The following is a 57,671-nucleotide window of genomic DNA, read 5'->3' on the forward strand; positions in this document are numbered from 1 at the left end:
CATAATAGTGGATAGATTCTATCTAGATCGAGGGATAACATGAAAACAGAAAAATGGGATGCAAGCAAACAGTCATTAATCAAAGCCGCTCAATTATTAAATGAGCAAGAAGTAGTGGCATTTCCCACTGAAACAGTTTACGGATTAGGAGCGGATGCAACGAGTGAAGTTGCGGTCTCGAAGATTTTTAAAGCGAAAGGCCGTCCGTCTGATAACCCTTTAATTGTCCATGTCTATGATCCAAGTCAAATCCAACATTATGTTACGGAGATATCCACAATGGCCCAAAAGTTAATCGAACATTTTATGCCGGGCCCTTTTACAATTATCTTACAAAGCAATGGGACTGTCGCAGATACTGTTACAGCTGGATTGGATACTGTGGGAATCAGGATTCCTGACCATCCAATCGGTAGGGCGCTAATACAAGAGGCTAACCTGCCACTTGCTGCACCAAGTGCGAATCTTTCAGGAAAACCGAGTCCAACAACAGCACAGCATGTTTACCAGGATTTATACGGAAGAATTGCTGGAATTATTGATGGTGGTGCAACAGGCGTAGGTTTAGAATCAACCGTTGTCGATGCAACAGGTGATATACCGGTTATTTTAAGGCCTGGTGGTGTGACCAAACAGCAGATAGAGAATGTAGCTGGTAAAGTGGAACTGACAGGTTCTCTAAAAGAAAATCAACCAAAATCACCGGGGATGAAATATACTCATTATGAGCCAGATGCCCCGCTTATATTAATAGATGGCGATCAAACCTTTTTCCAAAATTATATCCACAGCTATCAACAAGAAGGAAAAAAAGTTGGGATCATTGCCAGTAAACCGTTAGTTGAACAGCTTCAAGCAGATATCAGTTATAACTGTGGCAGTCAAGGTGATTTATCGCAAGTAGCTGCCAATCTTTACTACGGACTAAGGTATTTTAATGACACGGACGTTGATGTTATTTTAGCCGAAACCTACCCGCAAGAAGGAATCGGTGATGCTATCATGAATCGACTAACTAAAGCTGCCACTCACCGGTACACGCAAAACAAAAACATATAACGATCCCCCCACGCATAAGAATGGGACAAGGGGACTGGCATGTCTCACTTGTTTTGTTTAAGTGCGAAGGGGGGCTTTTTTTTGAATGGTAACATCAATCATGGAAGTGATATCTATTATATGTATGGCATTTGCCTTGGGAATGGATGCCTTTTCAGTCGGATTAGGGGTGGGAATGCAAGAAATTCGATTGAAACGAATATTTTTGATCGGCCTTGTGGTCGGTATTTTTCATATGATCATGCCCTTCATTGGGTTGTTGTTAGGTTCGATACTTTCCAATAAAATAGAAGGAATTGCCATTCTAGCTGCAGGTTTATTATTATGTGCAATCGGGTTTCAAATGATGTTTCAAACCTTTTTGCAAAAAGATACACCAATATTAGCGCCAGTTGGCTTTGGCTTAATCATGTTTGCTTTTAGTGTAAGTTTGGACAGCTTCTCAATCGGACTATCACTTGGCCTTTCTGGAGTAGCAACCGTATTTGCGATTATTATGTTCGGTCTTTTCAGCACAGTATTAACTTGGTGTGCATTACTGATAGGTAGAAGAACTCATCATTTATTAGGCACCTACAGTGAACTGTTGGGGGGAGCTATTCTCTTTGCATTTGGACTGCACGTATTATTTTAATAATATGATATAATAAAAGGAGATTATGATTAGTAGCTGGAAAAGTCCTCTCTTCCAAGGAAAAAGGCAGATATCCCCGGAAGAGAAGGAGATATCCTCTGAAGGGAAATCGTGTTCCATGGAAAAAGTCTTCTCTTTCAAGGAAAAAGGTAGATATCCTAGGAGTAGCCGGAGATATCCCAAGAAGAACTTCACTAGCTCATTGGAAATTATTTAATCATGAAGCTGGGGTTAAAATAATAAGTAATATCAATAATGGAGGCAAGCAATACATGAATATTTTGTTCGTTTGTACAGGGAATACATGTCGCAGTCCGATGGCTCAAGCGATATTACAACATAAAACAGAGCATAACGTTCAATCTGCCGGACTCTTTGCAGGTGAGGGGATGTCGGCGTCAGAAGGGACAAGCAAGGTATTAAAGCAGGAAGGAATCTCATCTGATCATAAGTCGCAACCTGTTACAGAAGAGTTAGTAAAATGGGCTGATTTAATTCTTACCATGACCCAGAATCATCGAGATATGTTGAAACAAAGCTACCCAGCAGAAACAGGAAAAATTTTCACCTTAAAAGAGTATGCTGATCCTAACTACGAAAATAATTGGAATGAGTTAAAAGAAGCATATACGCAATTAGAGGAAGCAAAATTAGCAGGTAGCGAAATTGATCCAACTTTACTAGATCAAATCAATCAGTTAGAAAAGAAAGCTCAAAACGTTGATATAATCGATCCGTTTGGTGGAAATTACATGACTTATCAAAAAACTTATGAAGAATTGGACAATTATCTTGAACTATTAGTCAAAAAGATAGACAATAAAGATAGATAAAAAGTCATGTTTTTGAGGAGGAAGTCAAATGGAAGGGAAAACAAAAAAAGGGGTAAGTCTGAGAATAAGATTGGTAATATTTACAACTTTGCTAGCTCTTATTACATACTCTACTAGTGCGTTATTTATTTATGTTCTAAAAGATATAATAGGAGAGTTTATTAATATTCCAGAGGTGTGGTATGTATTAGGTACATTAACACTAGGGATTATCTGGTCAGGTATTTTAGCGTTCTTTGCAGCTGGATTTATTACGCGGTCACTTAATAAACTGAAAAATGTTGCGGCAAAAGTGGCAGACGGAGATTTAAATGTCGAGATTGAACAACCGAGAACTCAAGGTGATGAAATCAGTGAATTAACGATCGCATTTCAAAAAATGGTGCACCATTTAAAAACAGTTTTAACGGAAATTGAACAACATGCGTCAGAAACATCGCAATCTGTACATAAAATGAAAGATGCTGCATCTAAAACAAAACAACAGACAGATGTCTTAGAAGACACGATAGGTCAAATTTCGACAGGTGCTGAGGAAACTTCTGATGCGATTCAACAAACAGCAGAAGCAGTCGAAAATTCCACTCGTTTAGCTACCCAAGTTGATCAAAAAGCAGAAGATTCACAAGGTAAATCAAATGAGATGGTCCAGCAGTTAAATGAATCCAAGGAAGTCATTAATCAGTTACTTTCAGGGATTATGCAGTTGGCAGATAATCAGGATCATGCGCTTCATGACGTGAATCGATTATCCCAAAAGGCGAAAGAAGTCGAAAATGTTATCTCGCTTGTAGGGGACATTAGTGAACAAACGAATCTTTTGGCATTGAATGCATCGATTGAGGCATCTCGAGCAGGGGAAGAAGGAAAAGGGTTTGCGGTTGTTGCTGAAGAAGTGAGGAAATTAGCGGATCAAAGTTCTGACGCTGTGCAAACCATTTCTAACTTGATTCAGGATATGCAAAAAGATGTCGAATTGGTAGTAGGCAATATGCGTACACAGGTTGATGAAACACGTGGAGAAGTGAAAAAAGGGGAAGAAACGAACCAAGTGATCGATAACATGTCAGATTCGGTCCACCAGGTAGCATCCGCTATCAGAGAAATATCACAGCTCGTAGACAATCAGTTACAAGAAATCGAAGCAACACAAGCGAAGTCACAGAATGTTGCTGCGATTGCGGAAGAAACGTCTGCTGGTGCCCAAGAAATGCAAGCTACTGTTGAGGAACAGGCAGGTTTTGCCGAAAATTTAGAAGAGTTGGCGATCTCGCTCGATCAACAAGCACAAAACTTGAAAATAAAGATTGAGCAATTTAAGCTAAGCTAAACAACACTTTTATAAAAAAAGGAGCAATAATTGCGATGAAAGTCATTTTAGCATCTGATCACGGTGGGATTCATTTATCTAAAGAAGTTGCATCTCTATTAGAAGAATTAAATATTGAATATGAAGATATTGGCTGTAATTGTGCAGATTCTGTTGATTACCCTGATTATGGAATTCCGGCAGCTGAACGCGTAGCAAGTGGAGAATTTGATCGTGGTATTTTGATTTGTGGAACAGGAATCGGAATGTCGATCGCAGCGAACAAAGTAAAAGGCATTCGTGCTGCACTAGTACATGACGTTTTTAGTGCTAAAGCAACTCGAGAACATAACGATTCGAATATGATCGCAATGGGAGAACGTGTCATTGGACCTGGTTTGGCAAGGGAAATTGTCAAAGAATGGTTAGGTACAGAGTTCCAAGGTGGTCGTCATGCTAACCGAATTGGAAAAGTATCAGATTACGAGAATAAATGAAATGAGGGGAAAATCCATGAAACTCGATCAATGGGGATTAGATCTCAAAACAATTGTGGATGAATGGATTTCACTCGAACTTCTTTCCGAAGGTGACCTTTTTGTCGTTGGTTGTTCGACTAGTGAAGTCGCTGGGGAACGTATTGGTACAGCAGGCAGTGAAGAAGTAGCAGCCATGATTTTTCGTGAACTAACTCGCTTAAAGGATATAACGGGTGTTCAGTTATGTTTCCAATGCTGTGAACACTTGAACCGAGCGATCGTTTTAGAAAAGAAAATCATGCGTGAACGAAAGCTTGAACAAGTGTCAGTAAGGCCAGTTCGTAAAGCTGGCGGCTCGATGGCGGCATACGCATATGACCATTTAGAAGATGCGGTGGTAGTTGAGTCGATTCAAGCGGATGCCGGTATCGATATCGGCGAAACGATGATTGGCATGCAGCTGAAACCTGTAGCAATCCCACTTCGAATGGAGAAGCGTTACGTAGGTCATGCAAGAACCACAAATGCACGAACAAGACCAAAATTAATTGGTGGCCCAAGAGCAGTATATCCGAGTTAACGAACGAGCTATATATGCACCTTTTTTATTTTTACGAATAAAAGGTGCATATTTTCTTGTTTTTATTCGTGAAAAAGTATAGAATTATTTGAAAAATGATGTTATTTTATAATAAGATCATGTAAATAACGAATAATGTAAAAAACACCTACCAAAAATTATTAGGGGGAGCAAAAAATGGATCAAGTAAAAAATTTTGATGCAGAAATTTTCCAAGCGATGGAAGATGAAAGAAAGCGCCAGAACGATAAGATTGAATTGATTGCTTCAGAAAACTTTGTCTCAGAAGCGGTAATGGAAGCACAAGGCTCTGTTTTAACCAATAAGTATGCAGAAGGATACCCAGGCCGCCGTTATTATGGTGGATGTGAGCATGTCGATGTCGCAGAGGATTTAGCGCGCAATCGTGCCAAAGAGCTGTTTGGAGCAGAACATGTCAATGTTCAGCCACACTCCGGTGCACAGGCAAACATGGCGGTTTATTTTACTGTTTTAGAGCCAGGTGACACGGTGCTAGGTATGAACTTAAGTCATGGTGGACACTTAACACACGGAAGTCCTGTTAATTTTAGTGGTAAACTGTTCAATTTTGTTGATTATGGGGTAGATCAAGAATCTGAACAAATCGATTATGAGGATGTATTAGCAAAAGCAAAAGAAGTACAACCCAAAATGATCGTTGCCGGTGCAAGTGCCTATCCGCGCCAAATCGATTTTGCGAAATTCCGTGAAATTGCAGATGAAGTAAATGCTTATTTAATGGTAGATATGGCGCACATTGCAGGGCTTGTAGCAGCAGGTTTACATCCAGACCCGGTACCACACGCACATTTCGTAACGACAACAACGCACAAAACTTTACGCGGTCCACGTGGTGGTATGGTGTTATGTAAAGAAGAATTTGCTAAGAAAATTGATAAAACAGTATTCCCAGGTATGCAAGGTGGTCCATTAATGCACGTAATAGCTGCGAAAGCAGTAGCATTAAAAGAAGCATTACAGCCATCCTTCAAAGAGTATGGTCAGAACATTATTAAAAATGCTAAAAAATTCGGTGAAGTATTAGAATCAGAAGGTATTCGCACAGTATCTGGTGGAACAGACAACCATTTGTTATTATTAGATGTTCGTGGTTTAAACTTAAATGGTAAAGTTGCTGAAGCCGCATTAGATGAAGTGGGTATCACGACAAATAAAAACACGATTCCATTTGATCCAGAAAGCCCGTTTGTAACCAGTGGTATCCGTGTAGGTACAGCAGCAGTAACATCCCGTGGCTTTGGAGAAGTAGAAATGGAAGAAGTCGCAAAAATTATTGCACTAACGTTGAAGAACCCTGAAGACGAAGCAACTCTAAAAGAAGCTCGTGAACGTGTAGAGGCTCTAACAGCAAAATTCCCATTATATCAATAATGCTAAAAAAGCTAGACTATGGAGTCTGGCTTTTTTCGTTTTATGTGAAAGCGCCCGATACCCAAGAGGGAACGCCCGATAAATCATAAAAAGTGCCCGATATAACCAGAAAAAGAATAACCCCTTTCTTATGCTTGCATGGTTGTCTGTTTTTCTGTACAATTTTAAGGATGAATATTGTGGGTTATTGGGATAATAATTTGAAAAAAGGAGAGTTTCCCTCATGAGTAATGTGTTTGTATTAGATCATCCGTTAATTCAGCACAAATTGACGTACATACGAGATAAAAATACAGGGACGAAGGAATTCCGTGCTTTAGTAGATGAAGTTTCGACATTAATGGCTTTTGAAATAACAAGAGACCTTCCACTGGAAGAAAAAACAATTGAAACACCAGTCACTACTGCTACAACCAAAGTATTAAGCGGTAAGAAAATGGGGATTATTCCTATTTTAAGAGCGGGGTTAGGTATGGTGGATGGCATGCTATCCCTTATTCCTGCTGCCAAAGTTGGACATGTTGGCCTTTATCGTGATCCAGAAACATTAAAACCTGTCGAATACTATATTAAACTGCCATCCGATATCGAAGAGCGTGAATTAATCGTAGTAGATCCAATGTTAGCAACTGGTGGATCTGCTAATGATGCCATTCATTCCTTGAAAAAACGTGGAGGAACTAATATTAAGTTAATGTGCTTGCTCGCAGCTCCAGAAGGGGTTGAAGTCATTCAAAAAGAACACCCTGACGTTGATATTTACCTTGGAGCGCTTGATGAGAAGTTGAATGAAAAAGGTTATATTATCCCAGGTCTTGGAGATGCAGGAGACCGCTTGTTCGGAACAAAATAATGATGTTTTATGAAATAGCATGCATTGATTTGTATGCTATTTTCTGATTGAAAGCACATTGAGTGGACATCTCGTTAAGTGTACAATTTAACCTGAATTTCCTTAAATAACAGAGTTGATCTCCGTGAAGTCACCTAAAGGAGATTGAAATTATAACGCATCAAATGTCCACAACGTCAAAAAAATCTTGCTTCTCGCTATACATATCTCCCCTCCCAATCGCAAACACTACTCCTATCCAATCAAAAGGAGTGCTTCATGTGTCATTGATTTTATCCCTTTTCTTATTTACCTCAGCTATTGCAGGTTCAACTGAATACTCCTTCATTATCGAAGTAGAAGGTGATCCACATCAGTTCGCCGAAGAAATAGAAACTTATCATCCTAATGTAGAAATCCTAGCTGTCTACGATACGATCTTCAATGGCGTTGCAATCAAAACGGATCAGCGTAACCTCGAAAGAATCAAAAGACGCACAAACTTTCAGCAAACCTATTCTGTTCAAGAATATCAAACACAAATAGCAGAGACTAACATTAATGAGAGTGTCCCTTTTTTAATACCTGAACCTCTACCCTTCACAGGAAAAGGCGTCAAGGTAGGAATTGTTGATACCGGAATAGACTATACGCACCCCGACTTGCGTGCAAATTATCAAGGTGGATATGATTTGGTTGATTTTGATGATGACCCAATGGAAACAACCCCTGAGCAAGGTATGCCTACGTTACATGGTACACATGTCGCGGGAATCATAGGTGCGAATGGACAGATGAAAGGTGTTGCACCAGATGCGGAGCTATATGGCTACCGTGCACTTGGCTCAGGAGGAACCGGGACATCTGTTCAAGTGATGGCGGCAATCGAAAAAGCAGTCAAAGATGGAATGGATATAATCAACCTATCCTTAGGTAATTCGATTAATGGACCGGATTGGCCGACAAGTGTTGCCGTTAACCGTGCTACAGAGCAAGGGGTCACAGTAGTCATTGCCAATGGTAATACAGGTCCTGATTTATGGACGGTTGGCTCACCTGCAACAGCGAATCAGGTCATTTCAGTTGGGGCATCGACCCCTAAGTTAGAGCAACCTTTTTTGTACGATCGATTTCATGACAAAAAAATTGAGATAATGCCGATGCAAGGCTCCCCTGATTGGGAATTCCCGCGTGATCTGGAAGTAACGAATAAAGAGGAGAAAATCACTCACGATACGATCTTGATTATGGATCGAGGGGAGATCCCGTTCGCCCAATTAGCTAAAGAAGCAGAGGAAAAAGGAGCAGCAGCACTGTTAATTGCTAACAATGAAGAAGAAGGAGTCTTTGAAGGTGCAGTAGATCCGAATATTTCGATACCAGTAGCAGCAATTAGTCAAGAAGACGGCAAATGGCTAAAAGAGAATCCAGGCTATTTAAGCATAGAATATCAGGAGATTCAGGATACCGTTACCGATTTTAGTTCACGTGGCCCTGTTACTGTTAATTGGGCAATAAAGCCAGAAATCGTCGCCCCTGGTGCCGGTATTCTAAGTACAGTACCAGGTGGGTACCAGGCATTGAGCGGAACCAGTATGGCGGCACCACATGTGGCAGGGGTAATGGCATTACTGAAAGAAGCCCATCCAGATTGGACACCATCACAACTGAAAGCAGCGGTACTTACGACAGCAAATCCGTTTCAAAACTTCCAACCTACAGAACAAGGGGCAGGTAAAATTGATCCCAAAGCAGCAGTGGACACAGACACACTAATCCATCAGTCTTTGTTGCAATTTGGCAAAATAACAGACAACAGTGAACAAAAAGTAAGTACGGTGACCGTAGAAAATATCTCAGATCATGAAAAACAATATACTTTTGAATTACCAGAGCAAGATACCGACATTCGCTTTCAGTTGCCGAGAAGCTTTACTTTACAGCCGGGCGAAAGGAAAAAGGTAGAAGTAAAAGCAACGATAAGACCAGGGCAAATGGAAGATGGGATCAAACAAGACTATCTATATGTAAATGAAACGCCAATTCCTTATATGTTTCTAACAGAAGAACACGATATTCCTAAAGCAATGGGATTGGAGTTAACGATAACACCGCTGGAAGATAGTTATCATTATCAATTGTACTTAGTAGAAAAGGCTGAAAAAATGACGATCGACCTGTATGATGCCAAAACCTTCGCATATGTTACGACCCTAGTTGAACGTACAGATTTAAATCCAGGTGTAATTGAAGGAGAGGTTGAACAACAAGAGCAGCTTCAAACCCAATATATTGCAAATATAACGATCGAAACCAACCATAATCAAACCTACCAATACCAGACAATTTGGGAAGGAGGAGCAGGATAATTTTTCTTGTATAAGCGGTCAAGGGGACTGGATAAAAGTCCCTTTAATCCGCATAAAATCAGTTATTTCGAAACTCGAAGGAATTTTCACAATATTTTCAAAAAAGGGCTTGTTGTACTTGGTGACTAGCAGTGAAAGGGATCTGCCGAAAGGTGTGGAAACTTGTCCGTTTATTTTTGTTTTTTGTCTCTGAAATCGATTGACAATAGGGGGTCCCTATTGTATGCTAATTTAGTGTGGATGATAAGGGTTACAGAGGTGTGATGAAAATCACTGCAGAAGAAAATAACATGTGTATATGTGAGATTTTCTTCCTTTATACATAAGTAATACGTTTGTATCATAGGAGTGAAAGAATGTCACCACCAAAAAGGAGCCCTTACCATGGTCTGGCGGTATATAGTGCTATTTTATCACAACTCGTTGGCGCACCATTAATTGGCTTGTTTATTGGTAGAGGTATAGACAAGTATTTATCCACATCACCACTTTTTTTAGTGATCGGACTTTTTTTGGGTCTGGGAGCCGGTTTTTATGGAACCATTCATTACGTACGAGATAAAACGGGAGACGAATAACCATGGATCAATACAAAAATATGATAACCCGTCAACGTAAATGGATGTTCTACCTTCTTGCACTTTTTGTTCTTGGTTGGGGGTTTACGCCCTTCACAAGAATATTCCTCGGACTCCTCCTGGGAACAGCATTAAGCTTTTATAATATGTGGGTTATGCAGCGGAAGATCGACCGTTTTGGACAAGCTCTCTCACATGGTGGTCGACCAGCAGGAATTGGTACATTTACCCGCCTAGCCACGGCAGCATTAGCGGTTATCATCGCAATGCGCTTTGAAGAATATTTCCATTTGATGGCTGTTATTTTGGGATTAATGACAACTTATGTTGTTATTATGATAGATTTTGCACTATTCAGAAAACAAGACGAGCAAAAGGAAGTGAGGTGAAGGAATTGGATCACGAATCACCGCTGTTTCATGATCTGTTTGGCATTCCATGGTTAGATTTTAACCTGTCCACTACTTTAATGACGTTTATTTCTTCTGTTATCGTATTTATTATTTGTACATTGGCAGCAAGAAATCTTCAGATGAAGCCAACCGGTTTCCAAAACTTTATGGAGTGGATTGTCGATTTTGTCAAAGGCATTATCGGGGATACGATGGATTGGAAAACAGGGAAAGTATTCTTACCGCTAGGTTTAACATTACTAGTGTACATTTTTATTAGTAACATTCTTGGTGTAATTACTATGGGAGTATGGGGGCATACACTATGGTGGAAATCACCTACTTCTGATGCAACGCTCACATTATCATTATCAGCGTTGGTCATTATTTTAACCCACTATTACGGGGTGAAAACGAAAGGCGTCGGCGAATATATGAAAGACTATGTACGCCCTGTACCGTTTTTATTACCTTTCAAAATTATTGAGGAGTTTACAAACACCTTAACACTAGGTCTACGTCTCTTCGGTAATATCTTTGCTGGTGAAATTTTATTATCACTTATTACCAAAATGGCCATGGCGGCCTTACCATTCACGCTTATATCCATCATTCCGATGATGGCATGGCAAGGATTTAGTTTATTCATTGGAGCTATCCAAGCATTTATTTTCACTATGTTAACAATGGTTTATATGTCTCATAAAGTGAGTTCAGACCATTAAAATAAAATAATCTTAATTATCTATACATTTTAAAGGAGGAAACAAACAATGGGAGCTTTAGCAGCTGCAATTGCAATTGGTTTAGCGGCACTTGGTGCTGGTTTAGGTAACGGTATGATCGTAAGTCGTACAGTAGAGGGGATTGCACGTCAACCAGAATTAAGAGGTGCACTTCAAACAACAATGTTTATCGGGGTAGCGTTAGTAGAGGCGATTCCAATTTTCGCCGTAGTTATTGCCTTCATGGTAATGTAATTATACTTAATCTGATAGAATGGCGAAGTTCGTCTAAGACAACCTTCGCCATTCCTTTGTAACAAGAAAAGCGATAAGTGCCGTTAAGAAACGTACGGTTTGGACTGAAGCGTAGGAGATAAAGGAAACACGACGAAGAATGAGTCGATGTTGACTTATCAACGAAGCTGAGGGAAAACCGCTAGTTTCTGGCACATAGAGCTAGACAACAAGAAAAGCGATAAGTGCCCTATAAAATAAGGCGAACGTAGCTATAAAACAAGAATGTAATGTTACAGCGAAATAGATGACTAATCGTGGGAAGGAGTGAACACTGTGCAACTTTTAGCAGGTGGGCTCGTCATTCAAGCTGCAATCGGCGGTTTACAAGGTGGAGATATGGCATTTGCCATTGTCAGCTTTCTAATTTTACTTGCATTATTGAAAAAATTCGCTTGGGGTCCATTAATGAACAAGATGGAAGAGCGTGAAAACCATATTGCAAACGAAATTGATACAGCTGAAAAAAACCGTGCGGAAGCAGAAAAAGCTGCGCGTGAGGCAAACGAACAATTAAAAGCGACGCGTCAAGAAGCGCAACAAATTATTGAAGATGCGAAAAAAGCAGGAACTGAGCAGGAACGAACTATTATTGAAGCAGCAAACGAAGCAGCTGCTCGTATTAAGAAGTCTGCAGAAGAAGATATCGCACGCGAGAAAGAAAAAGCAGTTGAAGCACTTCAAGCACAAGTGGCAACCTTATCAGTACAGATTGCTACTAAAGTGATCGAGAAAGAAATTAATGCAGAGGATCAAGAACAGTTGATCAGTGAGTACATTAAAGAGGTAGGAGAAGAGCAATGAGTAAAACGAATGTAGCAAAGCGTTACGCAGAAGCTCTTTTTCAAATCGGTGCAGAAAAGGAAACCATTGATTTCCTGGAAACAGAATTGACAACAGTCAAAGAAGTTTTCCAAACTAATGAAGGATTTCTTTCATTTTTACAACATCCAAAAGTAGAAGTAGAAAAGAAAAAGCAGCTACTTAACGAAGCGTTCGCAGGCTTTTCGAAGGATGTATTACATACACTTTCGTTACTTGTAGATCGCCATAACGAATCGATTGTACCAGATATTGTCGACCACTTTATCACTTTTGCTAATCAGGCAAAAGGAGTGAAGGAGGCAACGGTCTATTCGGTTCGCGCATTATCAGATGCGGAAAAAGAAGAAATCGAAAATGTGTTCACGAAGAAATTAAATGTAAAAGCGTTGAAGATAAATAACCATGTCGATCCATCCGTTATTGGTGGCGTCAAGATCAAAGTTGGCAATACAGTATATGACGGCTCTGTCAAAGGTAAATTGGATCGTCTTGAACGACAAATAAGAAGAGCAAATTAAGGACGATAGGGGTGAAATGGCATGAGCATTAAAGCTGAAGAAATCAGTGCGCTGATTAAACAGCAAATTGAAAGCTATGATTCAGACATTGAAGTGAGCGATGTTGGTACAGTTATCGAAATCGGTGATGGTATCGCACGTGCACACGGTCTTGATAACGTCATGTCTGGTGAGCTTGTCGAATTTTCAAATGGTGTCATGGGTATGGCACAAAACTTAGAAGAATCAAATGTCGGGATCGTAATCCTTGGGCCTTATACGGAAATTCGTGAAGGTGACGAAGTTCGTCGTACAGGTCGTATTATGGAAGTGCCAGTAGGGGAGGAACTTATTGGTCGTGTCGTTAATCCGTTAGGACAACCAGTTGATGGAAAAGGTCCTATTGAAACTTCAAAAGCACGTCCAATTGAATCTCCAGCACCTGGTGTAATGGATCGTAAATCAGTTGATGAACCATTACAAACTGGTATCAAAGCGATTGACGCATTAGTACCAATCGGTCGTGGTCAACGTGAGTTAATCATTGGGGACCGCCAAACAGGTAAAACAACCGTAGCTATCGATACAATCTTGAATCAAAAAAATGAAGATATGATCTGTATCTATGTAGCAATTGGTCAAAAAGACTCTACTGTACGTGGAACAGTAGAAGTTCTACGTAAGCATGGAGCACTTGACTATACAATCGTTGTCTCTGCCGGCGCGAGTGAGCCTGCACCACTTCAATACCTAGCACCATATGCAGGGGTATCTATGGGTGAAGAGTTCATGTATAACGGCAAACACGTACTAGTTGTATATGATGATTTAACAAAACAAGCGAACGCATATCGTGAGCTTTCCTTATTATTACGCCGCCCGCCAGGACGTGAGGCATTCCCAGGGGATGTATTCTATTTACATTCTCGTCTATTGGAACGTGCAGCAAAATTAAATGACGACAAAGGTGGAGGTTCTTTAACAGCACTTCCATTCGTTGAGACACAAGCAGGGGATATTTCTGCTTATATTCCAACGAACGTTATTTCGATTACAGATGGTCAAATATTCTTACAGTCCGACTTATTCTTCTCCGGTGTGCGTCCAGCGATTAACGCAGGTCTATCGGTATCTCGTGTAGGTGGTTCTGCGCAAATCAAAGCAATGAAGAAGGTTGCCGGTACATTGCGCCTTGACCTAGCCTCTTTCCGTGAGCTAGAATCATTCGCACAATTCGGTTCTGACTTAGATAAAGCAACACAAGCAAAATTAAACCGTGGTGCTCGTACGGTAGAAGTATTAAAGCAAGGTCTTCATAAGCCATTAGTAGTAGAAAAACAAGTTATGATCATCTATGCATTAACAAAAGGTTTCCTAGACGACATTCCTGTTGAAGATATTACTCGTTTTGAAGAGGAGTTCTTAACATGGTTGGATAACAATAAATCAGAACTTCTTGCTACAATCAAAGAAACAGGAGCTCTTGCAGATGATGGCGACATGAGCGGTGCAGTAGAAGAATTCAAAAAAACATTTGTCGTTTCTGAGTAATAATAAAAAAGCGAAAGTGTCCGTTTAGCGACATCTCGTAAGTAATAGCGTCAACCTTTTAGGAAAGGGCGGTGAAACAACGTGGCATCTCTTAGAGATATCAAAACACGAATTAATTCCACGCAAAAGACGAAACAGATCACGAAAGCCATGCACATGGTATCTGCATCTAAATTAAGTAAAGCAGAGGAATTTGCCAAAGCTTTTGATCCATACAGTGATAAGATTAAAGAAGTTGTTAATAGCATAGCCGGTAGTGGTCAGGATGCAGAGCACCCAATGCTTCAGACACGTGAAGTGAAAAAGACAGCTTATTTTGTTATCACGGCAGATCGAGGTCTGGCGGGAGCTTTTAACAGTGGAATACTTCGTGAAGTTTATCGCACGATTCAAGAGAAGCATCAATCCAAAGATGAATATGCCGTTATCGCAGTAGGAAGAATGGGACGTGACTTCTTCAGAAAACGTGACATCCCCGTTCTTCAGGAGATCACTGGTCTTTCGGATCAACCTAATTTTGCTGATATTAAAGACTTAACGTCTGAAACGGTACAACTTTTTATTGATGAAGAAATTGATGAGCTAGTGATTTTCTATAATCACTTTATCAGTGCGATTTCACAAAAAGTAACATCGAAAAAACTTTTACCACTCACAGATCTACAAGAAGAAGCTGGTGGTACAAAGAGCACATATGAATATGAACCAAATCAACAAGAAATATTAGATGTATTATTGCCACAATATGCGGAGAGCTTGATCTTCGGTGCACTATTAGACAGTAAAGCGAGTGAGCATGCTTCTCGTATGACTGCTATGAAAAGTGCGACAGATAACGCGGATGAACTTATTGATGACTTATCATTACAGTACAACCGTGCAAGACAAGCAGCGATCACGCAAGAAATCACCGAAATTGTTGGTGGGGCAGCCGCATTAGAATAATACAATCGTACGGTAGTAAATCTTTAGTTAGGAGGGAAATCGATGGCAAAAGGACACGTTATTCAGATTATGGGGCCGGTTGTCGACGTTAAATTCGAAGATGGCCATCTCCCTGAAATTTACAACGCGTTAAAAGTACAGTATGATGTGAACGGTGAAGCGCAAGAACTAACGGTAGAAGTTGCTCTTCACTTAGGCGATGACTCTGTACGTACAATCGCGATGTCATCTACAGAAGGTGTTCAACGTGGAGCAGAAGTAACAGACTTAAACGCACCGATCTCAGTACCAGTAGGTGATGAAACGCTAGGTCGTGTCTTCAACGTTTTAGGCGAGAAAATCGACCTTGACGAAGAAATAGGTGCAGATGTTCGCCGTGATCCAATTCACCGCGAATCTCCGCAATTTGAAGACTTAGCAACAGAAACAGAAATTCTAGAAACAGGTATTAAAGTTGTAGACTTATTAGCACCTTATATTAAAGGTGGTAAAATCGGTTTATTTGGTGGTGCGGGTGTAGGTAAAACCGTACTTATTCAAGAGCTGATCAACAACATCGCACAAGAGCATGGTGGTATTTCCGTATTTGCTGGTGTAGGGGAGCGTACTCGTGAAGGTAACGACCTTTACTATGAAATGAAGGATTCAGGCGTAATTTCCAAAACAGCGATGGTATTTGGTCAAATGAACGAGCCGCCAGGAGCGCGTATGCGTGTAGCACTAACTGGTCTGACAATGGCGGAATATTTCCGTGACGAAAAAGGTGCAGACGTACTATTGTTCATTGATAACATTTTCCGTTTTACGCAAGCAGGTTCAGAGGTATCGGCACTTCTTGGTCGTATGCCATCTGCCGTTGGTTACCAGCCGACACTTGCAACAGAAATGGGTCAATTACAAGAGCGTATCACATCAACGAATAAAGGTTCTGTTACATCTATCCAAGCGATCTATGTACCAGCCGATGACTATACAGACCCGGCACCGGCTACAACGTTCGCTCACTTAGATGCAACAACAAACCTTGATCGTAAATTATCAGAGCAAGGTATTTACCCAGCGGTAGATCCACTTGCCTCTACATCTCGTGCACTTGACCCTGAAGTAGTAGGGGAAGAGCACTACAATGTTGCGCGTGAAGTACAGCAGACATTACAAAAATATAAAGAACTACAGGATATTATCGCGATCCTAGGTATGGATGAGTTATCTGATGAAGATAAACTAACGGTATCTCGTGCGCGTCGTATCCAGTTCTTCTTATCGCAAAACTTCCACGTAGCAGAGCAATTTACAGGTCAACCAGGTTCCTATGTACCAGTTAAAGAAACTGTCCAAGGATTCCGCGAAATCCTAGATGGTAAATATGATGACCTTCCAGAAGATGCATTCCGTTTAGTCGGCCGCATCGAAGAAGTAGTAGAAAAAGCAAAGCAAATGGCTTAATTCGCCTTTAGCTTTTATTCCAGCCTAAGGAGGGGTTCTGTTGAATACACTAACAGTAAGTGTTGTTACTCCGGATGGCCCTGTTCTGGAAGATTCATTTGAAATGGTTAGCTGTAAAGCTGAGAGTGGAGAGCTCGGGGTCTTACCAGGTCACATTCCGCTCGTTGCACCACTGTCCATTAGTGCAGTGCGCTTAAAAGGAGAGAATCCACAACGAATTGCAGTAAGTGGAGGATTCCTTGAGGTTCGTCCTGATAAAGTGACAATTCTTGCACAATCAGCAGAGCGACCTGATGATATTGATATCGAGCGTGCTCGTGCAGCGAAAGAACGAGCAGAACGTCGTTTACAAGCTAAGCAAGATGAAATAGATTTCAGAAGGGCAGAATTAGCACTTAAACGTGCCTTAAACCGAATCGATGTCGTAGAAAATAGATAACAAGGAAAAGGGGCTGCCTCAACCGACTGGTTGAGCGCAGCCCCTTTTCAAGTTGCAAATAAATCCCTCAAGTTGCAAATAAATCCCTCAAGTTGCAAATAAATCCCTCAAGTTGCAAATAAATCCCTCAAGTTGCAAATAAATCCCTCAAGTTGCAAATAAATCCCTCAAGTTGCAAATAAATCCCTCAAGTTGCAAATAAATCCCTCAAGTTGCAAGAAGAACCCCCAAAGTTGCAAGAAGAACCCAGAAAACAGAAAGGTAAATCTAAAAGCAGTGCATCACATGCCATCCTTTCAAGATTTCAACTAAAAAAACAATTCCCTTGTCGAAAATTCAGCACATTTTTCTCAGATCTCCACTTTCTCATCTACTATATAGAGTGCCCATATTCTTATAACAACTCTTTAGTCCCATCATCTACTTAGAAATGGTACAAAATGGATTATATCCCTGTCCTCATATCTAATAAAATAACATTTTAGCTAAATTTCCCGGGAAATATCAAAGTATATCCGATTAAGGCGAATCGTCAATATATATGTTAAAATAGAGAAAAACAAGTAAACGAGGGATATATTATGATGCAAAGTTTGGCGCAAGAAGGATTGATCGGGATGTTATCACATCTCATTTTTATCGTGATTACATGGCAAGTCCTTCAAGCTCTGAATTTCGACGAATTATTTAGAAAGAATAAAGTGTTTGAAGCACGAATATTGGTTATCTTCATTACGATAGCAATTGGTTCAACCGTGAGTAACTTTTTCTTAGACTTCTTAAAGTGGTCCCAACAATTAATCTACCTTTTTTAAGTTTACTCATACCAAAATAATAAAAAAGAGTATGAATACTTTATTTCCTGCCAATACTTCTAATAAAAAAGGAGTGCGGGAAATGAAGTATTTTTTTATATTGCTTGTGACGGTTGGAATGATGTTCTCTGTAGATCAATTACTTACTGAGACAAAAACAAATATAGAGAATCAAAAGGAAATAGACGAATTGATAGAATTAGTGGATGATCAGGATCTTCAACTATCAAACTTGCAAACTACTATTAGAGAATCAATGGAAATAACGGACATAGAAAGTTTTATTTCTAAAATCAACGGGTATCAACTCGATATACAAGAAAAAGATCAAGATAATAATCGACTGAAATTCAGTACAGACCGACAAGAAAACACTGGAATTACCGAATCAATCTTATTAGTGCGTATTAATGAACAGGAGGAACAATTTCAGATCATCTATACGATTACGGCGAATGAAACAGCACCGGAAGTACTAAAAGTATATAAAGAGAAAATGAAAGAAATTACTAATGGCTTATTTAAAAAAAATGCGCAATATTTTTCTTGTGTTGAAGCGTGGAAAGATGGTATGATAGATATTGTTTGTTTTATAAATTTTGTAAAATCACGACTAGATATGACAATAACTGACGAAATAAAAGAGCCAGATTTTTATACGTGGACTGGCTATACACCAAAATGGAACAATAAATTGCAACAAAATGATGAAGAAATTAATATGCAAATCGCAGTAAGAGAGCGGATAGGAGATCGGACAACTATCACTATAGGAACACCTATCCTAATACATGAATACTAATAATAATGAATATGGTCTACAGAGGAGAATGAGCCTTGGAAAATATCATCGTACGTGGTGGTAGGCAGTTAAATGGTACTGTAAGAATTGAAGGAGCAAAGAATGCCGTACTGCCTGTCATCGCCGCAAGCATAATCGCAAGTGAAGGAAAAAGCATTATACACGAAGTACCTGCATTGGCAGATGTACACACCATAAACCAAGTTTTAACGCATATGAATGCAGAAGTTCACTATCAAGGGAATACCGTAACAGTGGATGCAACCAAACCATTATTAACGGAGGCGCCTTTTGAATATGTTAGAAAAATGCGTGCATCTGTCCTAGTTTTAGGACCTCTTTTAGCACGATATGGTCATGCGAAGGTAGCATTACCAGGTGGCTGTGCAATTGGATCACGACCAATTGATCTACATTTAAAAGGGTTTGAAGCTATGGGGGCAGATGTCCATGTTGGCAATGGCTTTGTCGAAGTCTCTACGAAAGATAGATTAAAAGGGGCTAAAATTTATTTAGATATGCCTAGTGTTGGAGCAACAGAAAACATTATGATGGCAGCAGCACTTGCAAAAGGGAAAACAATTATTGAAAATGCTGCTAAAGAACCGGAAATAGTAGATTTAGCAAATTATTTAAACAAAATGGGTGCTAATGTTATAGGTGCCGGCACAGAGACAATTAAAATTGCAGGTGTCGACAAGCTTCGTGGAGTAGAGCATACGATTATTCCAGACCGTATCGAAGCAGGAACATTTATGGTAGCAGCAGCTATTACAGGTGGTAATGTTTTAATAGAAAACGCTGAAATTGAGCATATTCGTGCCCTTGTTTCCAAAATGGAAGAGATGGGCGTTAAAATTAATGAAGAGAAAAGTGGTATTCGTGTTATCGGACCAAAGAGATTGAAAGCTACGGATATCAAAACATTGCCACATCCAGGATTTCCGACAGATATGCAATCACAAATGATGGCATTGATGTTACAGGCATCAGGTACTGGAGTGATTACAGAAACTGTTTTTGAAAACCGTTTTATGCATGTTGAGGAATTCCGTAGAATGAATGCAAAATTAAAAATAGAAGGCCGTAGCGTCATCGTAGAGGGTCCTGTTAGCCTTCAAGGGGCAGAAGTCGCTGCGACTGATTTACGTGCCGGAGCAGCCTTAATTTTAGCAGGATTAGTAGCAGAAGGATATACCCGTGTAACTTCTCTACACCATATCGATAGAGGATATGTAGATATTACAGAGAAATTTGCTAACCTGGGAGCGGACATTGAAAGAGTCACTCAAGGAGAAACTACTATCATAACCGAAGTACAACAACAAGTAGAAGTACAATAATAAAAAGAGGACAGCTTTAATAGAAGCTTGTCCTCTTTTTATTATACATTAGGAATCTGTCAACTGATAGCAGGACAATAATTGTCCAAGCCTATTCTCTACTTAAGTTTTTCATTGTTCTAATCTCCTATTCTTCTGAATAAGATAGAGTAGAAACATAAGAAACACAGAGGAGGTTAGCCATGGCCAGATGGCAAAACAAAAAAACATCAACTAACTGGAAATTACCAACTATTATCATCCTTTCGACATTACTCACATTTATGTTTATCATCCCAACCCTTATCGTGATACCGTTCACAGAGGATGATGCAACTCAAGCATCTGTAGAAACAGCAACAGCAACAGCAAGCACTGCAGAAGACGAAACAGCCATTTCATTAGAATCTCCTTTTGATATCCATGTATTACGCACGGAAACAAATGAAGTGGAACAAGTCCCCTTAGAAGAGTACGTGACACATGTGGTTGCCTCCGAAATGCCTGCAGATTTTGAAATCGAAGCATTAAAAGCACAGGCATTAGCAGCAAGAACTTTTATTATTCGTTTTCTGATGCAAGAGAACCCGAAGGAACTTGCTGATGGCGCTGATGTGAAAGATACTGTCGAACATCAAGTATATAAAAATACAGATGAACTTAGGCAAGTATGGGGTAGTGACTACCATTGGAAAATCGACAAAATTACCGAAGCAGTCGCAGCTACTCAAGGACAGATAATCACCTATAGTAATGAACCAATCACCGCATCGTTTTTTTCGACAAGTAATGGCTTTACAGAAAATTCCGAAGACTATTGGGAAGGTGAACTGCCTTATTTGCGATCGGTTGAAAGTCCTTGGGATGAAGAAGTATCTCCTAAATTCTTTGATCAGAAAATATTTACGGTAGCTGACTTGGAAGATAAATTAAACATCGATCTTTCTAACTCAGTAGAAGATTTCCAATTGACAAGAACAGAAAGTAAAAGGGTAGAGACAGCAACAATTGGTGGAGAATCCTTCTCAGGGCGAGATATCCGCGATTATCTTCAACTGCCATCTAGTGATTTCACAATTACTAGAAAAGATGATCATTATGTCTTTACAACGAAAGGCTATGGTCATGGTGTGGGAATGAGTCAGTATGGCGCAAATGGGATGGCACAAGAAGGGAAAAACTATGAAGAGATCATTGAACATTACTATCAGGGGGTACAAGTAAGCACGCTAGAACAAGCAACTCCAACCCTTTTAGCAAAAAAATAAAAAAAACATGTATAAAATTTCCTCTTTATGATCACAATGGTTGCTGAGGTGATGCATAATGGAGGAAAACAAGAACGTTTCAAAAAATAGTTGGAAACGTATCTTCAAGAAAAGATGGTTTTTTCCTGCTGTATATCTAGCGGTAGCTGCTCTACTTTTAACAGGGGTTCTATGGTATCAAAATGCTGCAAATCAAGGGCCAGACTTAGCAGAAGACATGGAAAATCAACTAGATGATCTAAGTGAAGATCAAGATGCACAAGATGAAGAAGATGCAACTACTGTCATGCAACAACAGGAAGTACTAGAGATGCCAGTTTCCGAAGACTTGCAAGTGGAAATCGTGACCAAATTTTATGATTATGGAGCAGATGCAGAAGAACAAGAACAGGCGCTCATTTCACACCAAAACAAATTCTATCAAAGTGATGGGATTGCAATCTCGACTGATGACCATGAGGCATTTGATGTGACAGCGTCATTGTCTGGAACGGTAGCAGAAGTGAAGCAAGATCCATTACTAGGTAATGTGGTGAAGATGGAGCATGAGCATGGGGTTTCCACATACTATGCTAGTTTAGATGAAGTTTTTGCTGAAGAGGGTAACGAAGTCAAGCAAGGAGAAACCATTGGAACAGCTGGACAGAATACACTCGGTCAAGACAATGGTGTCCACGTTCACTTTGAAGTGAGAAAAGATGGAACACCAGTCAATCCAGAGCATTTTATTAATCAACCAATTAATAAAATTATCGGACCTGACAAGGGTGAAGAAGAAGACAAGGAACCAGCTGCAGAAGATGAAGAGAAGGAAGAAGAAAATTCAGAAGAAAATAATACACCGACGGAAGAAGAAAGTTCAGAGGAAAATGAAGCATCAACAGAAGATGACAGTTCAGCTGAAGATGAGAACGCAACAGAATCAGAAGACAATTCAGATGCTGAAAATGAAACAGAATCATCGAGCGCAATGGAACATGCGTAAACCAAATCTCCTTACCTGTGAAAAAGGTAGGGAGATTTTCATTTTTCAACGCTATTCTTACATATTCTACTTACAAGCTATGAAAAACAATCAAATAGTGTCGATATCGATAACTATTTGACGAACGATTCTAGCAAAAAACCTATTGCATAATTTCTCGATTATGAAATAATAAGTAACTGTGAAAGGAGATAGATTATGGCACAATCAAATACAAAAACAAAGATCGGGACAATGCTCGACTATTTTGAATCAGAAAAGCAACTGCAATTTCCTCAATTTTTAACCTTGATCAGTCTAGATAGTGACGAAGCAGCACAATTGGAATTAGCAAAGGAATTCCTGCATCAAAGCAATTCTGACTTAGATAAACGATTAGCTCTAGAGTATTTTTATATTAACCAATGCTACCATGAATTACAATATTTTATAGAAGTGAACAAAGAAAGTATGAATCCATTAAATCAAGGATTAGCGATACTTTATCAGTTCATGCTAGATTTAAAAAATGGTAAACCTGTTCATGAGATCAGAACTCAATCGAAAACGGTTTCCGTTCAACATCCTGAATTAAGGTGTTTAAAATACTTTTTGTATATTGAAATAGATAAAAAAGTATATAACTACGAACGAATCGGTTACTATCTAAATAAAATTCAGAAATATCTACGTCATCTAGACAATCCACTATTTATTACATTCTTCCAGATTAGAATAAAGAACTTATTATTTCACTACTATTGGAAGAGAAATGAGTTAATTTTAGCAAGAAAGAACGCTTATGAAGCGTTACAAATGCCTCATCATATCAAATCAAAAGCACGTCTCCACCTAGACTTAGCACTCAGTTATATATATGAAGATTTTGAATCTAGTGTCTATCATATCGAAGAAGCAAAATACATAGCTAATTGCTTAAACGATGCAGACACTTTAGAAGATATTGATTCACATATTTATCCGTTTATTTGTGCACACTTCGGAAGAGTGAAAGGGGTTTTTACTAACGATCCGATTGAACGAGCACACTTAGAAATAGCAAAAGGGAACTACGAAAAAGCAACAAATTTGTTGGAACAATTAGACACAATAACCCCGTTTACACAATATTACTTAGGCTTAGCAACAAAGAAGCAACATTTTTTCATATATTCTTATCAATACTTTATGGAGAAAAGGAGTGATCACTTTTTCGCAAGGTTGCCACTGAGGGCTTCAGAAGGTTTAGGAATATAAAGAAAATATGGGAGTGGGAGAAATGTCTATGAAGTTCGTAAAAAAGTTTGATCCAGATTACGGTGATATTGGTTAAAAAGAGTGATGGCGAAAGCCATCACTCTTTTTAATTACATCGTCCAATCCTCTCTGACTCGTATGCTGACGCAAAATTTACTGTCATAATGGGATGTGCTGTTTAATATGATGGTACAAATTATCTTTTATTTGTCTAAGGTGAGGATGCTATTCGTCGGTATTGTGGATAATTTTATAGGTAGGACTTGTCTCTGTTCACACCTTGGACTGACAACTTTGGGGAGGCGAGTGATGTGCATGACTACATCAAAGAGAGAACATTAAGGATTGGAAGGTACATTGTCGAAACGAAGAAAACGGTTCGAGTTATCGCCAAGGAATTTGGAGTTTCAAAAAGTACAGTACACAAAGACCTGACAGAACGATTACCAGAAATACATCCAGAGCTGGCAAACGAAGTCAAAAACATACTAAGCCACCATAAAGCAATTCGACACCTTCGTGGTGGAGAAGCAACCAAAATGAAATATCAGCTTAATGGTAAAAAAGCACCGCCGGAAACAGAAGAACTATTAACTAAATAACCTAAATGATATCCTCTCTAATTCATACATATACCTTCAGATGAACACCATACTAATAACAGATACTCCTTGCTATCAGCTATTTTTCGCAAAAATCCAGTAAAAATATAAAATAACGACATTTTTTTATGGAAATATATAACGATATTCAGCATTTTATGATATTATATATAATTAGAGGTATTATGTACCATAATAGAGAAAAGACATCTACTAGCAGTCTACATAAACATCATTAATTGATCGACATAAATCTCAAGTTAAGGTTATGAAATAGGGAGGATAATCGTTCATGTTTTCAAGAGATATTGGAATAGATTTAGGAACTGCGAATGTACTTATTCATGTGAAGGGAAAAGGTATTGTACTGGATGAGCCGTCCGTTGTTGCGATGGATCGCAATACCGGTAAAGTATTAGAGGTTGGTGAAGAAGCACGCCGTATGGTTGGCCGTACACCAGGTAATATCGAAGCAATTCGTCCGCTCAAGGATGGAGTCATCGCAGATTTTGATGTAACAGAATCAATGCTTAGATATTTTATTAACAAAATTAATGTCAAAGGATTTTTATCGAAGCCAAGAATGCTAATTTGCTGCCCAACAAACATTACCAAGGTAGAACAAAAAGCAATCAAAGAAGCGGCAGAAAAATCCGGCGGTAAAAAAGTTTACTTAGAAGAAGAACCAAAAGTAGCGGCAATCGGTGCAGGTATGGATATTTTCCAACCAAGCGGGAACATGGTCGTGGATATCGGTGGTGGAACAACAGATATCGCTGTACTGTCGATGGGAGATATCGTAACGGCTCAATCGATCAAGATGGCTGGGGACAAATTCGATGGTGAAATTCTTCAATATGTAAAACGTAAATATAAATTATTAATCGGTGAAAGAACAGCAGAAGATATTAAAGTTAATGTTGCAACTGTATTTCCAGGTGCTCGCAATGAAGAAATCGATATTCGCGGTCGTGATATGGTAACAGGTTTACCTCGAACGATTACGATCCGTTCCGAAGAAGTAGAAGAAGCGTTAAGAGAATCGATTTCATTAATTGTACAATCTGCGAAGACCGTTTTAGAAAAAACACCACCAGAATTATCAGCAGATATTATTGACAGAGGTGTTATTCTAACCGGTGGTGGTGCATTGTTAAATGGTTTAGACCAATTGCTCGCAGAAGAATTAAAAGTACCAGTTCTTTTAGCGGAAGAACCAATGAATTGTGTAGCAAAAGGTACAGGCATTATGTTAGATAACATTGATAAACTAGAGCGTTCGATTGTTTAATACATAAGAAAAGCATAAGCGCCCGTTTAGCGACCCATGGACTGGACTGAAGTGTAGGAGATAAAGGAATCACAGTGACGAAGGAACTGATGATGACTTATCGTACAGAGCTGAGGGAAGTCCACTAGTCGCTGGCGCTGAAGCTAGACATAAACAAGTTTTTTGCGTCATTAGGAGGGAAGTTCGACTCATGCTAAGAGGTTTTTACACAGCTACAAATGGAATGATGGCACAGCAACGTAGACAAGAGGTGCTATCCAATAATATGACCAATGCACAAACTCCTGGATATAAACAAGATCAAACACCATTAAGAGCATTTCCGGAGTTATTAATTCAACGTATGGAAAACCGTGATATTCCCAATTCGCAGGGTACTAGTGTACCAACCATGACTGAAATTGGGGCTATTAACACCGGGGTATATGTACACGAAACGATACCTGATTTCGTACAGGGTAGCCTTCAAGAAACCGGTATTTCAACAGATATGGCCCTAGTCCAGGGTGAAACTCCTGATGAAGACGGATCAATCTTTTACACGGTCCAAAATGGTGAAGGAGATATCCGTTATACGAGAAACGGTAATTTCACTGTTGATGGTGAAGGGAATTTAACAACGACTAATGGTTATTATGTTTTAGACGATGCGGGGAATCCAATCAATACGGACAACTTAGCATTTACAGTAACACCGGAAGGAATGGTGCAACTAGACGATGGCGAAGTGCCACTTGGGATCGCTTATAGTGCCAATCCTAATGATTTAGTGAAAAACGGACAAGATTTATTTGAGCTTGGAGAAGATGGTGAGGCATTAGTGGATGCTAGAGGTGTAGACGGCTTACAATTCAATGTCCAGCAGAATCATTTAGAGAATTCCAACGTTGATGCCGCACAAACAATGACAGATATGATGCAAGCATACCGCAGTTTTGAAGCAAACCAAAAAGTAGTTCAACAATACGATCGTAGTTTAGACAAAGCAGTCAATGAAATTGCGCGACTTGGATAATAAAAGGGGTAGAAGCAAATGACAAGAATGACCTTCCAAGCTGCTGTAGCGATGGGGCAATTACAACAACGATTAGATAATATCGGGAATAATATTGCGAATGTAAATACAGCAGGCTATAAGAATCGTGATGCCAACTTTTCTTCTTTACTGTCTCAGCAAATCAACACCGAGCCTGATCCAACTAATCCCCAAGGACGATTAACACCAGATGGATTACGAGTTGGGAATGGAGCAAAGCTAGGTCACACCAATTTTAATTTTGATCAAGGATCATTACAAGTAACAGACCGTAACCTTGATGTTGCTTTATTGGAAGACAACCATCTTTTTCAGGTAGCAGTTAATGAGAATGGTGAAGAAGAAGTTCGTTATACAAGAGCAGGTAACTTTTATTTAACTCCATTGGAAGAAGATCAAGTGATGCTCGTTACTTCTGATGGAAATCCTGTTCTTGGTGCTGGTGGGGAACCGATTGTCTTAGCTGATAATATGGACGATCTGAAAATCGAGGAAAATGGTGCAATCAATGTGACACGTAATGGTGTGCAAGCTGTTGAAGGCCAATTGGAGATTGTCGAAGCAGTACGTCCGCGATTGTTAGAAGCGGCAGGGGGCAGTTTATTCCGCCTATCTGAACAATCACTTGATAATTATCCGTTTGATGAAATCATCAACGAAGTTGGATTAGCAGATGTAAGAATGGAAAGTGGTTCATTAGAAGCTTCCAATGTAGACCTAGCAAAACAAACAACAGATATGATCGAAACGCAACGAGCATATCAATTTAATGCACGAACAATCTCAATGCATGACCAAATGAGAGGACTCATTAATCAGTTGAGATAGTGTAGTTTTTAATAAGGAGTCATCCCGTATGTCACAGGAAACAAAAGCAACAAATAAAAAAACAAATAAAGCAGATGAACAAAAAAAAGCTCAGACACAGACGAAAAAGGAAAAAAGAGCTGATAAGAAAAAACAAAAAGAGAAAAAATACGTCCGTCGCATAATACCAATTTGGGCGAAGGTTTTGATTATTGTTGTGCTAAGTTTATTTGCTTTAATGATCGGTCTCATCGTAGGTTTTAGCATACTTGGAGATGGCAGCCCGTTAGACGCCTTGAAATGGGAAACATGGCAACACATTATCGATTTCGTTAAAGAATAATAACTTCGACTGATAGATCTGATAAAACACGTGATCTTGCATAGGCATTCACGTGTTTTTAAATTTCCATTAGAAGTTTTGCTGGACATCGAAAAATGGAGATATCCCCGGAAGCAGAGCAATTATTCCCGGAAGCAGAGCAATTATCCCCGGAAGCAGAGCAATTATCCCCGGAAGAGAAACTCTGCTCCGTGGAAAAACCCTTCTAAGGCGTTCCCTTTTTTTAAAATATGAAGATATCCAAGGAACTGAAGCAATTATTACTGAATGCAAAGCTTCATTGAAAGACTCTTGTCAAGCTATGATTTTTTCTCCTCTTTTTGATATACTTTAGTGGATAAAGGAAAGGAGTCATACATATGGATATTGAACAAATTAAAGATACGATCCCACACCGTTATCCATTTCTGTTAGTGGATGTGATCACCGAACAAGATGATAAACGGATTGTCGGCAAGAAGAATGTAACTATTAATGAACCATTTTTTCAAGGACACTTCCCGGACTATCCTGTTATGCCTGGTGTATTAATTGTCGAAGCATTAGCACAAGTTGGGGCTGTTGCGATTTTGAGTAAAGAAGAAAACAGAGGCAAAATCGGTTTTCTTGCGGGAATTGATAAGTGCCGATTTAAACGTCAAGTAAAACCAGGAGATCAACTCCGCCTTGAAGTCGAAATCATCCGTATTAAAGGACCGATCGGAAAAGGAAAAGCTGTTGCAACAGTAGACGGTGAACTAGCTTGTGAAGCGGAAATTACATTTGCCGTGAAATAAGTAAAAGAGAGGCTTTGCGGAGCTTCTCTTTTTAATAGTGAGAGAAAGTATAAGAAATTGGGTTCCTGTCTACATCCGCCTATCCAGAAACCGAATCGCCTTACGATCAAGAAGGCTTGACTATTGGTGAAATCAGAGGCTTAATCGCCCATTCATCGACTAATTTCGGTCACGTCCTGTGACCAACGTCGATACTAGAACATCAGTGTACCTTTAGGTGAAAGTCATCAAAATCACCGTGATTCCTTTATAAAAAAAGATTTGCATGTCTCTAATACCAGTCTCACCACATTTGAATAACCTCCTCCTATCCAAAAATTCAAAACAAAAAAATATAAATAAAATTTATGGCATATTTTGTAGATTATTTGGTTAACCTACCATTGAAGACGACTTAAAGGAGGATATCACATGGAATTAAAATACGTTAAGTATCTTTCAGCTTTGTTATTATCACTAGCTCTACTAGCTGGTTGTGCGACAAATGAAGATGAAGAAGAACAACCGCTTGAAGAAGAGCAGCCACAAGAAGAAGCTCCAACTGATGAAGCTCCAGACGGTGGCGAACAAGGTGAGAATGGTGGCGCTGATGGCGGAACCGGAGAAGACATTGGTGAAAATGTTGAAGAGAACTTAGACGAAGCCGAAGAAGAAATGGAAGATGCTGTTGAGAATGGTGAAGGTCCAATTGATGATGAAGATAATCCACAGGAATAATTGATCACCATCAAAAGCAGTCAACTTAAAGTAGAAAGCTAAAACCCTGTTTCAGTAGAAGCAGGGTTTATTGTTATGGGTACACATCTTGCACTTTCACAGGGATAATAACCTAAGTTGCCAAGTCTGACATATGTTGTGGATTGACCGACGAATTCAATTCACCCGGGACTCGTTAGGCCTGAAGAGCCATTTTCGAGCGATTTTTGATAGGTTTTTTATGCTATTAATTAATAGCGCTTTTCCTTTGATATTCGACTTGATAACTGGTATAGTATACTACTGACTGACCAGTCATTCATGAAAGTTGAAAAAATGAAACATTCATAAAGGGGAAATCGTACTAGAGAAAGTGAGGCGCTACAAAGACATGGACAATAAAAAGCAGCGCATGATTGAAGTGAGTTTGAAACTCTTCTCAGAAAAGGGCTTCCACTCTACCTCTATTCAAGAAATCGCTGAAAAAAGTAATGTATCCAAAGGAGCATTCTACTTACATTTTGAATCAAAGGATGATTTGTTTGTAGAAATTATCAAATATTATTCAGAGACAGTCCTTCAGAAGCTAAGTAACATACAACCTGAGTCAAGCGATCCTTTTAATCAATTTACGAAACAGATTAGTGCATTTCTACAGTTGTTTAAAGAACACAAGGAATACTTAATGATACATTTTCGAGATAATATCCATCTAGGTGATAAGAAGGATGAATTAATTTTAAATCTACTGAAGCAGAGCTATGATTGGATAGAAGACCGTTTAATTAATATTTATGGTGAAGAACTTAAGCCATACATAGTAGATGTCATCATCCAAACTGATGCGATGATGAGTGGTTATCCAAAATGGATCGCAATTCATGACATTGCTTTTGATCCAGATCAACTAGCTGCTTATATCACCAAAAATATCGATATTTTGGTGCAAGACATTTTAATAAGGTCTGATCCTCCTGTATTTCAATATCAGGATTTGAAACGATTTAAACAAAGTAATGACCAGTCATTTCAAGCTGTCATCGAGCAAATAAAAGGTCAAATCACAGAACTGGAAAGAGGTGAAAGACAGCAAATAACAGAAGCTTTACATGTACTTGAAGAAGAATGGCAAAAGCCAGAACCTAAACAAATTATCATTCAAAGTATGATTGAGCATTTAGAATCGTATGCAACTATTAAACCAATTGTTCAATCGTTAAGACCATACTTATAAAAATATTGAGAGGGGACAAGAAAATGAAGCGTTTATTATTTTTATTGATGATTGTTATCATCACATTAGTTGCGTGTTCGGAAAACAGTGATGAGGAAGAAGAACAAGTAGAACGCGTAACACCAGTTGAAACAGGAGAAGTAACGAAAGGCGATCTTGTCATGGAACGTAATTTCTATGGTCGTACGATGCCGAATCAAACGACACCTGTCATTCCTTCTGTAGCAGGTGAAATTGATGAATTAGAAGTGGAAAATGGAGACAAAGTGGAAGAAGATGATGAAATTGCGACCATCTCCAGCCCACAAGGGAACATTACCGTAGAAGCTCCAGCAGATGGAGTTATCTCACAATTGGAAGCAAAAGACGGATCGATGGTTTCCAATCAAGATCCATTAGCAACGATTATTGATTTGGAACAGTTAACCGTTCAATTACAAGTACCTGATGTACAACTAGATTTATTTGAGAAAGGGAAAGAAGTTACCCTTCTCTTACAAAGTGCAGAAGAAGAAACACACGATGCAGAGATTGAATATGTGGCAGACGCTGCTAATGAAGCAGGACTATTCCCGATTGACCTGTCGTTCGATAATGAAACAACTCATTATAAAGCAGGCGTTATTGCTACTGTTGTGTTAGAAGACACCGTAATTGAAGATTCATTACTAATTCCAACAGCATCATTAGTCGAAGAGAATGAAGATACTTTTGTGTATGTTGTGGAAGATGATACAGCTAAAAAAGTAGAAATAGACGTTCAAGCAACACAGTCCGAATTAACAGCTATTCAAGCAGAGCTTAATGAAGGAGACCAAATCATTACAAGTGGACAATTGACCCTTGTAGATGGCAGTAAAATTAGTGTAGTAGGGGAGGATTAATCATGAAACTAGTCAATACATCAGTTAAACGGCCAGTCGGGGTCATCATGATTGTCCTCGCTATTATTGCAATGGGTGTTATATCAGTTCGAAATTTAGCGATAGACCTTTTTCCGGAAATTGATTTACCAATTGCAGTGGTTGCGACCAACTATCCAGATGCAGCACCTCAAGAGGTCGAACAACTAGTGTCAGAACCGATTGAAGGCGGTCTTAGTTCAATCGAAGGGGTAAACACGATTCAATCACAATCACAAACAGGCTCTTCCCTTGTCATCATTATGTTCGAAAATGGAACGAATCTCGATAACGCTCTACTAGAGGTACGGGAAAGCGTAGACCAAGTAAAAGCAGCACTGCCAGATGGTGCTAATGACCCGAGTGTTCTTCGCTTTAACCCGAATCAAATGCCAATTATGTGGGTTGGCTTGACTGGTAGTGATACCAATACATTACAAACAGTAGCAGAGGATACCATTCAACCGTATTTTGAACGCCAAAGTGGTGTTGCTTCTGTCAGTATCGAAGGTGGAGAAGAAAGAGTTATAGAATTAGAATTAGACCGGGCAGCGATGATGCAATATGGTGTATCGACACAAGCGATTCAGCAGGCGCTGCAAGGTGCTAATCAATCTGGTTCAGCAGGATCGATTCAACGTGGTGAGCAGGATTTACAATTACGTGTGGATGGTACGTTTACTTCGGTAGATGACATTGCCCATTCAATTATCCAAACACCACAAGGCGCACAAATTACAGTTGAAGATGTGGCAGATGTCAACGATACATTACAAAAAAATGGTACAACACTAGTTAATAACGAGTCTGCCGTTGTATTGAGTATTCTAAAACAATCAGATGGTAATACGGTAGAAGTATCAGACAACGTATTAGCAGCAATTGATGATTTAAATGAAGATATGCCAGAAGGCGTTAGTCTTGATGTAGTAGTAGATACTTCAGACTTTATTAAACAATCGATTAATTCTGTTATTCAAAATATGATTTTTGGCGGTATTTTCGCCTTATTAGTATTGTTGCTCTTCCTGAAAAGTATTAGAGCAACTCTCGTTATCGGGGTGTCCATCCCAATTGCGATTGTTTCCACGTTTGTACTGTTGTATTTTACCGGAGAAACTTTGAACGTATTAACAATGGGAGGTCTCGCCCTTGGTATCGGGATGATGGTCGATAGCTCCATCGTTATTCTCGAAAATATAGTCTCATATAGGCAAAAAGGCTATGGTATCAAGGACGCAGCGATAAAAGGTGCTTCAGAGCTTGCGCCAGCCGTAATTGCTTCAACAACGACAACGTTAGTGGTATTTTTACCGATTGTTTTCGTGGAAGGTATGGCATCAGAATTATTTACACCATTAGCATTAACCGTTTCGTTTGCATTAATTGCTTCACTTGCGGTTGCGGTCACGTTAATCCCGATGTTATCATCCAAACTTTTAACGAAAGCCATGCAGGATAATGGTCGTCGTTACTGGTTCGATCGTTTCTTACAAAAAGTAGTTAATGGCTATCAACGAGTGATTGAAAAAGCCTTGAAACTTAGAAAAACAACGATTGCGATTACGGTTATTGCCATCATCGCAAGTGTTTCTTTAATTCCGTTTATCGGTACAGCGTTTATTCCAGAAGGTGATCAAGGTCAGATAGGTATCACGGTAGAAACACCTACGGGTACAAATGAAGAGAAACGACTGGCGATCACAGAGCAAATTAATGAAAAATTAACTGATTACGATGATGTGATTGACGTCAGTTATGTAACGGTAGGTAGTGCTAATACGGAAGAAGCCGTAATGACAGGTGGTTCAGATGCCTCCTATCAAATACAACTAGTACCAGCAGATCAACGTGATCAAACAACGATATCGGTTGTACAACAATTAGATGAAGACTTGCAAGATATTGCTGGAGCAGAGATTACCGTTAGTGAGGCAAGTTCTGGTGCTGGATTGGGAGATCCGATCCAAATCCAAATTTCAGGTCCAGAAACGGAAGTGTTACAGGAACTGTCAGATCAAGTACTGACAGTACTAGAAGATGTGGAGGGTGTTTACAATCCAACATCATCTCTATCTGATACACAACCAGAAATGGCGATTCAAGTTGATCGTGAGCTTGCATCGCAATATGGTCTAAGCTATCAAGAAGTGATGAGTCAGGTACAGCTTGGGTTCACTGGTCAAACGATTATGCAGTATCGTGAAGCCGGAGAAGAAATGAATGTCAAATTAATGTATCCAGAAGAGCAGCGTTCAACTATTAATGATTTAGAAAATTTATCGATTCAAAATCAACAAGGAACAACTATTCCTTTATCAACTATAGCGGATTTTGAACAAGTACAAAGTGCCGCAACCATCACACGTCAGAATCAGGAGCGACAAGTTAATATTTCATCTGGTATTGTCGATAGTGATCTAGGTACGGTATCACAAAATGTAAAAAATGCTTTGAATCAGATCAATTGGCCTGATGATTATGACTATTCCATTGGTGGCCAAGCGGAAGATATGACAGAAGCTTTTGTTGACTTAGGTCTGGCGTTAGTATTATCGATTTTCTTAGTTTACGCCGTTATGGCAGTCCAATTTGAAAACTTCCTGCATCCATTAATCATTATGTTTTCCATGCCTGCAACAGCAGTAGGGGTGTTTGGTGGTCTGTTCATTACCGGTCTTCCGTTATCAATTACGGCATTTATTGGGGTGATCATGCTCGCAGGTATTGTTGTTAACAACGCAATTGTGCTTGTTGATTATATAAACATTCTCCGAAATCGCGGAATGGATCGACACGAAGCAATTGTTGAAGCCGGGAAAACAAGGCTCCGTCCAATTTTAATGACAACTTTAACAACAATCCTGGCAATGGTTCCATTAGCTTTAGGATATGGTGAAGGTGCGGAAATGCAACAACCAATGGCAGTTACCGTTATTTTCGGTTTATTGACATCCAGTATCTTTACACTTGTGTTAATTCCGGTTGTTTATACGTATTTTGATAACCTATCAGAGCGTATTAAAGGAAGGTTTTCAAGAAAAGCTAAAAAAGAGAAAAAAGCGTAACAAGACTAATCTGAACGATCATTCCAAGTTCTTTAACATAGAACTGGAATGGTGTTCAGATTTTTCCTTTTAAAATATGATCTACCATGGATAATGTCCTTTCCAGGGAACAAGGAGTGCTCTTCCGGGGATAAGAGGAACTGTTCCGTGGATAATGCCCTTTTTCCAGGGAAAGTTATTTGAAATAGGATATTATTAACTCTATGAAAAAAACTACCCACTAATTGACGAATGAATAGTATTGCCTTTTAATCTTTATCAATTGCGTTACATTTCGCTAATAACTCTTTCGTTTCTATTAAATATCGTATAAAATAGAAAGATATGTGATGAAAATGTAAAATTTTGCAGTTTTCGGTTCGCACAGTCATAAACAGATATTTTTACCGAACAAATATAAGCAGCCTGATCGTAAGCAGGAGGAAAGAAAACAGATGAAAAAAGTAAACATCGTGTTCTTTATCTATCAAATGGGGGCCGGTGGAGCTGCCAGAACCTTGTTAAACATTATCAATAACTTAGATAGAAATAAATTTTCTCCCATCTTAGTCACGTTAAACTATGATGGGTCTTATGAGCATGCGCTAAAAGATGATGTAACCTTTATTAAATTGGACACGAAACGTTTGAGCAGATCCATTTTTAAATTGGCAAAGATTATTCGAGAACAACAAGTAGACATTGTATTTAGTACGATTCCAAGGGTAAACACCATTGCGATATTGGCAAAACTAGCCTCTTTCACAAAAGCTAAAAATGTGATTAGGGAAGCGGATAATCTAGGTGGTACGTTTAAAGAGAATCTTCAATTATTAGGATTTGGAGTTGTCTATCGGTTAGCAAACCAAATTATTTCCCTATCTGAAGGGGTAAAAGATAATCTGGTCGAAAGATATAAAATACCAAGAAAATCAATTGAAGTAGTCTATAACCCGGTCGATGTCGCTAATATTACAGAACTGGCTAATCAAGAAGAAGACTTTGATCATCAGTCATTATTTGATACAGATGACAAGGTGATCATTACCGCTGGACGCTTAGTCCCTCAAAAAGATCACCACACGATGCTACGTGCTTTTGCAAAGGTCAATGAGCAATGCGCTAGTCAACTGGTGATGCTTGGAGAAGGGTATTTATATGATGAATTAAAACAATTATCAAATGAATTAAACATAGAAGATCGTGTGCATTTTCTCGGGTTTCAACAAAATCCATATGTCTATTTCCGTCATGCCGACTTATTTGTACTGTCATCTAAGCATGAGGGATTTAGTCATGTAATTGCCGAAGCATTAGCGACCAAAACAGCTGTTGTATCAACCAACTGTCGCTCTGGTCCATCAGAGGTATTGGACAACGGCAAATATGGGTTGTTAAGTCCTGTCGGTGATGAAGTGCAGCTTGCAGAGAATATGCTCGCTGTTTTACAAGCAACTCCAGAAGAATTGCAAGCAATCACAGAGAAAGGTTACGACCGTGCTACATTCTTTAACTCTAACAAGATCGTCAGACAATATGAACAAATTTTCTTAGATGTGTTATAATTAATGGTTGTTCCCATCAAGTTATTTGTTCAAAAGTATCAGTTAAACGAAGGCAAAAACTTAAGTTTGCCTTTATAGAAGTGGAGGTTTATCTATTTGTCTCAATCAAGTAAAATTGTCCATATCACGACTGTACATCACCCTTATGATACGAGAATTTATCATAAAGAATGTGTATCACTGCAAAAGAGTGGATATGATGTGTCGTTAATGGCACCGATCGATGAACAGAGTGATAGTCAAGATGAGCAAAATAAAGTAGAAATCATTCCACTTAAGAAGTATGCCAATCGATGGAAGCGAATGCTCCTTGGGCCAATCCAAGCCTATAAAAAAGCAAAAAAGCTAAAGGCGGATATCTACCATTTTCATGATCCGGAATTAATCTTTGTCGGTTGGCTGTTAAAAAAGAAAGATAACACAGTCATCTATGATGTGCATGAGGACTACTATACAAGTATTATGCAGAAAGAGTATTTCCCTCAGCCCATCAAACGAATCATCGGTAAATTGTACAATAGTATGGAACGCTTATTAATAAAGAAAATGGAGCTTTGTCTGGCAGAAAAATATTACTTTGATCGTTATCAACGTGGGACAAGCATTCTTAATTACCCGATCTTGAATGAGAAGTTAATCAATCAAGATGTCGATCGAAATAACGTGAGCGACAAATTGCTATACACCGGAAATGTATCGGCAGAAAGAGGCGCGTTCTATCATGCTGAAATACCGAAGATCATGGACAAGCATATTTATTTAGTTGGGAAATGCCCAAGTAGCCTAGCAGAACAAATGAAAGAACATGCGGGTGACAAGCAAGACCACCTTCATTTTGACGGGGTTGACCGTTTTGTTGAGCGAGAAGAGATTGATCATTATTACTTAAATGAAAATTGGATTGCCGGTTTGGCGATTTTTCCTGCAACCGATCATTATTTGAAGAAAGAACTAACGAAGTTTTTTGAATATATGAGTGCAGGCTTGCCAATCATCTGCTCGAATTTTTCAAGCTGGCAGGCATTTATCGAGCAGCATCAATGTGGTATTACTGTTGACCCAGAAAATAAGCAAGAATGGATTAAAGCTGTTGAATACTTAACGAATAATCCACTAGAAGCGGAGACGATGGGGTATAATGGTAGAAAAGCGGTCCTACAAGAGTTGAGCTGGGAATCCCAAGAGAAGAAGCTCTTGGCATGGTATGACCAATTATTAACGAAATAGGATGGAAAATATGAATGAAATAAAAGATTACAATCTTGTTTCTGTAATTACACCAACCTATAATTCAGAAACGTATATACGAGAGACGATAGAGTCGGTCCAACAGCAATCCTATCCAAATTGGGAAATGGTAATAGTGGATGACGGTTCAACCGATCAGACCATCTCGATTATTGAGGAATATCAGAAAGAAGACAATAGAATCCGACTGATTGCCCTTGAAAGAAACCGAGGAGCAGCGGTCGCCAGAAATACAGCAATTGAAAACGCACAAGGCAGATATATCGCTTTTTTGGATAGTGATGACAGATGGTTGCCTGAAAAATTAGAAAGACAATTAGCATTTATGCAAGAGCATGATTATGCTTTTACCTATACAGGATATAAACGAGTCCAGGTCAATGATGAAGGGCAGAAAATAGAAAAAAATGTCAAGATGCCAGAAGCAGCAACATATAAGCAGCTGTTAAAAAGCTGTGTGATTGGATGCTTAACCGTTATGTTGGATCGTAAAAAGATACCTGACATTCGGATGGCTAACATCCGTTCACGGCAAGATTATGCCTTATGGCTTAACTTAACAAGGCGTGGTTACACAGCTTATGGTTTACAAGAAGTACTGGCAGTATACCGAGTAAGAAGTAATTCGATTTCAAGTAACAAAGTCAGAATGGCGAAACAAAATTGGATCGTTTACAGGCAAGTCGAAGAACTGAGTCTTCTAAAGAGTTTGTGGTATTTCACTCATTATGTATTTTTAAAGGTGAAAGCATATTTAAATTATATGAGGTAAAAAATTGGTGGTGTCTAAAAGCAAATGTTGAATTATATATCGGAAATATTAAAAAGAAAAGATTTACTTATATACCTTGTGAAATCAGGTTTGAAAGCAGAAAACCGAAATAGTTATTTAGGATATTTTTGGTGGTTACTGGATCCGTTATTAAATGTTATCGTTTATTATTTCCTTGTTGTAGTTATTTTAGGGCGTGGTGGACCTGGATACCCAGTTTATTTAGTGATTGGTCTAGTAGTGTGGCGTTGGATTAGTACGACGATTAACTCCTCTGCCAAAGCCATTACTAAGTATTCGTCGATTATCAATCAGGTTTATTTACCTAAAACGATATTCCCGTTATCTTTTTCGTTTACACAATTGTTTAATTTTAGTTTTGGTTTAATTGTTATAGCTATATTTTTGGCGGTGTTTGGATATGTGCCTGGATGGCAGATTATTATGTTGCCTTTGATTATAGTAATACAGCTTATTTTTTTAGTGGCGATCAGTTTGGTTGTATCCTACATTACAGTGTTTGTTCGCGATATAGATAATGTTTTAACACACATCGTTAGATTATTCTTTTACGCTTCACCGATCATTTGGGAAGGAAGTAGATTGGAGCAAAGCGACAAAATACCAGAACAGTTTCATATAATTTTGGATATGAATCCTGTAGCCATTTTATTAAACGCATATCGAGCTATATTAATGGAACAGCAAATACCGCAATTCTTGGGACTGTTCATGATTACTGTAATATCGATAATCGTAATAGTATATATGCTATATCACTATAACAAGAATGAACACAAAATCATTAAAGCATTATAAAAAAGAGGGTTGTCTGCCATGTATACAACAAGTGAAGGTCGAGAAACACAAAAATATCAAAAGGATAGAGAGATAGTAATTAAAGCAGAAGATTTAGGTGTTGCTTTTAATGCTAATTATCAAAGAGATGATTACAAATCAATAGCGATTAAGTTTCTTTCAAAAAAGAAAAAAAAGAAAAAAGGACCAAGCAAAACATGGCCTCTTCGAAATATTAATTTTACAGGTTATAAAGGCGAGGTGCTTGGGATTGTCGGCTCAAATGGTTCTGGAAAAACAACGTTATGCAAGGCTTTGTCTGGGATATTACAACCTGACGAAGGGAATCTAGAAGTGAATGGAAAGGTATCAGCATTATTCTCGATGGGTATGGGTTTTAACAAGGAACTTACAGGTAGAGAGAATGTTTATTTAAATGGAATGATGCTCGGTATCACAAAAGAGAAAATAAACTTATTTATAGAAGATATTCATGAATTTTCTGGTTTAGGAGAATTCTTTGAACAGCCAATGAAGCGTTACTCAAGTGGTATGAAAGCAAGATTAGGATTTAGTGTTGCTTCACATTTAGAACCTGAGATTCTAATCCTCGATGAAGCATTGAACACAGGTGACGCGGAATTTGGAAAAAAAGCATCGATTAAGATTAAAGAGCTACTTAAAAAAGCAAAAATGGTTATTATCGTAACTCATAGCCATAAATATGCTCTGAATAATTGTGATCGGTTAATGTGGTTAGAAAAAGGTGTAATCAAAGAAATTGGTGATCCTAAATATGTATTAGAGCAATATGAGGCAACTGTTCCGAAGAAGAAACCCAAAATGAAGAGAAAATTAAACTTAGAACAAACAAATGCTGATGTGAGAAATAAGCTTGTCATTAAAGCAGAAGACATTAGTATCGGATACCCGCTTAAAAAGAAAACGCATTGGGCTTTGAAAAATATTAACTTCGAAATTAATGAAGGAGAAGTAGTTGGAATCATTGGTCATAATGGAGCTGGTAAGAGTACTTTATGTAAAGTCATGACACAAATATTAAGACCAGATAGCGGTAATATTCAGATTAACGGTGAAACCACTGCATTATTAAATTACGGAACAGGTTTTAATGCTCAATTATCTGGTAAAGATAATATTTTTCTTAATGGCATGCTGTTAGGCATTCCAAAGGAAACCATGCATGAAAATTATCCGAAAATAGTTGAGTTTTCAGAATTAGGGAAAAAAATCGATAAACCTATCAAGGAATATTCTAGTGGGATGAGAGCCAGGTTAGGATTTAGTATTGCCGCAACTTTACAGCCGGATATTTTTATTCTTGATGAAGCCTTGTCTACAGGAGATATGGCATTTAAACAAAAAGCTAGTGAAAAAATTCAGGATATGATGGAACAAGCAAAAGCGGTGGTAATTGTTTCGCATAGTATGTCAATGGTTGAAAAGGTTTGTACACGAGCGATTTGGATTGAAAAAGGTACAATTAAATTTGACGGCGATTCAAAAGAAGCTGTTAAACTATATAGAAGAGAAGTTAAAGAAAAAAAGCAAAAGAATAAAAAATAGATGTATAGGTGTTGTGATGAATAATGAAAAAAAGAATCATTAAACTGATTTCTAACTTGGTACAGTTTATCTATGACCATATTTTTACTCATAAAGTAAGGTCTATGATTAACAATATTCTCACTGAAAAGAATAAGAAAAGAATTAAAAATCTATTAAGGAACGGAAAAAAGCAAATCAATATCCGGAAGATTAAACGTACTAAGTACAGATTGAAGAATTTAGGATTTATTGATGCTGGTTACAACGAGATGGTTGAATATTTTAACCAAGACAAAGACCGTGATTTAAAAGAGATGGCAGCTTTTGAATTGGCTTTGTGGCACAGTGACCAGTATACGAAAAAAGATGCCAAACAAGCGTTAGACTATTTGAATTCTATCCGAATAGACAGAGGTACGGCTGAATTCAAGAGACAAATAACGATTTTAAAAGCAGAAAATCTAAACTTTTTAGGTCACAATATAGAAGCAAAGCAACTTATAGAAAAATTAATAAATACGAAACAACATCCGGATTTGTTTTTAAGTTATGTCAATCTTCTAGAAGATCCAGCTGACAAAGTGAAATGGATCAATAAAGTATATGATCTCTATCAATTACCTGAAGTCAAGTTGGATGAAGCAGAACATAAATCTTTATATGACCAACTAACTGTTGATTATACTCAATCAAGCAGTATAAAAAGAAATGAAAGAGTTTCAATTATAATACCTGTCTTCAATGCTGAAACAGTACTTTCAACAGCATTGACATCTCTACAAAACCAAACATGGGAAAACTTGGAGATTATAGTTGTAGATGATTGTAGCAAGGATAATACAATTGCAGTTGCAGAAGAATTTGCTAAGAAAGACTCACGTATTAAAGTAATACAAACGGAGACAAATGGCGGCCCATATATTGCGAGAAATATAGCTCTTAATCAAGCTACAGGAGAATTTGTTACAATTAATGATGCAGATGATTGGTCTCACCCTTGTAAAATACAACGACAGGCCGAACATTTAATTAATAATCCGAAGATTATCGGAAATACTTCAGAACAAGCAAGACTAACTGAGGAATTGGATTTTTATCGAAGAGGAAAGCCTGGGTTATATATCTTTGGTAATATGTCTTCTTTTATGTTTAGACGTAAAGCATTTGTTGATAAAATCGGCTACTGGGATTCCGTACGTTTCGGCGCAGATTCTGAAGCCATTAAAAGAATAAAGCGAGTATTTGGTGAGAAAAGTATAGAGGAATTAAAAACTGGCCCTTTATCTTTCCAAAGACAATCAAGTGATTCCTTAACAGGAAATTCGGCATTTGGTTTCCCTGGATACTTTATGGGAGCAAGAAAAGAATATCTAGAAGCTCAATTAGACTATCATCAAAGGGCAGATAGTATAAAGTATACTTTTCCACAAGAGAAGCGGCCATTTCCAATACCCGAACCAATGAGGCCTACTAGAGAAGTTGGAAAAGGTGAGAGAAGACACTTTGATGTTATCATTGTCTCAGATTTTCGCTTAGAAGGTGGATCAACCTTATCTTGTCTAGAGGAGATAAAAGCACAAAAAAAGATGGGCATAAAAACTGGACTAGTTCAGTTAGCACGATTTGATTATGTTCCTAATAAAAAAATAAACCCGCTTATTCGTGACATGATAGATGGAGATTTAGTACAAATGATTGTATATGGAGAGAAAGTGTCATGTGATCTTTTAATCTTACGATACCCTCCTATTTTAGAACATTACCAAAGGTATGTCCCGGATATTCAAGCAAAAAGTATAAATGTCATTATTAATCAAACACCTATGAGTGACTATGGTGTCAGTGGAGAAAGACGATATAATATTGAAAAATGCCAAAAACAATTAATAGAATATTTTAATAAGGAAGCGATTTGGTTTCCGATTGGACCATTAGTAAGACAAGCCTTAGAAAAATATCATGCAGAGGAATTAAAGTCCATTCAGCTATCAGACAAAGATTGGGTTAATATTATAGATGTTGAAGAATGGAAATCGAATGAAAGAAAAAGAGAAAGAAATATTATTAAAATCGGTAGGCATTCTAGAGCTCAAGCAGTAAAATGGCCAGACAATAAGGAAGATATATTGCAAATATACCCGGATAAATCACCTTATCAAGTCCATATTCTAGGTGGTGCTGAAGCTCCTGAAAAAGTTTTAGGATATATCCCGGATAATTGGATAGTAAAAGAATTCGGCGAAGTAGATCCGAATGAATTTTTGGCTAATATTGATATCTTTGTATATTATACTCGCTCTGATTGGATTGAGTCATTTGGGAGGGTTATTATTGAAGCAATGGCTGCTGGAGTCCCTGTGGTAATATCACCGGAATATAAGGAATTGTTTGGTGGGGCAGCAATATATGCAAGTCCGGATCAAGTAACATCTAAAGTGCAAGAATTAATTTCTGATGGGAATTATTATGAGCGACAACAAAAGATAGCATGGGAATATGTTAACAATAATTTTGGGTATGCACAGCACCAATCTAGATTGGAGGAATGGTTAAATGAACAGAAATGAAAGAGATATTAACTCTCAAAGTAAAACTACATTAAAAGATATAGATGAAGACATTAAAAATCTAGATGAAAAAGTAAAAGAAATAAAATTGGAAATAGCTAAAGAAGAAGCAAGATCTAAAGAATTGGTAGAAGAAATTAACCTATTTGAGAAAGAGCTAGAAAATAAACAAGAAGATAATCATAAGTTGCAAAAAGAAACAAAGCAATACTTGAAAAGAGTGCATGCAATTAAGAATAGCACAATTTGGAATGCATCCAACCTAGTTAGAAAGAAATTGTTTAAGATAAATTCCTCTAAAAAAACGTCTGAAAATAATAACAAAAAAACAAATAATAAGAATGCTGAAAGAAAAATTAGAAAAATTAAAACCAAATTGTTAAACCTTGGTTTTAATCAACAAGCCAAGCTTGAGCTAGAAGAGTTGGCCAATAGTAAAAATGGAGTAATACAAAGCTTAGCTTCTAGAGAATTAGCTTTATGGCATGCTAATAAACGAAATGAACAAGGAGCGTTAAAAAGCCTTCATTACATCAATAAATGGTTACGCTATGAAAAAGACATTACAAGAATTGTACAAGCAACCGTATTAGCAGCTGAATCATATATGACTCTTGGAAAGGTAGAGGAAGCGAAAAATTTAATTTCAAGAGAAATCAGTAGACACAAAAATGCAGATCTATATATTACAGCAGCAAATTTAGAAGAAGATCAACATAAACGAATAGAATGGATCAATAAGTTGTATGAAATGTATGACGTGGCACCAATCAAACTAAGTCATTCAAGTGATAAGTTTCCTTACGACACTATTAGCTATGACCAATCACAATTAACATATTTTGAACCTTCAAGTAATACACCAAAAGTAACGGTTATTATTCCTGTTTTTAATGCAGAGGATGTAGTACAAACAGCGATAGAATCTGTACTGAATCAGACTTGGAGGAATTTAGAAGTTATTGTTGTCGATGATTGCAGTACAGATAATACTTATAGAGTTATTGAAGAATATATTGAAAAAGACAACAGAGTAAAACTTATTCAAACTGAAACCAATGGTGGAGCATACATGGCAAGAAATCTTGCTATTACACATGCTACTGGTGATTTTATAACCTTAAATGACTCGGATGACTGGTCTCATCCGCAAAAAATAGAGAAACAAGTTGTACATTTATTGAATAACCCAGAAAAGGTAGGAAATACATCACAGCAAGTACGTGCGACTTCTAACCTTTTTTACTTTAGAAGAGGAAACTTTAGATTAATGTTTACCAATATGTCATCGTTTATGTTCCGTCGAGAAGTTGTGTTGGACAAAGTTGGTTTTTATGATTGTGTACGGTTTGGTGCTGATGCTGAATATCTCAGAAGAGTTAAAAAAACCTTTGGCAAAGATGCAATTGTGGATTTAAGAACAGGTCCACTTTCATTCCAAAGACAATCTGATTCCTCTTTAACAGGAAACTCCGCATTTGGATTTCACGGTTACTTTATGGGTGCTAGAAAAGAGTATGTTGAAAGTCAATCACATTATCATAGTCGCGCAGAATCATTGAAATATGACTTTCCACAACAGAAGCGTGTTTTTCCAGTTCCAGAACCAATGTGGCCGAAAAGAGAACAAAAAGATAAACAAGGTAGACGTTCCTTTGATTTAGTTATAGTTAGTGATTATCGAACTTTTGATAATGAAATGTGGGAGTATATCAATAACCATGTTGAACTCCAAAATAAAAAAGTTGGCTTCGTTCAAATGTATCAATATGAGGTAGATCCGTTACAAAAAATAAAGAGTGAGTTTAGAGATCTAATTGATGGCGAGCAATTTCAAATGATTGTATACGGTGAAAAGATTAAGTGTAACAATCTTGTTATTTATAATCCGAATATATTAAAAGAGTGGCAACGATTCATTCCGAAAATTGATGCTGATAATGTGTCAGTAATAGCTAACAATATAACTACAGAAGATGAACAAAATGTAATAGAGAATATCCAAACTTATTACGAACATTTATTAGAGTACTTCGGTGAAGAAGCAATTTGGTATACAGATTCTAATGTTTTACGTGAAGCGATGGAAAACATTAGTTATATAAAAACGGTATAATCAATCTCAAATATGGAGGTGAAACATTTGAAAAAACACGTTTTTCTAATTGTACGATACAGTATGTTAACAGAAAATGGGTCGGGATGGAGAATTGGTGAACAAGCATTTGAAGAGTACAAACAAGAAGTATTTGAACCACAGCGTTTAGAGATAAGAGAAAGACTATTTAAAAATATAACACTGCCATCTCTATCAAACCAAACATTATTGAACCCTGATGAGTTTACTTTACTAGTAATTACATCGGATCAATTACCTGAAAAAAATCTCAAAAGTTTACAGCAAATGTTGGAGCCTTATTCCTGGGCTAGAATTATTCCAACAAACCATAATGATTCCATGAAAAACTTAATTGACCAAGTTATAACTAAAGAATTAAATGAATTTAATGAACCAGTCTGTTATTGTACCGCTAGATTAGATGATGATGATGCATTAGCTAACAATTACAATGAAAAGCTGTATCAGTATCTTTCTCATGAATACTCGGGTTTTTGTATTTCATTTGGAAATGGATATACTGGTATATATAATGTTCAGTTGGATGCATTCCAATCCTTTCATACAAATTATTCACCTAAGATTGCTCTAGGTTTATCTTATATAAATACCTATGATCCAAAAAATCAGTCATTTGAAAATCCGTTTATTTCCATCTTCAGTAATGGTTCTCACACAAAGGTGGATCAGCAAAGTCCAACTATTATTGACTCAAAAGATCAACTCTATCTGAGGACTATTCACGCTGTCAGTGATACAAACAGTAAAGAGCAAGTTAAAAGAGTAAAAGCAAAACCTGTAGTGGAACCGAAAATTATTTATAATAATTTTTCAATACAAACTGAATTTAAAGAAGAGCAATTAGTAGATGAACAATTTTTGAATAAATTAAAGGAAGAGAAAGAAGAATTAATGTTGAAATATAATAATGAATATAATGATTTATTGGATCAACTAAATAAAGTGAAAGAATATAATAATAAGTTGGAAATAGACTTAGAATTACTAAAAAATAATATCAGTTTTGAGGAAGATAAAATAAGGAATTCTACCAATGATCGAGATAAAGCATTAAAGCAACTAATCCAAATTGAAAATAGTAAAGTGTGGAGATATACGAATGGATTGCGACATGCATTAGATATTGTGAAAGGTAAGTCAAACAATCAAAAAAATTATACAGCGAAAATGACCGTAAATGATAAAGTTGAAGAAACTAATACGAAGAAAGTGAAAAAAACTGAACACCCCAAAAAAGCATCAAAACAGGACAATAATAGTGAACCAAAAAAAATTACTATTGAGAAAAATATGGTTTACAGAATTAAAAAGGCAAAAGAAAATGGCCAAGTTATAGAATACTTAGAGGATTTAGCCAATAAAAGAAAAGAAGTTGATCAATTATATAAACGTGCCTTTAAATATGCAGCTATGATTTATAGACATGATACGACAGAGACTCGATCTGAGGTTTATAAGAAAGCTTTAGAAGTATTAAAAATTGAAGAACTACCACATTCAATTGTAAAAGATTCTGATCCGTTACCTTTAAAACAAGCAGCTTCTTTTAGTGCAAGTCTAACGATGAGGTCTAGAAAGTCACAGTTGATGGAACGTACGCTACCTGAATGGCAGTTGAATGATAAAACAGACGCCTATAAATTTATTGATTCGATTAATGTAACTAGGCCATGGAGAACAGAGGATTCTTATGAACTAGAGATGGTTCCATTCTATGAGAATTCAGTAATAAAGCCGACGCAAGGAGCGGCTTCGAGAGGCGTATATTTTGTATACAATAAAGAACGTATTTGGGATGTGAAACGAGAAAAGTTTCTCTCGACTTGGGACGACCTTAAAGAAAGTATGAGACTCGATTTAAAAGATAAATGGGTAGCAAAAGATAATTGGTTTGTAGAAGAATTGTTAAGTGAAGATAGTCAAATGAAACAACCTGCTCGAGATTTAAAATTTTATTGTTTTTATGGCAAAGTAGGTTTGATTTTAGAAATAGTAAGAAAACCAGAGTTGAAATATTGTTGGTTACTACCAGATGGAACAAGGATTAATACTGGTAAGTATGAAGATAAGCTTTTTGAAGGAGAAGGAGCAACTAACGAGCAATTGCATTTAGTTTCATCGATAAGTTCAAAAATACCAGCTCCATTTATGCGAATAGATTTTCTAAAAGCAGAAAAAGGATTAGTGTTTTGTGAGTTCACACCAAGACCTGGTAATTACACGGAGTTTAATGAATCAGTGGATAAATTATTAGGAGACATGTTCTTGGAAGCAGAAGAAAGGTTATCTAATGATTTATTAGTTGGGAAAGATTTTGAAGAATTCCATCAATATCTTAAAAATATCAATCAATATGAAAAGAAAAATATGAATGAATAGATCATAATAGGTTGATCACAGTAGATCCAGGGATAACCGCCTATATCTATAGTCTCTAGATATAGGCGGTTATTTTTTAATGAATTAGCTTGACGTTGATAGATTTAGAGATTACGATATTACTAGGAGTAATTTTTTGTAAGAAGGGGTGTGACTTTATTAGGATAATTTTACCAATTAAATCCTTACTTATTCTGGTTGAACAATGAGTTTCTATTACAGGAGGAAATACTTGATGGAGTTTAAGAAAAAGCTAATTACGCTTGTAGCCTTTTTCACTTTTGTTTATTATGTGCCTATCAGTGCAACAGCTGAAGCAGAACAAGAAACTGAAAATTCGGATCAAGCTGAGGAAAGAACAACTGATAATGAATTAAACGAAACAAGTGAAGTGGAAGAAGAAGTGGAATCGTCAGATGATGTAGAATCAAAGGAAGTTACTGAAGAACAAGAAGAGGAAGTAACAACAGATGAAAATCAAGTAACGGAAGAAACTAATAGTACAGAAGCAGAAGTTAGTACTTTATCAGTAGAGGATACTTCGGCTTTAACTGTTGAGGATGCATCGTCAGTTCAAGATGATCTAAAGCAACTTGGTTTTGAAAACTCTGATATGGAAGATGCACTTCTATATTTTCAGTCTTATTATGGATTGGAAGAGACGGGAGAAGTTAATGAAGCAACACAAAATAAAATAGACGAAATTCTATCTAGTCCTTTAAGAAAAGGCCAATATCATAATGATGCTATCCAGTTAAAGAAAGACTTAGCTAGATTGGACATCCATATTTCCAATAGTCCTACTGAACATTATGGTCCTTTAACAGAAGCTGGAGTAATGAATTTTCAAGAACAATATGGTCTGCCAGTGAGTGGAATAGCAGATTATAAAACATTAGATAAGATTAATGAATTATTGACTGGTCCTATGTTTAATGGTCTACATCGTGATGATGTTGTGGATTTAAAAATTGACCTAGAGAAATTAGGATTTCATGTATCAAGTAACCCTACTTATCACTATGGACCGATAACTGAGTCTACAGTAAAAGAGTTTCAAAGCTATTATGGCCTAGAAGCTGATGGAGTAGCAGGCCCATCAACTTTGAATAAAATAGACGAAGTTCTAAATAGCCCTTTTCAAGATGGAGAATATAACGAAGAAACTATTAAGTTAAAAGAAGATCTCGAAATCTTAGGCTATAAAGTTTCCAATGACCCTACCACCCATTATGGTCCGATAACAGCATCTAAAGTGAAAGAATTCCAAGAGGATCAAGGGCTTAAAGCGACTGGGATTGCAGATTCTGTAACTCGTGCCAAGATTCAAGAATTGCTTGATAAACCACTTGAAAAAGGTATGGAAAGATTAGACGTAATAGATTTGAAATTAGATTTAGAGAAATTAGGATTTCATGTATCCAATAGTCCTACTACATATTATGGACCGATAACGGAATCAAAGGTTAAAGAATTTCAAAAATATTATGGTCTTACAGCTGATGGAAAAGCAGGTCCAGCGACTCTAGACAAAATAGAGGATATAGTCAATAGTCCATTTCAAGATGGAAAACGGCATGAGGATACTATTCAATTAAAGGTAGATTTAGAAAAACTAGGATTTCATGTATCAGATGATCCAACAACATTATATGGATACATCACTACCAAGAAGGTGGAAGAATTTCAGGAATTTTACAATCTGAAAGTAACAGGAATTGCCGATCCTGTAACAAGAAATAAGATTCATGAATTAGCGAATGCCCCGCTGGAAGATGGTATGTATCGAAATGATGTAATTGATTTAAAAATTGACTTAGATAAGTTAGGGTTCCATGTCTCAGACACTCCGACTACCCATTATGGACCAATAACAGAATCTAAAGTAAAAGAATTTCAAAAGTATTATGGGTTACCTGTTACGGGAATTGCAGATAGCGACACAGTTGACTTATTAGAGGAGTTAGCGTCTACGCCTCTTCAAGAAGGTGGTCATCACGAAGATGCTATACAACTTAAAAAAGATCTTGAAACATTAGGATTTAAAGTTTCAGACGACCCAACAGAGTATTATGGACCAATTACTACTTCAAAAGTAAAAGAATTTCAATCTTATTATGGATTGAAAACAAACGGTATTGCAGACTCTAAAACATTAGAAAAGATCCAAGAGATCTTAGAAAGTCCATTACAAGATGGTGCGAGAGTAAAAGAAGCAATACAGTTGAAGGAAGATTTAGATACATTAGGTTTCCATGTGTCTGATGATCCGACCAACCACTATGGTCCTATTACAGCGTCAAAGGTTGAAGAGTTTCAAGAATATTATGGTCTTCCTGCAACGGGAATTGCCGATTATAAAACACTAGAAAAGATCGAAGAAATTTTAAATAGTCCATTTCAGTATGGGAAAAATCATAAAGACACGATCCAATTGAAAAAGGATTTATCTAAATTAGGTTTCCATGTGTCTGATGACCCTAACGATTACTATGGTCTTATTACTACAGAAAAGGTAGAAGAATTCCAAGAACAATATGATCTTCCTGTAAGTGGTATAGCAGATGAAAATACTTTTGCTAAGATTAAAGAGCTATTAGAAACAAAAGTAATCTATCATTATACCAATTACGATTATTCGTTGCAAAAAATGCTAGATATTCAAATGGGTGTATCACCACAGACTGATAAATATCGAAATGATCCGGCATATGTATTAGCATCTGATATTGAAGTTTATAGTAGTCCAACTGTATCAAGTGGCGTGTTTGTAAGAAGTGCACCAAGAATTGAAGAAAGTACAAAGGAATTCAAAACAATAAGTACAATTAATGTTGAAATTCTTTCGAAAAATATCTCAGGTGATTCTTACAACGGCAGTACAGAGTGGTATAAGATTAAATACAATGGCGAAGAATATTATGTTCACAGTTTATTAGTGAATGAATCTAATGGTGCTAAGGTTAAAACGGCTACCGATGTAAAAGCAAAAACAAGTACAGGGAGTCATACATTTGGCCGACTTGCAGCAGGATCTTCAGTTTCCGTTAAAAGGAAAACCGGTTCTTGGTATGAAATTAGTTATCAGAGTTGGAGAAATGCAAAATCAGGTGATGTGATGGAATATTTAGACCCTGAGAAAAACAATAACTTCCAGCATCTTCTTTTATCAGGAACTGCAGGGTTATCCGCAAGTCAATTAAGAACCATTATAGACGGAAAGGGAACTCTAGATGGACAAGAACAAGCTTTTCTTGACGCAAGTAATTCAAGTAATGTAAACGAAGTATATTTAGTTTCTCATGCATTATTAGAAACTGGACACGGCACATCTGATCTAGCTAGTGGTGTTTATGTTGACAAGAATGGAAACACTATTAGAGACAGTAATGGTAATTTAATTTTAGATAAATCAAAAGTCCCTAGTGGATCAACTAAGGTTTATAATATGTATGGTATCAATGCAACAGATAATAATGCAGTTAATGGAGGAGCAAAGTATGCTTATGAACAAGGCTGGACTACTCCTAGTAAAGCAATAATTGGAGGAGCTCAGTGGATTTCGGGTCGATATATTAATCATAGTAGTTACCAACAGGATACACTATATAAAATGCGTTGGAATCCGCAATCACCAGGTACACACCAATATGCAACAGATGTTGGTTGGGCGGTAAAACAAATCTCTGAAATCCAAGATTTATACGAACAATTACCGGATGCCATAAAACAATTTGACATGCCTCGATATAAATAAAATAAATAAACCGAACTATTTTACAATAGTTCGGTTTATTTTTATATGGCATCAATAGAAATAGAATCCCCATCATTGTCAATCTTAAAGATACCACTTTGTATCACACTATCCGTATACTTTTTCAAGTAATTCTCTAGGCTCTCATTTGAATTGACTATAACTAAATAATCTGACTTAGATAATTTGTTTTCAAATTCATCTACTTCCTCATCTGAGGATAGTTGTGTAGTTATGCTGTAATTATCAGATAACTGTTCATAGTACAATACTTTATCTAGAAAACCTTTATCGTCTTTGCTTTCAGGGCTATAATAAGCTACCTCAATGTCTTCAAAATTTTCGCTTGGTACATTACTCACTAATTCTTTTACTTGGTATCTGAGACTTGATTCGACTTCTGGTTTCGAAAACATTTTTAATGTATTGTCATGGAAAGGAAATAGAGCCATCACACACATAATAAATAACAGAGGTGCCTTTATAACTTGGTCACGAAAACTAGTCAATAAAGTTGATATTTTATAAGCATTCACTAACATAAGTAAGCCAGTTATATAGATAATAGCAGTAGATTGATAACGTTTAAATCCTGCTAATCGGGATGCCTCATTTTCTGGCATCAAGAATACATACATTAAAAATAATGAAAAAACATAGATAATATAAAATACATTGGTTAACAAGAGAGTCCCAAATAGTAATGTATCTGTTTTTTTATTTTTTAAATAAATCAAGAAAAGCATGATTAAAGTAAATATATTTAATAATATCAGCAATAAAACATTAGGGTTTTCAATATTAGTTGCAACCTCAATAATATTAGGGACTATATTATTCATAAATTCTGGGGATTTATCTATATCCGTAATCGTACTTAGGCTTACTTCAAATTTATTACTTTCATACGTTTCTTCTACATAAGCTTTATCTACATATTGTCCCCAAAGGAAATTAAAAAATAAAGGTAATGCTACAATGGAAATTAAGAAATACACCATTACATTAGGTTTTTTTACCGGATAATCTTGTTCCGATTTGGTATAGTAATTTGAAATCATTAGAATGATTATTACGGCCACATTTAATATAAAGAATAACTTACCACTATCTTTGATTAGAAGTAAGAATATCAATAAAGGTGCAGTACTGATAAATAACTTTTGCCAATCATTTTTATAATAATAACTAATAATGGATATACTTAGCGCTGTTAATCCAAGCAAAGTATCCACTAATAAGTGATGGAGACTTTGGGTAATAATAGAAATAAGTACAACACTAGTTATTAAAGGGATTATAATAGTAACTGGTCTTCTCCATTTAGAGAAAGCAAATAGAACAGAAAGATTTGCTCCAATAAGTAAACCTTGAGCCATGAGAGTGTGGCTCTCGGTATAGCCAATAATTTTATTGACAAAATAGATGAATATTGCACTTCCTGGTGGATATGTGGTGTAGTTGACCATAGTAGAATGATCAGGCAATCCCTCAATCCTAAACATTTCTTTTATAATTAATGCCCAATGACTAAAATTGTCATAGTGTAGGTAAATGATCCCTTTTAAATGAAAAACAACAAACAACCCAAATAACACAAAGAAAAAAATACCAGGAGTTGCTATGTATCTCCAATATAAAGGTTCTTTTTGCTTAAATGTTTGAAAAGTGTAATAAATCAATAAGAAGAATCCAATTAAAAAAATAACATAGACTACTTGCGTTAGAATATTTAATATTCCTGAAATAAATAAAACGCAAGTAACTACAGAAAATAAGAAGATCGGTATGAATGTAGGATGTAATTTAAGCTTTTTGTATACCAATACACTCCATCCTATTAAAGATAATAAGAATATTCCCGATAATATATACGTTAGCATAAAATTCACTCCATATTACGCACTCTTAAAAACCCAAACACGTTGTATATAATAACTCATTAGAAACAATATAGTATCCACAAATATCTTGATTACTACTTCGCCACTTCCAATTAACGTATAAATCAAATAAACCCCATAAGATGAAACAAGCATTTGCGTTACACTAAGGGTATAATATTTATATAGTGTCCTTTTAGATGTGTTTTGAAAAACAAATGTTTTATTTACAACATAATTAAACAATGACGATAGAACCCTTGCGCCAATAGTAGCGTAAAAAATAAAAGAATTAGGAAATGCTTCTTTTAAAAGAACTGATAACAAAGCAAATAATAAGATATCAATTCCAAATGACGACAAGGATGATATTGCGTATTTGATAAAGATTGTATAGATCTTAAATGAATCTATGATAGGGTTAAAATGAGAAGATTCATTCTCATTCAGGTAAATGGTTTGGATTGTGACTTCTTCTATTTCGATACCGTACTTGCGTGCCTCTAAAATCATATTCATTTCGTATTCATATCGCTCACCTTTGATATCCAGAAGACTAGGTAAAGTGCTAATGTGTATTCCTCTTAAACCTGTTTGAGTATCTGAAATTTTCATACCAGTAGCAAGATAAAGAACTTTAGAAGTTAATTTATTTCCAAATCTGCTTCGGAAAGGTATGTCTTTTTCAGAGAAATCACGAGAACCTAGAATTATCTTTTTCTCTGTATTTAATAGTCGATCAGCAACTTTTTTAATATCATCAGGTGCGTGCTGACCGTCTGCATCAACTGTAATAACACCATGTATATCTTGATAGTTACTTAATACATGATTAAAGGCATTTTTCAGCCCTCTTCCTTTACCCAAGTTTATCGCATGTTGAAGTATTTCACATTCTTTCATCTGTTCAATGTGGTCAAAGATGTTATTGCATTCTTTCTTGCTTCCATCATTTATAACCAAAATATTATTAAATCCTTTTGAAATGAGTTCATTTGTGAAACCAATTAGCTCATTATCAGGATTGTAAGCAGGTATGATAATTAGTATATCTTTGTATTTACTCATTTTCCCCTCCGCTGCAAGATGTAAATTTTAATCTGACCCTATCCTAAATATTCGATATAACCATTTAAAAAGTGACTACTATTTTGGATTTTTAACATATTGTTCGCTCGTATTTTACAGTTTGCCCTAATAGAAACATTTTACACATTTCAGATAATTGGAAAACAATCATCAAAGTTTCTGAATTTAATAGATTGTATTTTTTAGTCCTCCCTTTTAATAGCAAAGTCAATTATATATATAGAAAGAGGGTAATTGCAACATTTTAGGTATATTATTTTTGATAAGAAATATTAGTTTATCACATTAGTGATAAAAAAGATCACGGAGTTAATTGAGCAACTTATAGTAACAAAATGTAAAATGTTTATCAATATAGTTATAATTCCTTTTTTATATCCGATATAAAGTATATGGCTTGGAGGAGGTGAAATGATGAAATTAAAGGTTTGTACTCTTTTCTTCGTGTTTAGCATTTTTACTGTCCTTTTCTCTATGTCTGATTCATTGGCCACAACTGAAGAGTTAAGTGAAGAAGGTTCTCAAGCACAAGATAATGAGGTCATCGAAGACGTATCTTCAGAAAAAGAGAATAATGAAGAGCAAAAGGTAAACGATCTCAGTTTACAGGTAGAGGAAGATGCTGAAGAAAGTGTTGAAAGTGACCAGACATCTAGTCTAGCAGAAGAGGAGAATAAGCTAGAGCTCGAAGATTCAAATGAAGAGAAGTTAACTGATGAGCCAAATGTAAAAGACGAAGAGGTAAAGGAAGAAGCTGAACAACAAGTAACAACTTTCTCAGTGGAACAACCAAAACAATTACAAAATGGTACATATGATGAAGATGTAATCGAACTAAAACTTAATCTAGCAAAAGCAGGGTTTAAGGTTTCGGATAGTCCAACTGATTACTTTGGACCAATCACTGAAAAAGTTTTGAAGGAGTTTCAATCATATTACGGATTAACCGATTCTGGTATTGCTGAAGAACAAACATTGGACAAATTAAATAGTATTATTAACAGTCCATTGCAAAATGGTAATAGAAATAATGAAACAATAGATCTGAAGCATAATCTAGCAACACTAGGATTTATAGTGCCTGGTAATATGACAGAACACTTTGGCGATTTAACGGAAGCTACCGTTAAGGATTTCCAAAAAGCTTATGATCTTGTTCCTTCTGGAATAGCAGATGAAGTAACAATGCGTAAATTAAATGAATTGATCGAGAAACCATTATCTAATGGAATGCATCATGAAGACGCAATTGAACTAAAAATTAACCTAGCTAAAGTAGGCTTCAAAGTATCTAGTAATCCTACTGATTACTTCGGACCTCTTACGGAAGTAGCTGTGAAAGATTTTCAAAAATATTATAATATAGCTGTTACAGGTGTTGCTGATCAAACTACATTAGAAAAATTAGCTGATATTCTTAGCAGTCCATTACAAAACGGAAATAGAAATAACGAAACCATAGAGCTTAAATATAATTTAGCAACACTAGGGTTTGTAGTACCCGGTAATATGACAGAACACTATGGTGATTTAACGGAGGCTACCGTAAAAGATTTCCAAGAAGCATATGGTCTAGTATCCTCCGGGATAGCAGATGAAGTAACATTACGTAAATTAAATGAATTAATCGATGAACCGCTATCTAATGGAATGCAACGTAAAGATGCCATCGATTTAAAAATTAACTTAGCTAAAGTAGGCTTCAAAGTATCTAATAATCCAACTGACTATTTTGGACCGCTTACGGAAGCAGCTGTGAAAAAGTTTCAAAAATATTATAATATAGCTGTTACAGGTGTAGCTGATCAAACCACTTTAAAGAAATTAGATGATATTGTCAGCAGTCCATTGCAAGACGGAAAACGTAATAAAGAAACTGTGGATTTAAAATATGACTTGAAAGCATTAGGATTTGTAGTGCCAGGTAGTAATATGACAGAATATTATGGTCCGAAGACGAAGAAAACTATAAGTGAGTTTCAAACGTACTATGGTTTAAAAAGCAATGGAATAGCAGATGAGAGAACGCTTAGCAAGATCGAAGAGTTATTATCAAGTCAGTTACAGAACGGGAATTATAACCAAGCAACAGTGCAATTAAAGTATGATTTGAAATCACTGGGCTTTGTAGTGCCAGGTAATATGACAGAACATTATGGTCCAAAAACAGAAGAAACAGTTAAAAATTTCCAAAAACATTATGGATTAACACAAAACGGTATTGCGGATTCATCAACATTAAAGAAAATACAAGATTTATTATCAAGTCCTATGCAGAATGGTAACTACAACAGTAAAACGATAGAATTGAAATACGATTTAGCTGCATTAGGTTTTGTAGTGCCAGGCAATATGACGGAACATTATGGACCTAAGACAGAAAAGACTGTAAAGAGCTTTCAAAAAGCATATGGTTTACCTGTAAGTGGTATAGCAGACGAAGTTACTCTGCAAACAATAAAAGATTATGTTGTAAGAATCTTTTTAGACCCTGGTCATGGTGGTACAGATCCAGGCGCTGATGGTTACGGGATAAAGGAAAAGGATGTTGTACTGGATATAGCCGAAAAAACATCCTATTACCTAACTAAAAATTATCTAGGAGTACGTACATTTCTTTCAAGGGATAGTGACAAATTTATTTCTCTTGATGACCGAACCAAACATGCAAACTCTATCGGTGCAGATTACTTTGTAAGTATTCATAATAACGCTTTTACGGGTAGTGCCAGCGGTTTCGAGTCTTATATTTATAATGGGTCTACTTCCGCAACTACAAAAAACAATCAGAAAATAATTCATAATTATTTAATCAATAAATTGAATGTAAACGATCGAGGTATGAAGGAAGCTAATTTTCATGTATTAAGAACTAGTAATATGCCATCGATCTTGATTGAGTATTTATTTATTGATAATAAAGCTGAAAATGAAAAGCTAAGAGACAGCAGTTATCGACAATGGCTTGGTCAAATTACAGCAGAGGCGATCGCCAAAGCATATAATTTGAAACAAAAATAAAAAACACCGATCTTCAAACTTCGAAGATCGGTGTTTTTACCATTTTATTCAGTAGCAGTATTATTTTGATTAGCTTCTGACGACGATTCAGACTCATTATCCAAAATATCCAAATGAGTTTGTAAGATCTGCTTTGTTTCTGCAAGGTTTTGTTCATCAAGACCATAATAATAAATATTATCTAACCAAAGGTCACTACCTTCAAGGTTCAATGTTTCAATATCAATGCTTCCAGATGTACCATATGATAAGAAAGCTTTCATTTCATCAAAAGATAAGTTTGTTGTCATGTTGTTACCGACAGCTTGAATGGCATCATCTAGTTTAAATACAGAATTAACAGATGTTGCTTTATCAATAATAGCTTTCATAATTTCTTGTTGTCTTTTTCCACGTTCTATGTCATTATCCATTTTACGTGTTCTTGCTAGTGCTAATGCCTCTTCACCATTTAAATTTTGTTCACCAGGCAGTAGGTGAATGGAATCACGTTTATCATCTGAGTTCGATTCGGTAAATTC

Annotated in this window: 48 protein-coding genes (1 of these 48 only partly in view); 45 read left to right on the forward strand and 3 right to left on the reverse strand. The window is 37.0% G+C overall.

The window, feature by feature from the left end; genetic code table 11:
* Positions 1-39 precede the first annotated feature (39 nt).
* From J5J03_RS15480 to J5J03_RS15695, 44 genes are all read left to right on the forward strand, one after another.
* On the forward strand, positions 40-1,059 hold the full coding sequence (locus tag J5J03_RS15480) for an L-threonylcarbamoyladenylate synthase (protein ID WP_208590724.1): 1,020 nt from the start codon (positions 40-42) through the stop codon (positions 1,057-1,059).
* Between the two features lie 85 nt (positions 1,060-1,144).
* Positions 1,145-1,693, forward strand: a complete 549-nt coding sequence (locus J5J03_RS15485; protein ID WP_208590725.1) for a manganese efflux pump MntP — start codon at positions 1,145-1,147, stop codon at positions 1,691-1,693.
* Between the two features lie 272 nt (positions 1,694-1,965).
* Positions 1,966-2,526 (forward strand): low molecular weight protein arginine phosphatase, encoded by a 561-nt coding sequence (locus J5J03_RS15490; protein WP_208590726.1) that lies wholly within the window; start codon positions 1,966-1,968, stop codon positions 2,524-2,526.
* A 28-nt stretch (positions 2,527-2,554) separates the two neighbouring features.
* On the forward strand, positions 2,555-3,856 hold the full coding sequence (locus tag J5J03_RS15495; RefSeq protein ID WP_208590727.1) for a methyl-accepting chemotaxis protein: 1,302 nt from the start codon (positions 2,555-2,557) through the stop codon (positions 3,854-3,856).
* A gap of 35 nt (positions 3,857-3,891) precedes the next feature.
* A complete protein-coding gene (rpiB, locus tag J5J03_RS15500; RefSeq protein ID WP_208590728.1) occupies positions 3,892-4,332 on the forward strand; it encodes a ribose 5-phosphate isomerase B in 441 nt (146 codons plus the stop codon).
* 16 nt (positions 4,333-4,348) lie between these two features.
* Entirely contained in the window at positions 4,349-4,894 is a 546-nt protein-coding gene (locus tag J5J03_RS15505; RefSeq protein ID WP_208590729.1) for a TIGR01440 family protein, read from the forward strand.
* 177 nt (positions 4,895-5,071) lie between these two features.
* Positions 5,072-6,307 (forward strand): serine hydroxymethyltransferase, encoded by a 1,236-nt coding sequence (locus tag J5J03_RS15510; RefSeq protein ID WP_208590731.1) that lies wholly within the window; start codon positions 5,072-5,074, stop codon positions 6,305-6,307.
* Positions 6,308-6,530: 223 nt separating this feature from the next.
* On the forward strand, positions 6,531-7,160 hold the full coding sequence (gene upp, locus J5J03_RS15515; protein ID WP_018930786.1) for a uracil phosphoribosyltransferase: 630 nt from the start codon (positions 6,531-6,533) through the stop codon (positions 7,158-7,160).
* A 260-nt stretch (positions 7,161-7,420) separates the two neighbouring features.
* The gene (locus J5J03_RS15520) at positions 7,421-9,508 is read left to right on the forward strand and encodes a S8 family serine peptidase (protein WP_208590733.1); all 2,088 of its coding nucleotides are present in this window, start codon (positions 7,421-7,423) and stop codon (positions 9,506-9,508) included.
* A 356-nt stretch (positions 9,509-9,864) separates the two neighbouring features.
* Positions 9,865-10,086 carry an AtpZ/AtpI family protein gene (locus J5J03_RS15525; protein WP_208590735.1) on the forward strand — a complete coding sequence of 74 codons (222 nt, stop codon included), beginning with the start codon at positions 9,865-9,867 and terminating at the stop codon, positions 10,084-10,086.
* A gap of 2 nt (positions 10,087-10,088) precedes the next feature.
* Positions 10,089-10,475: an ATP synthase subunit I gene (locus tag J5J03_RS15530; RefSeq protein ID WP_208590736.1), complete on the forward strand. Its 387-nt coding sequence runs from the start codon at positions 10,089-10,091 to the stop codon at positions 10,473-10,475.
* Positions 10,476-10,480: 5 nt separating this feature from the next.
* On the forward strand, positions 10,481-11,203 hold the full coding sequence (atpB, locus tag J5J03_RS15535) for a F0F1 ATP synthase subunit A (protein ID WP_208590737.1): 723 nt from the start codon (positions 10,481-10,483) through the stop codon (positions 11,201-11,203).
* A gap of 48 nt (positions 11,204-11,251) precedes the next feature.
* Complete coding sequence (gene atpE, locus J5J03_RS15540; protein WP_018930781.1) at positions 11,252-11,458, forward strand: F0F1 ATP synthase subunit C; 207 nt, start codon at positions 11,252-11,254, stop codon at positions 11,456-11,458.
* A gap of 315 nt (positions 11,459-11,773) precedes the next feature.
* Positions 11,774-12,301 (forward strand): F0F1 ATP synthase subunit B, encoded by a 528-nt coding sequence (gene atpF, locus J5J03_RS15545; protein ID WP_208590738.1) that lies wholly within the window; start codon positions 11,774-11,776, stop codon positions 12,299-12,301.
* Positions 12,298-12,840, forward strand: coding sequence for a F0F1 ATP synthase subunit delta (locus tag J5J03_RS15550; RefSeq protein WP_208590739.1), 543 nt, complete (start codon positions 12,298-12,300; stop codon positions 12,838-12,840). Before atpF ends, J5J03_RS15550 begins: the two co-directional genes overlap by 4 nt.
* Positions 12,841-12,861: 21 nt before the next feature.
* Positions 12,862-14,370 (forward strand): F0F1 ATP synthase subunit alpha, encoded by a 1,509-nt coding sequence (atpA, locus tag J5J03_RS15555; RefSeq protein ID WP_208590740.1) that lies wholly within the window; start codon positions 12,862-12,864, stop codon positions 14,368-14,370.
* A gap of 81 nt (positions 14,371-14,451) precedes the next feature.
* Positions 14,452-15,315, forward strand: a complete 864-nt coding sequence (gene atpG, locus J5J03_RS15560; protein ID WP_208590741.1) for an ATP synthase F1 subunit gamma — start codon at positions 14,452-14,454, stop codon at positions 15,313-15,315.
* A 42-nt stretch (positions 15,316-15,357) separates the two neighbouring features.
* Positions 15,358-16,761, forward strand: coding sequence for a F0F1 ATP synthase subunit beta (gene atpD / locus J5J03_RS15565; protein WP_153834867.1), 1,404 nt, complete (start codon positions 15,358-15,360; stop codon positions 16,759-16,761).
* A gap of 40 nt (positions 16,762-16,801) precedes the next feature.
* A complete protein-coding gene (locus J5J03_RS15570) occupies positions 16,802-17,200 on the forward strand; it encodes a F0F1 ATP synthase subunit epsilon (RefSeq protein WP_208590743.1) in 399 nt (132 codons plus the stop codon).
* Between the two features lie 581 nt (positions 17,201-17,781).
* On the forward strand, positions 17,782-18,015 hold the full coding sequence (locus J5J03_RS15575) for a DUF1146 family protein (protein WP_208590745.1): 234 nt from the start codon (positions 17,782-17,784) through the stop codon (positions 18,013-18,015).
* A gap of 82 nt (positions 18,016-18,097) precedes the next feature.
* Positions 18,098-18,817 carry a YwmB family TATA-box binding protein gene (locus tag J5J03_RS15580; protein ID WP_208590747.1) on the forward strand — a complete coding sequence of 240 codons (720 nt, stop codon included), beginning with the start codon at positions 18,098-18,100 and terminating at the stop codon, positions 18,815-18,817.
* Between the two features lie 35 nt (positions 18,818-18,852).
* The gene (murA, locus tag J5J03_RS15585) at positions 18,853-20,160 is read left to right on the forward strand and encodes a UDP-N-acetylglucosamine 1-carboxyvinyltransferase (protein WP_208590748.1); all 1,308 of its coding nucleotides are present in this window, start codon (positions 18,853-18,855) and stop codon (positions 20,158-20,160) included.
* Positions 20,161-20,342: 182 nt separating this feature from the next.
* The gene (spoIID, locus tag J5J03_RS15590; RefSeq protein WP_208590749.1) at positions 20,343-21,407 is read left to right on the forward strand and encodes a stage II sporulation protein D; all 1,065 of its coding nucleotides are present in this window, start codon (positions 20,343-20,345) and stop codon (positions 21,405-21,407) included.
* A 58-nt stretch (positions 21,408-21,465) separates the two neighbouring features.
* Positions 21,466-22,392: a M23 family metallopeptidase gene (locus J5J03_RS15595; protein WP_208590750.1), complete on the forward strand. Its 927-nt coding sequence runs from the start codon at positions 21,466-21,468 to the stop codon at positions 22,390-22,392.
* 198 nt (positions 22,393-22,590) lie between these two features.
* Positions 22,591-23,628, forward strand: a complete 1,038-nt coding sequence (locus J5J03_RS15600) for an AimR family lysis-lysogeny pheromone receptor (RefSeq protein ID WP_208590751.1) — start codon at positions 22,591-22,593, stop codon at positions 23,626-23,628.
* A 311-nt stretch (positions 23,629-23,939) separates the two neighbouring features.
* Entirely contained in the window at positions 23,940-24,230 is a 291-nt protein-coding gene (spoIIID, locus tag J5J03_RS15605) for a sporulation transcriptional regulator SpoIIID (protein WP_163578483.1), read from the forward strand.
* A 292-nt stretch (positions 24,231-24,522) separates the two neighbouring features.
* The gene (mreB, locus tag J5J03_RS15610; RefSeq protein ID WP_208590752.1) at positions 24,523-25,521 is read left to right on the forward strand and encodes a rod shape-determining protein; all 999 of its coding nucleotides are present in this window, start codon (positions 24,523-24,525) and stop codon (positions 25,519-25,521) included.
* Positions 25,522-25,711: 190 nt separating this feature from the next.
* Positions 25,712-26,536, forward strand: coding sequence for a flagellar hook-basal body protein (locus J5J03_RS15615; protein ID WP_208590753.1), 825 nt, complete (start codon positions 25,712-25,714; stop codon positions 26,534-26,536).
* An 18-nt stretch (positions 26,537-26,554) separates the two neighbouring features.
* Entirely contained in the window at positions 26,555-27,385 is an 831-nt protein-coding gene (locus J5J03_RS15620; RefSeq protein ID WP_208590755.1) for a flagellar hook-basal body protein, read from the forward strand.
* Between the two features lie 28 nt (positions 27,386-27,413).
* Positions 27,414-27,707, forward strand: coding sequence for a DNA-directed RNA polymerase subunit beta (locus J5J03_RS15625; protein WP_208590756.1), 294 nt, complete (start codon positions 27,414-27,416; stop codon positions 27,705-27,707).
* 359 nt (positions 27,708-28,066) lie between these two features.
* A complete protein-coding gene (gene fabZ, locus J5J03_RS15630; protein ID WP_208590757.1) occupies positions 28,067-28,483 on the forward strand; it encodes a 3-hydroxyacyl-ACP dehydratase FabZ in 417 nt (138 codons plus the stop codon).
* Between the two features lie 411 nt (positions 28,484-28,894).
* Positions 28,895-29,200 (forward strand): hypothetical protein, encoded by a 306-nt coding sequence (locus tag J5J03_RS15635; protein WP_208590758.1) that lies wholly within the window; start codon positions 28,895-28,897, stop codon positions 29,198-29,200.
* Positions 29,201-29,570: 370 nt separating this feature from the next.
* On the forward strand, positions 29,571-30,413 hold the full coding sequence (locus tag J5J03_RS15640; protein ID WP_208590759.1) for a TetR/AcrR family transcriptional regulator: 843 nt from the start codon (positions 29,571-29,573) through the stop codon (positions 30,411-30,413).
* 23 nt (positions 30,414-30,436) lie between these two features.
* The gene (locus tag J5J03_RS15645) at positions 30,437-31,297 is read left to right on the forward strand and encodes an efflux RND transporter periplasmic adaptor subunit (protein ID WP_208590760.1); all 861 of its coding nucleotides are present in this window, start codon (positions 30,437-30,439) and stop codon (positions 31,295-31,297) included.
* 2 nt (positions 31,298-31,299) lie between these two features.
* Complete coding sequence (locus tag J5J03_RS15650; RefSeq protein WP_208590761.1) at positions 31,300-34,383, forward strand: efflux RND transporter permease subunit; 3,084 nt, start codon at positions 31,300-31,302, stop codon at positions 34,381-34,383.
* Positions 34,384-34,817: 434 nt separating this feature from the next.
* A complete protein-coding gene (locus tag J5J03_RS15655; RefSeq protein ID WP_208590763.1) occupies positions 34,818-35,927 on the forward strand; it encodes a glycosyltransferase in 1,110 nt (369 codons plus the stop codon).
* Between the two features lie 96 nt (positions 35,928-36,023).
* Positions 36,024-37,154, forward strand: a complete 1,131-nt coding sequence (locus J5J03_RS15660; protein WP_208590764.1) for a glycosyltransferase — start codon at positions 36,024-36,026, stop codon at positions 37,152-37,154.
* A gap of 10 nt (positions 37,155-37,164) precedes the next feature.
* Positions 37,165-37,947 carry a glycosyltransferase family 2 protein gene (locus J5J03_RS15665; protein WP_208590765.1) on the forward strand — a complete coding sequence of 261 codons (783 nt, stop codon included), beginning with the start codon at positions 37,165-37,167 and terminating at the stop codon, positions 37,945-37,947.
* 24 nt (positions 37,948-37,971) lie between these two features.
* Complete coding sequence (locus tag J5J03_RS15670; RefSeq protein WP_208590766.1) at positions 37,972-38,766, forward strand: ABC transporter permease; 795 nt, start codon at positions 37,972-37,974, stop codon at positions 38,764-38,766.
* Positions 38,767-38,784: 18 nt separating this feature from the next.
* Complete coding sequence (locus J5J03_RS15675) at positions 38,785-40,332, forward strand: ABC transporter ATP-binding protein (protein WP_208590767.1); 1,548 nt, start codon at positions 38,785-38,787, stop codon at positions 40,330-40,332.
* A gap of 23 nt (positions 40,333-40,355) precedes the next feature.
* Complete coding sequence (locus tag J5J03_RS15680; RefSeq protein ID WP_208590768.1) at positions 40,356-42,881, forward strand: glycosyltransferase; 2,526 nt, start codon at positions 40,356-40,358, stop codon at positions 42,879-42,881.
* On the forward strand, positions 42,868-44,997 hold the full coding sequence (locus J5J03_RS15685; RefSeq protein WP_208590769.1) for a glycosyltransferase family 2 protein: 2,130 nt from the start codon (positions 42,868-42,870) through the stop codon (positions 44,995-44,997). Before J5J03_RS15680 ends, J5J03_RS15685 begins: the two co-directional genes overlap by 14 nt.
* A 27-nt stretch (positions 44,998-45,024) precedes the next feature.
* Positions 45,025-47,400 carry an ATP-grasp fold amidoligase family protein gene (locus tag J5J03_RS15690; RefSeq protein ID WP_208590771.1) on the forward strand — a complete coding sequence of 792 codons (2,376 nt, stop codon included), beginning with the start codon at positions 45,025-45,027 and terminating at the stop codon, positions 47,398-47,400.
* Positions 47,401-47,635: 235 nt separating this feature from the next.
* Complete coding sequence (locus tag J5J03_RS15695) at positions 47,636-51,157, forward strand: peptidoglycan-binding protein (protein WP_208590773.1); 3,522 nt, start codon at positions 47,636-47,638, stop codon at positions 51,155-51,157.
* Positions 51,158-51,198: 41 nt separating this feature from the next.
* Here J5J03_RS15695 and J5J03_RS15700 read toward each other — a convergent pair whose 3' ends face one another.
* Positions 51,199-53,040: a hypothetical protein gene (locus J5J03_RS15700; RefSeq protein ID WP_208590775.1), complete on the reverse strand. Its 1,842-nt coding sequence runs from the start codon at positions 53,038-53,040 to the stop codon at positions 51,199-51,201.
* Between the two features lie 15 nt (positions 53,041-53,055).
* The gene (locus tag J5J03_RS15705; protein WP_208590777.1) at positions 53,056-54,108 is read right to left on the reverse strand and encodes a glycosyltransferase; all 1,053 of its coding nucleotides are present in this window, start codon (positions 54,106-54,108) and stop codon (positions 53,056-53,058) included.
* A 432-nt stretch (positions 54,109-54,540) separates the two neighbouring features.
* Between J5J03_RS15705 and J5J03_RS15710 the strand changes: the two genes are divergently transcribed.
* Positions 54,541-57,150 (forward strand): peptidoglycan-binding protein, encoded by a 2,610-nt coding sequence (locus tag J5J03_RS15710; protein WP_208590778.1) that lies wholly within the window; start codon positions 54,541-54,543, stop codon positions 57,148-57,150.
* 44 nt (positions 57,151-57,194) lie between these two features.
* Here J5J03_RS15710 and J5J03_RS15715 read toward each other — a convergent pair whose 3' ends face one another.
* A protein-coding gene (locus J5J03_RS15715; protein ID WP_208590779.1) for an LCP family protein crosses the window boundary here: on the reverse strand, positions 57,195-57,671 show its end. Its footprint extends 576 nt past the window's final position; only the last 477 of its 1,053 coding nucleotides appear in the window; its start codon lies beyond the right edge, outside the window; it ends in the stop codon at positions 57,195-57,197.

The organism is Gracilibacillus suaedae (genome assembly GCF_017599345.1).
Lineage (GTDB): Bacteria > Bacillota > Bacilli > Bacillales > Amphibacillaceae > Gracilibacillus > Gracilibacillus suaedae.

Coding starts and splice junctions, on each gene's coding strand:
- J5J03_RS15685 (WP_208590769.1), top strand. CDS start 42,868: ATGAACAGAAATGAAAGAGATATTAACTCTCAAAGTAAAACTACATTA.
- J5J03_RS15485 (WP_208590725.1), top strand. CDS start 1,145: ATGGTAACATCAATCATGGAAGTGATATCTATTATATGTATGGCATTT.
- J5J03_RS15710 (WP_208590778.1), top strand. CDS start 54,541: ATGATGAAATTAAAGGTTTGTACTCTTTTCTTCGTGTTTAGCATTTTT.
- J5J03_RS15705 (WP_208590777.1), bottom strand. CDS start 54,108: ATGAGTAAATACAAAGATATACTAATTATCATACCTGCTTACAATCCT.
- upp (WP_018930786.1), top strand. CDS start 6,531: ATGAGTAATGTGTTTGTATTAGATCATCCGTTAATTCAGCACAAATTG.
- J5J03_RS15495 (WP_208590727.1), top strand. CDS start 2,555: ATGGAAGGGAAAACAAAAAAAGGGGTAAGTCTGAGAATAAGATTGGTA.
- J5J03_RS15655 (WP_208590763.1), top strand. CDS start 34,818: ATGAAAAAAGTAAACATCGTGTTCTTTATCTATCAAATGGGGGCCGGT.
- J5J03_RS15550 (WP_208590739.1), top strand. CDS start 12,298: ATGAGTAAAACGAATGTAGCAAAGCGTTACGCAGAAGCTCTTTTTCAA.
- J5J03_RS15640 (WP_208590759.1), top strand. CDS start 29,571: ATGGACAATAAAAAGCAGCGCATGATTGAAGTGAGTTTGAAACTCTTC.
- rpiB (WP_208590728.1), top strand. CDS start 3,892: ATGAAAGTCATTTTAGCATCTGATCACGGTGGGATTCATTTATCTAAA.
- J5J03_RS15625 (WP_208590756.1), top strand. CDS start 27,414: ATGTCACAGGAAACAAAAGCAACAAATAAAAAAACAAATAAAGCAGAT.
- fabZ (WP_208590757.1), top strand. CDS start 28,067: ATGGATATTGAACAAATTAAAGATACGATCCCACACCGTTATCCATTT.
- J5J03_RS15580 (WP_208590747.1), top strand. CDS start 18,098: ATGAAGTATTTTTTTATATTGCTTGTGACGGTTGGAATGATGTTCTCT.
- J5J03_RS15675 (WP_208590767.1), top strand. CDS start 38,785: ATGTATACAACAAGTGAAGGTCGAGAAACACAAAAATATCAAAAGGAT.
- J5J03_RS15510 (WP_208590731.1), top strand. CDS start 5,072: ATGGATCAAGTAAAAAATTTTGATGCAGAAATTTTCCAAGCGATGGAA.
- J5J03_RS15505 (WP_208590729.1), top strand. CDS start 4,349: ATGAAACTCGATCAATGGGGATTAGATCTCAAAACAATTGTGGATGAA.
- J5J03_RS15635 (WP_208590758.1), top strand. CDS start 28,895: ATGGAATTAAAATACGTTAAGTATCTTTCAGCTTTGTTATTATCACTA.
- J5J03_RS15695 (WP_208590773.1), top strand. CDS start 47,636: ATGGAGTTTAAGAAAAAGCTAATTACGCTTGTAGCCTTTTTCACTTTT.
- J5J03_RS15530 (WP_208590736.1), top strand. CDS start 10,089: ATGGATCAATACAAAAATATGATAACCCGTCAACGTAAATGGATGTTC.
- spoIID (WP_208590749.1), top strand. CDS start 20,343: ATGGCCAGATGGCAAAACAAAAAAACATCAACTAACTGGAAATTACCA.
- atpD (WP_153834867.1), top strand. CDS start 15,358: ATGGCAAAAGGACACGTTATTCAGATTATGGGGCCGGTTGTCGACGTT.
- J5J03_RS15480 (WP_208590724.1), top strand. CDS start 40: ATGAAAACAGAAAAATGGGATGCAAGCAAACAGTCATTAATCAAAGCC.
- J5J03_RS15680 (WP_208590768.1), top strand. CDS start 40,356: ATGAAAAAAAGAATCATTAAACTGATTTCTAACTTGGTACAGTTTATC.
- J5J03_RS15595 (WP_208590750.1), top strand. CDS start 21,466: ATGGAGGAAAACAAGAACGTTTCAAAAAATAGTTGGAAACGTATCTTC.
- atpA (WP_208590740.1), top strand. CDS start 12,862: ATGAGCATTAAAGCTGAAGAAATCAGTGCGCTGATTAAACAGCAAATT.
- atpE (WP_018930781.1), top strand. CDS start 11,252: ATGGGAGCTTTAGCAGCTGCAATTGCAATTGGTTTAGCGGCACTTGGT.
- J5J03_RS15650 (WP_208590761.1), top strand. CDS start 31,300: ATGAAACTAGTCAATACATCAGTTAAACGGCCAGTCGGGGTCATCATG.
- J5J03_RS15525 (WP_208590735.1), top strand. CDS start 9,865: ATGTCACCACCAAAAAGGAGCCCTTACCATGGTCTGGCGGTATATAGT.
- J5J03_RS15600 (WP_208590751.1), top strand. CDS start 22,591: ATGGCACAATCAAATACAAAAACAAAGATCGGGACAATGCTCGACTAT.
- J5J03_RS15615 (WP_208590753.1), top strand. CDS start 25,712: ATGCTAAGAGGTTTTTACACAGCTACAAATGGAATGATGGCACAGCAA.
- mreB (WP_208590752.1), top strand. CDS start 24,523: ATGTTTTCAAGAGATATTGGAATAGATTTAGGAACTGCGAATGTACTT.
- J5J03_RS15700 (WP_208590775.1), bottom strand. CDS start 53,040: ATGCTAACGTATATATTATCGGGAATATTCTTATTATCTTTAATAGGA.
- J5J03_RS15490 (WP_208590726.1), top strand. CDS start 1,966: ATGAATATTTTGTTCGTTTGTACAGGGAATACATGTCGCAGTCCGATG.
- J5J03_RS15645 (WP_208590760.1), top strand. CDS start 30,437: ATGAAGCGTTTATTATTTTTATTGATGATTGTTATCATCACATTAGTT.
- J5J03_RS15620 (WP_208590755.1), top strand. CDS start 26,555: ATGACAAGAATGACCTTCCAAGCTGCTGTAGCGATGGGGCAATTACAA.
- J5J03_RS15670 (WP_208590766.1), top strand. CDS start 37,972: ATGTTGAATTATATATCGGAAATATTAAAAAGAAAAGATTTACTTATA.
- J5J03_RS15665 (WP_208590765.1), top strand. CDS start 37,165: ATGAATGAAATAAAAGATTACAATCTTGTTTCTGTAATTACACCAACC.
- J5J03_RS15575 (WP_208590745.1), top strand. CDS start 17,782: ATGATGCAAAGTTTGGCGCAAGAAGGATTGATCGGGATGTTATCACAT.